This window comes from Rhodobacter capsulatus SB 1003 (assembly GCF_000021865.1).
Taxonomy (GTDB): Bacteria; Pseudomonadota; Alphaproteobacteria; order Rhodobacterales; family Rhodobacteraceae; genus Rhodobacter; species Rhodobacter capsulatus_B.
Map to the genome: position 1 here is coordinate 1,797,738 of NC_014034.1, position 54,091 is coordinate 1,851,828.

59 protein-coding genes and 1 tRNA gene (2 of these 60 only partly in view) are annotated in these 54,091 nt (G+C 66.8%); 41 read left to right on the forward strand and 19 right to left on the reverse strand.

Translation table 11 applies throughout. The features are described 5' to 3' along the window. A protein-coding gene (locus tag RCAP_RS08230) for a hybrid sensor histidine kinase/response regulator (protein WP_013067384.1) crosses the window boundary here: on the forward strand, positions 1–1,477 show its 3' portion. Its footprint begins 761 nt before the window's first position; only the last 1,477 of its 2,238 coding nucleotides appear in the window; its start codon lies off the left edge, out of view; it ends in the stop codon at positions 1,475–1,477. Here RCAP_RS08230 and mnmA read toward each other — a convergent pair. Then, complete coding sequence (gene mnmA / locus RCAP_RS08235; protein WP_044033654.1) at positions 1,467–2,603, reverse strand: tRNA 2-thiouridine(34) synthase MnmA; 1,137 nt, start codon at positions 2,601–2,603, stop codon at positions 1,467–1,469. The two genes, RCAP_RS08230 and mnmA, sit on opposite strands and share 11 nt — an antisense overlap. 126 nt (positions 2,604–2,729) lie before the next feature. Here mnmA and sciP point away from each other — a divergent pair, with 126 nt between their 5' ends. The 5 genes from sciP (at position 2,730) to RCAP_RS20045 (ending at position 8,288) form a co-directional block, all read left to right on the forward strand. Continuing rightward, entirely contained in the window at positions 2,730–3,008 is a 279-nt protein-coding gene (sciP, locus tag RCAP_RS08240) for a CtrA inhibitor SciP (protein ID WP_013067386.1), read from the forward strand. 95 nt (positions 3,009–3,103) lie between these two features. Beyond that, positions 3,104–3,817 carry a response regulator transcription factor CtrA gene (gene ctrA, locus RCAP_RS08245; protein ID WP_013067387.1) on the forward strand — a complete coding sequence of 238 codons (714 nt, stop codon included), beginning with the start codon at positions 3,104–3,106 and terminating at the stop codon, positions 3,815–3,817. Between the two features lie 63 nt (positions 3,818–3,880). Further along, positions 3,881–6,004 (forward strand): NAD-dependent DNA ligase LigA, encoded by a 2,124-nt coding sequence (gene ligA, locus RCAP_RS08250; protein ID WP_013067388.1) that lies wholly within the window; start codon positions 3,881–3,883, stop codon positions 6,002–6,004. After that, positions 6,001–8,094 (forward strand): ATP-dependent DNA helicase RecG, encoded by a 2,094-nt coding sequence (recG, locus tag RCAP_RS08255; protein WP_013067389.1) that lies wholly within the window; start codon positions 6,001–6,003, stop codon positions 8,092–8,094. The genes ligA and recG overlap by 4 nt, the downstream gene beginning before the upstream one ends. A gap of 71 nt (positions 8,095–8,165) precedes the next feature. Beyond that, entirely contained in the window at positions 8,166–8,288 is a 123-nt protein-coding gene (locus RCAP_RS20045) for a hypothetical protein (protein ID WP_013067390.1), read from the forward strand. 112 nt (positions 8,289–8,400) lie between these two features. On the opposite strand, the gene RCAP_RS08260 is transcribed toward RCAP_RS20045, so the two are convergent. Continuing rightward, entirely contained in the window at positions 8,401–9,813 is a 1,413-nt protein-coding gene (locus RCAP_RS08260; RefSeq protein ID WP_013067391.1) for a methyl-accepting chemotaxis protein, read from the reverse strand. A 62-nt stretch (positions 9,814–9,875) separates the two neighbouring features. After that, a complete protein-coding gene (locus RCAP_RS08265; RefSeq protein WP_013067392.1) occupies positions 9,876–10,304 on the reverse strand; it encodes an iron-sulfur cluster assembly scaffold protein in 429 nt (142 codons plus the stop codon). 57 nt (positions 10,305–10,361) lie between these two features. On the opposite strand from RCAP_RS08265, the gene hisI reads away from it, so the two are divergent. Next, positions 10,362–10,724 carry a phosphoribosyl-AMP cyclohydrolase gene (gene hisI / locus RCAP_RS08270; RefSeq protein ID WP_013067393.1) on the forward strand — a complete coding sequence of 121 codons (363 nt, stop codon included), beginning with the start codon at positions 10,362–10,364 and terminating at the stop codon, positions 10,722–10,724. Positions 10,725–10,773: 49 nt separating this feature from the next. On the opposite strand, the gene RCAP_RS08275 is transcribed toward hisI, so the two are convergent. After that, positions 10,774–10,856 (reverse strand) — tRNA-Leu (locus tag RCAP_RS08275). 183 nt (positions 10,857–11,039) lie between these two features. On the opposite strand from RCAP_RS08275, the gene RCAP_RS08280 reads away from it, so the two are divergent. Continuing rightward, entirely contained in the window at positions 11,040–11,570 is a 531-nt protein-coding gene (locus RCAP_RS08280; protein ID WP_080514601.1) for a Hint domain-containing protein, read from the forward strand. A gap of 88 nt (positions 11,571–11,658) precedes the next feature. Here RCAP_RS08280 and RCAP_RS20175 read toward each other — a convergent pair whose 3' ends face one another. Both RCAP_RS20175 and RCAP_RS20180 read right to left on the reverse strand, forming a co-directional pair. Next, positions 11,659–12,513 carry an NAD(P)H-hydrate dehydratase gene (locus tag RCAP_RS20175; RefSeq protein ID WP_013067395.1) on the reverse strand — a complete coding sequence of 285 codons (855 nt, stop codon included), beginning with the start codon at positions 12,511–12,513 and terminating at the stop codon, positions 11,659–11,661. A gap of 68 nt (positions 12,514–12,581) precedes the next feature. Beyond that, positions 12,582–13,220 carry an NAD(P)H-hydrate epimerase gene (locus tag RCAP_RS20180; RefSeq protein WP_013067396.1) on the reverse strand — a complete coding sequence of 213 codons (639 nt, stop codon included), beginning with the start codon at positions 13,218–13,220 and terminating at the stop codon, positions 12,582–12,584. 169 nt (positions 13,221–13,389) lie between these two features. On the opposite strand from RCAP_RS20180, the gene RCAP_RS08295 reads away from it, so the two are divergent. The 29 genes from RCAP_RS08295 (at position 13,390) to RCAP_RS08435 (ending at position 37,821) form a co-directional block, all read left to right on the forward strand. Continuing rightward, the gene (locus RCAP_RS08295) at positions 13,390–13,728 is read left to right on the forward strand and encodes a P-II family nitrogen regulator (RefSeq protein ID WP_013067397.1); all 339 of its coding nucleotides are present in this window, start codon (positions 13,390–13,392) and stop codon (positions 13,726–13,728) included. Positions 13,729–13,809: 81 nt separating this feature from the next. Beyond that, the gene (glnA, locus tag RCAP_RS08300; RefSeq protein WP_013067398.1) at positions 13,810–15,219 is read left to right on the forward strand and encodes a type I glutamate--ammonia ligase; all 1,410 of its coding nucleotides are present in this window, start codon (positions 13,810–13,812) and stop codon (positions 15,217–15,219) included. A gap of 217 nt (positions 15,220–15,436) precedes the next feature. Continuing rightward, complete coding sequence (gene fabD, locus RCAP_RS08305) at positions 15,437–16,366, forward strand: ACP S-malonyltransferase (RefSeq protein WP_013067399.1); 930 nt, start codon at positions 15,437–15,439, stop codon at positions 16,364–16,366. 80 nt (positions 16,367–16,446) lie between these two features. Further along, complete coding sequence (fabG, locus tag RCAP_RS08310; protein ID WP_013067400.1) at positions 16,447–17,184, forward strand: 3-oxoacyl-ACP reductase FabG; 738 nt, start codon at positions 16,447–16,449, stop codon at positions 17,182–17,184. Positions 17,185–17,387: 203 nt separating this feature from the next. Continuing rightward, on the forward strand, positions 17,388–17,621 hold the full coding sequence (locus tag RCAP_RS08315) for an acyl carrier protein (protein ID WP_013067402.1): 234 nt from the start codon (positions 17,388–17,390) through the stop codon (positions 17,619–17,621). 66 nt (positions 17,622–17,687) lie between these two features. Next, positions 17,688–18,236: an RNA 2',3'-cyclic phosphodiesterase gene (gene thpR, locus RCAP_RS08320; protein WP_013067403.1), complete on the forward strand. Its 549-nt coding sequence runs from the start codon at positions 17,688–17,690 to the stop codon at positions 18,234–18,236. Positions 18,237–18,327: 91 nt separating this feature from the next. Next, positions 18,328–19,590, forward strand: coding sequence for a beta-ketoacyl-ACP synthase II (gene fabF, locus RCAP_RS08325; RefSeq protein WP_013067404.1), 1,263 nt, complete (start codon positions 18,328–18,330; stop codon positions 19,588–19,590). Then, positions 19,590–20,759 (forward strand): endolytic transglycosylase MltG, encoded by a 1,170-nt coding sequence (mltG, locus tag RCAP_RS08330; protein ID WP_037091459.1) that lies wholly within the window; start codon positions 19,590–19,592, stop codon positions 20,757–20,759. Before fabF ends, mltG begins: the two co-directional genes overlap by 1 nt. Positions 20,760–20,951: 192 nt before the next feature. Continuing rightward, a complete protein-coding gene (locus tag RCAP_RS08335) occupies positions 20,952–21,275 on the forward strand; it encodes a hypothetical protein (protein ID WP_013067406.1) in 324 nt (107 codons plus the stop codon). Next, the gene (locus RCAP_RS08340; protein ID WP_031321187.1) at positions 21,226–22,572 is read left to right on the forward strand and encodes a DNA-packaging protein; all 1,347 of its coding nucleotides are present in this window, start codon (positions 21,226–21,228) and stop codon (positions 22,570–22,572) included. Before RCAP_RS08335 ends, RCAP_RS08340 begins: the two co-directional genes overlap by 50 nt. Before the next feature lie 185 nt (positions 22,573–22,757). Beyond that, positions 22,758–23,948: a phage portal protein gene (locus RCAP_RS08345; protein WP_013067408.1), complete on the forward strand. Its 1,191-nt coding sequence runs from the start codon at positions 22,758–22,760 to the stop codon at positions 23,946–23,948. A gap of 3 nt (positions 23,949–23,951) precedes the next feature. Beyond that, complete coding sequence (locus RCAP_RS08350; RefSeq protein ID WP_013067409.1) at positions 23,952–24,185, forward strand: GTA head formation protein, RCAP_rcc01685 family; 234 nt, start codon at positions 23,952–23,954, stop codon at positions 24,183–24,185. 10 nt (positions 24,186–24,195) lie between these two features. Then, positions 24,196–24,750, forward strand: coding sequence for an HK97 family phage prohead protease (locus RCAP_RS08355; protein ID WP_013067410.1), 555 nt, complete (start codon positions 24,196–24,198; stop codon positions 24,748–24,750). A gap of 31 nt (positions 24,751–24,781) precedes the next feature. Next, positions 24,782–25,978 (forward strand): phage major capsid protein, encoded by a 1,197-nt coding sequence (locus RCAP_RS08360; protein WP_013067411.1) that lies wholly within the window; start codon positions 24,782–24,784, stop codon positions 25,976–25,978. Positions 25,979–26,150: 172 nt separating this feature from the next. Next, positions 26,151–26,744, forward strand: a complete 594-nt coding sequence (locus RCAP_RS08365) for a head-tail connector protein (RefSeq protein WP_013067412.1) — start codon at positions 26,151–26,153, stop codon at positions 26,742–26,744. Next, positions 26,741–27,079 (forward strand): head-tail adaptor protein, encoded by a 339-nt coding sequence (locus RCAP_RS08370; protein WP_013067413.1) that lies wholly within the window; start codon positions 26,741–26,743, stop codon positions 27,077–27,079. The genes RCAP_RS08365 and RCAP_RS08370 overlap by 4 nt, the downstream gene beginning before the upstream one ends. Next, positions 27,076–27,483: a DUF3168 domain-containing protein gene (locus RCAP_RS08375; RefSeq protein ID WP_013067414.1), complete on the forward strand. Its 408-nt coding sequence runs from the start codon at positions 27,076–27,078 to the stop codon at positions 27,481–27,483. The genes RCAP_RS08370 and RCAP_RS08375 overlap by 4 nt, the downstream gene beginning before the upstream one ends. Before the next feature lie 40 nt (positions 27,484–27,523). Beyond that, the gene (locus tag RCAP_RS08380) at positions 27,524–27,937 is read left to right on the forward strand and encodes a phage major tail protein, TP901-1 family (protein ID WP_013067415.1); all 414 of its coding nucleotides are present in this window, start codon (positions 27,524–27,526) and stop codon (positions 27,935–27,937) included. 7 nt (positions 27,938–27,944) lie between these two features. After that, positions 27,945–28,271: a gene transfer agent family protein gene (locus RCAP_RS08385; protein ID WP_013067416.1), complete on the forward strand. Its 327-nt coding sequence runs from the start codon at positions 27,945–27,947 to the stop codon at positions 28,269–28,271. Next, positions 28,268–28,495, forward strand: coding sequence for a rcc01693 family protein (locus RCAP_RS08390; RefSeq protein ID WP_013067417.1), 228 nt, complete (start codon positions 28,268–28,270; stop codon positions 28,493–28,495). The genes RCAP_RS08385 and RCAP_RS08390 overlap by 4 nt, the downstream gene beginning before the upstream one ends. Continuing rightward, entirely contained in the window at positions 28,482–29,141 is a 660-nt protein-coding gene (locus RCAP_RS08395; protein WP_013067418.1) for a phage tail tape measure protein, read from the forward strand. The genes RCAP_RS08390 and RCAP_RS08395 overlap by 14 nt, the downstream gene beginning before the upstream one ends. A 10-nt stretch (positions 29,142–29,151) precedes the next feature. Then, the gene (locus RCAP_RS08400) at positions 29,152–29,784 is read left to right on the forward strand and encodes a DUF2460 domain-containing protein (RefSeq protein WP_013067419.1); all 633 of its coding nucleotides are present in this window, start codon (positions 29,152–29,154) and stop codon (positions 29,782–29,784) included. Then, positions 29,784–30,674: a DUF2163 domain-containing protein gene (locus tag RCAP_RS08405; RefSeq protein WP_013067420.1), complete on the forward strand. Its 891-nt coding sequence runs from the start codon at positions 29,784–29,786 to the stop codon at positions 30,672–30,674. Before RCAP_RS08400 ends, RCAP_RS08405 begins: the two co-directional genes overlap by 1 nt. Further along, on the forward strand, positions 30,671–31,123 hold the full coding sequence (locus tag RCAP_RS08410) for a C40 family peptidase (RefSeq protein WP_013067421.1): 453 nt from the start codon (positions 30,671–30,673) through the stop codon (positions 31,121–31,123). The genes RCAP_RS08405 and RCAP_RS08410 overlap by 4 nt, the downstream gene beginning before the upstream one ends. After that, a complete protein-coding gene (locus RCAP_RS08415) occupies positions 31,124–35,038 on the forward strand; it encodes a baseplate multidomain protein megatron (protein ID WP_013067422.1) in 3,915 nt (1,304 codons plus the stop codon). Positions 35,039–35,041: 3 nt separating this feature from the next. Then, positions 35,042–35,458, forward strand: a complete 417-nt coding sequence (locus RCAP_RS18460) for a DUF7742 family protein (RefSeq protein WP_013067423.1) — start codon at positions 35,042–35,044, stop codon at positions 35,456–35,458. Next, positions 35,400–36,218 carry a serine O-acetyltransferase gene (cysE, locus tag RCAP_RS08425; protein WP_013067424.1) on the forward strand — a complete coding sequence of 273 codons (819 nt, stop codon included), beginning with the start codon at positions 35,400–35,402 and terminating at the stop codon, positions 36,216–36,218. Before RCAP_RS18460 ends, cysE begins: the two co-directional genes overlap by 59 nt. Positions 36,219–36,226: 8 nt before the next feature. Next, on the forward strand, positions 36,227–36,886 hold the full coding sequence (locus RCAP_RS08430) for a lysophospholipid acyltransferase family protein (protein WP_013067425.1): 660 nt from the start codon (positions 36,227–36,229) through the stop codon (positions 36,884–36,886). Next, on the forward strand, positions 36,883–37,821 hold the full coding sequence (locus tag RCAP_RS08435; RefSeq protein ID WP_013067426.1) for a phosphatidate cytidylyltransferase: 939 nt from the start codon (positions 36,883–36,885) through the stop codon (positions 37,819–37,821). The genes RCAP_RS08430 and RCAP_RS08435 overlap by 4 nt, the downstream gene beginning before the upstream one ends. A 53-nt stretch (positions 37,822–37,874) precedes the next feature. On the opposite strand, the gene RCAP_RS08440 is transcribed toward RCAP_RS08435, so the two are convergent. The 6 genes from RCAP_RS08440 to RCAP_RS08465 form a co-directional block, all read right to left on the reverse strand. Next, positions 37,875–39,131 (reverse strand): 2-oxo acid dehydrogenase subunit E2, encoded by a 1,257-nt coding sequence (locus RCAP_RS08440; RefSeq protein ID WP_013067427.1) that lies wholly within the window; start codon positions 39,129–39,131, stop codon positions 37,875–37,877. 7 nt (positions 39,132–39,138) lie between these two features. Then, positions 39,139–40,488: a pyruvate dehydrogenase complex E1 component subunit beta gene (locus tag RCAP_RS08445; RefSeq protein ID WP_013067428.1), complete on the reverse strand. Its 1,350-nt coding sequence runs from the start codon at positions 40,486–40,488 to the stop codon at positions 39,139–39,141. Between the two features lie 12 nt (positions 40,489–40,500). Beyond that, positions 40,501–41,505, reverse strand: a complete 1,005-nt coding sequence (gene pdhA / locus RCAP_RS08450; RefSeq protein WP_013067429.1) for a pyruvate dehydrogenase (acetyl-transferring) E1 component subunit alpha — start codon at positions 41,503–41,505, stop codon at positions 40,501–40,503. 132 nt (positions 41,506–41,637) lie between these two features. Then, on the reverse strand, positions 41,638–41,937 hold the full coding sequence (locus tag RCAP_RS08455; protein ID WP_013067430.1) for an FtsB family cell division protein: 300 nt from the start codon (positions 41,935–41,937) through the stop codon (positions 41,638–41,640). 124 nt (positions 41,938–42,061) lie between these two features. Next, positions 42,062–42,946: a fructose bisphosphate aldolase gene (locus RCAP_RS08460; RefSeq protein ID WP_013067431.1), complete on the reverse strand. Its 885-nt coding sequence runs from the start codon at positions 42,944–42,946 to the stop codon at positions 42,062–42,064. Positions 42,947–43,120: 174 nt separating this feature from the next. Next, positions 43,121–44,311 (reverse strand): phosphoglycerate kinase, encoded by a 1,191-nt coding sequence (locus tag RCAP_RS08465; protein WP_013067432.1) that lies wholly within the window; start codon positions 44,309–44,311, stop codon positions 43,121–43,123. Positions 44,312–44,520: 209 nt separating this feature from the next. On the opposite strand from RCAP_RS08465, the gene RCAP_RS08470 reads away from it, so the two are divergent. Both RCAP_RS08470 and RCAP_RS08475 read left to right on the forward strand, forming a co-directional pair. Continuing rightward, positions 44,521–45,027 carry a peptidylprolyl isomerase gene (locus RCAP_RS08470; protein ID WP_013067433.1) on the forward strand — a complete coding sequence of 169 codons (507 nt, stop codon included), beginning with the start codon at positions 44,521–44,523 and terminating at the stop codon, positions 45,025–45,027. Next, complete coding sequence (locus RCAP_RS08475; RefSeq protein WP_013067434.1) at positions 45,020–45,601, forward strand: peptidylprolyl isomerase; 582 nt, start codon at positions 45,020–45,022, stop codon at positions 45,599–45,601. Before RCAP_RS08470 ends, RCAP_RS08475 begins: the two co-directional genes overlap by 8 nt. Before the next feature lie 147 nt (positions 45,602–45,748). Here the strand turns inward: RCAP_RS08475 and tyrS are convergent, their stop codons facing one another. Further along, positions 45,749–46,999 carry a tyrosine--tRNA ligase gene (gene tyrS / locus RCAP_RS08480; protein WP_013067435.1) on the reverse strand — a complete coding sequence of 417 codons (1,251 nt, stop codon included), beginning with the start codon at positions 46,997–46,999 and terminating at the stop codon, positions 45,749–45,751. Between the two features lie 59 nt (positions 47,000–47,058). Here tyrS and RCAP_RS08485 point away from each other — a divergent pair, with 59 nt between their 5' ends. Continuing rightward, the gene (locus RCAP_RS08485) at positions 47,059–48,201 is read left to right on the forward strand and encodes an anhydro-N-acetylmuramic acid kinase (protein WP_013067436.1); all 1,143 of its coding nucleotides are present in this window, start codon (positions 47,059–47,061) and stop codon (positions 48,199–48,201) included. A 154-nt stretch (positions 48,202–48,355) separates the two neighbouring features. Beyond that, the gene (locus RCAP_RS08490; protein WP_013067437.1) at positions 48,356–48,610 is read left to right on the forward strand and encodes a DUF2798 domain-containing protein; all 255 of its coding nucleotides are present in this window, start codon (positions 48,356–48,358) and stop codon (positions 48,608–48,610) included. On the opposite strand, the gene RCAP_RS08495 is transcribed toward RCAP_RS08490, so the two are convergent. From RCAP_RS08495 to RCAP_RS08520, 6 genes are all read right to left on the reverse strand, one after another. Next, the gene (locus tag RCAP_RS08495; protein ID WP_013067438.1) at positions 48,611–49,039 is read right to left on the reverse strand and encodes a cupin domain-containing protein; all 429 of its coding nucleotides are present in this window, start codon (positions 49,037–49,039) and stop codon (positions 48,611–48,613) included. A gap of 124 nt (positions 49,040–49,163) precedes the next feature. Beyond that, the gene (gene eno, locus RCAP_RS08500) at positions 49,164–50,438 is read right to left on the reverse strand and encodes a phosphopyruvate hydratase (RefSeq protein WP_013067439.1); all 1,275 of its coding nucleotides are present in this window, start codon (positions 50,436–50,438) and stop codon (positions 49,164–49,166) included. A gap of 115 nt (positions 50,439–50,553) precedes the next feature. Continuing rightward, positions 50,554–51,444 (reverse strand): DMT family transporter, encoded by an 891-nt coding sequence (locus RCAP_RS08505; protein ID WP_013067440.1) that lies wholly within the window; start codon positions 51,442–51,444, stop codon positions 50,554–50,556. A gap of 59 nt (positions 51,445–51,503) precedes the next feature. Continuing rightward, entirely contained in the window at positions 51,504–52,925 is a 1,422-nt protein-coding gene (locus tag RCAP_RS08510; protein WP_013067441.1) for a protein adenylyltransferase SelO, read from the reverse strand. A 99-nt stretch (positions 52,926–53,024) separates the two neighbouring features. Then, positions 53,025–53,960: a nucleoside hydrolase gene (locus RCAP_RS08515; RefSeq protein WP_013067442.1), complete on the reverse strand. Its 936-nt coding sequence runs from the start codon at positions 53,958–53,960 to the stop codon at positions 53,025–53,027. Between the two features lie 28 nt (positions 53,961–53,988). Next, on the reverse strand, positions 53,989–54,091 hold the 3' portion of the coding sequence (locus tag RCAP_RS08520; protein WP_013067443.1) for an ABC-F family ATP-binding cassette domain-containing protein. The gene runs 1,754 nt beyond the window's last position; only the last 103 of its 1,857 coding nucleotides appear in the window; its start codon lies off the right edge, out of view; it ends in the stop codon at positions 53,989–53,991.

The following is a 54,091-nucleotide window of genomic DNA, read 5'->3' on the forward strand; positions in this document are numbered from 1 at the left end:
GGCGGAATTCCTGACCCTGCCGCGCAACCGGCTGTGGCGGGGGATGCATTTCGACGCGCTTTTGGAACAGGTGCGGGGCCAGTTCATCTTTCCGGGTGGCCATTCGGCGCGGCAATTGTCCGACTGGGTGCGGCGCGCGCGCAGGCTCGAGACCTTTCAGATCGAGGTCACCCGCGACGGCGGTCAGGTCTACGAGATCTTCGCGCAGGAATTGCCCGATGGCGGTTTCGTGGTGTCGCTGGAAGACATCACCGAGGTCCGCTCGACGCTGGCGGAGCTGAGCCGGGCGAACGAGACGCTGGAGGCGCGGGTGACCGAGCGCACCTGCGAGTTGGAGGATGCGCTGGCCAGTGCGGAACGGGCGAATGCCTCGCGGGCGCGATTCGTGGCGGCGGCCAGCCATGACCTGTTGCAGCCGCTCTCGGCGGCGAAGCTTTATCTGGCCTCGCTCGGCGATGACGCGCTGACCGCCTCGGCGCGGCGCACGCTCGACAAGGCGCAGAACGCGCTTTTGTCGGTCGAGGGGATTCTGGGGGCGCTGCTGGATATTTCCCGGCTCGAATCGGGGCGGGCGGCGATCGACCCTGCGGCGGTGCCGCTTGGCCCGGTGTTCCGGCAGCTGGCCGATGAATTCGCCCCGGCGGCGGCGCTCAAGGGGTTGCGGCTGCGGGTGCGCCCGACCGAGGCGGTGGTGTTTTCCGACCGCGCCTATCTGCGCCGGATCCTGCAGAACCTGATCTCGAATGCGATCCGCTACACCGCCCGGGGCTCGGTGCTGGTGGCGGCGCGCAGGCGCGGCGGGCTCTGGCGGGTCGAGGTGCGCGATTCGGGGCAGGGCATCGCCGAGGAGCATCAGGAGCTGATCTTTCGCGAATTCCAGCGCATCGACGCCCATGCCTCGGCCTCCGAGGGGATGGGGCTGGGGCTGGCCATTGTCGAACGGGCGGCGGCGCTTTTGGGCCATCCGCTCTCGCTGCGCTCGGCCTCCGGCTGCGGCGCGACCTTTTCGCTCGATCTGGCGCAGGCGGCGCGGCCGGTCACGCGCGTCGAACCGGGGCGGGCGGTGCCGCTGGCCCGCGATGCCGAAGCTTCGGAGCTGGTCGTGCTGCTGGTCGAGAACGACCCGGAGCTGTCGCGGGCGATGGTGCAGCTGCTGGAGACATGGGGGGTGAGCGTGTTCGACGTCCCCTCGGGCGAGGAGGCGCTGGCGCTGGTCGCGGCGACCGGGCTGGTGCCCGACCGCTGTCTGATCGACTATCAGCTGGGCGCGGGGATGAGCGGGCTGGACTGTCTGGCGGCCCTGCGGGCGCGGCTGGGGCCGGTTTCGGCGCTGATCGTCACCGCCGACCGCAGCGAGGCGCTGGGCGCCGAGGCCCGGGCGCTGGGGGGGGCCGTGCTGCAAAAACCGATCCCGACCGAGGCGCTTTCAGAGTTCCTTTTCGGCGCCGGATCGGGCGGCGCGGCCGCTACGCCGTGACGATCCAGCCGCCGCCGAAGATCCGGCTGCCTTCGGTTTCGTAAAAGACGCAGGCCTGACCCGGGCTGACGCCTTCTTCGGGCTCGATCAGCTCGACCTCGGCCGTGGTGGCCGAGAGCGGCCGCAAGATCGCCGGACGCGGCGCCCGGGTGGAGCGGATCCGCACCGAGACCTCCCGTTCCGGGTGGCTTTCGAACGGCTCGTCGCCCAGCCAGTTGATTTCGGCCACCCGCAAAAGCCGCGTGGCAAGCGCCTCTTTCGGGCCGACGATCACCCGGCGCGTGTCGGGATCAAGCTTCACCACGTAAAGCGGATGATCGCCGAGGCCCCCGATGCCCAGGCCGCGGCGCTGCCCGATCGTGTAGTGGATCACGCCCTTGTGATGGCCCAGCACTTTGCCCGCAAGATCGACGATCTCGCCCGGATCGGCGGCGCCGGGGCGCAGCTTTCGATGACGCTCGCATAATTCCGTCGGCACGAAGCAGATATCCTGGCTGTCGGGCTTGTCGGCGACGATCAGACCGAATCTGGCGGCCAGTTTGCGGGTCTCCGCCTTCGAGGGCAGGTGGCCCAGCGGGAATCGCAGGAAGGCAAGCTGCTCGGGCGTGGTCGAGAACAGGAAATAGCTCTGGTCGCGCATCGGATCGGCGGCCGAATGCAGCTCGGGCCCGTGGGCGCCCAGCTTGCGCTGGATGTAGTGGCCGGTCGCCATGCAATCGGCGTCGAGATCGCGGGCGGTTTCCAGCAGATCCTTGAACTTCACCCGTTCATTGCAGCGGATGCAGGGTACGGGCGTCGCCCCGGCGAGATAGGCATCGGCGAATTCCTCGATCACGGCTTCGCGGAAAGTGTTTTCGTAATCAAGGACATAGTGGGGGAAATTCATCGCTTCCGCGACGCGGCGGGCATCGTGGATGTCCTGGCCCGCGCAGCAGGCGCCCTTTTTCGCCAGGGCCGCGCCATGGTCATAAAGCTGCAAGGTCACGCCGATGACATCGTAACCTTCCTCCTTCAGCATGGCGGCCACCACCGAGCTGTCGACGCCGCCCGACATGGCGACGACCACGCGGGTGTCGGCGGGCGCTTTCGGCAGGCCCAGCGAATTCAGGGGGAGATCTTTCGGCATCGCAACAGTCCTTTAACCAGACCCGCAGGAATATAGGAAAATGCGAACTACTCTCAACCCTTGGCTAAACCCAGCGTTAAGGCCCTCGGCGCATTCTGCCCCCATGAAGACGAGGGGGGTGAGCCCATGTATCTGAAAAAAGTGGATGGTCCGCGCGCAGTTACGCTGCCCGACGGGACGATTCTGACCCGGGCCGATCTGCCGCCGAAAGAAACGCGTCGTTGGGTGGCGTCGCGCAAGGCGATCATCGTGCATGCGGTGACGCATGGTCTGATCGGACGCTCGGAAGTACTTGAACGTTACGGCTTATCGGAGGAAGAATTCGATATCTGGGCGGAAGCGGTCAAGAAACACGGCATCGCAGGGCTGAAAGTGACGGCGATCCAGAAATATCGACAACTTTAAGTTGCAAATGAACGGAATCCTGCGACAGTAACTACGTGTTAACCATTTGGTGACAAGGTCGAACGTGATCGAGGGATTAATGCGGAGAACCCAGGATGCGGATTTTGTTGGTGGAGGACGACCCGACGACCTCTCGCAGCATCGAGCTGATGCTGACCCATGCCAACCTCAACGTCTACTGCACCGACCTCGGTGAAGAAGGCATCGACCTTGCCAAGCTTTACGATTACGACCTGATCCTTCTCGATCTGAACCTTCCCGACATGAACGGGCTCGAGGTGCTGCGTCAGTTGCGTCTGGCTCGTGTCGACACGCCGATTCTGATCCTGACCGGTGCCGATGACACCGAGAACAAGATCAAGGGCTTCGGCTTTGGCGCCGATGATTACATGACGAAGCCCTTCCATCGCGAAGAGCTGGTGGCCCGGATCCATGCGATCATCCGCCGCTCGAAGGGGCATTCGCAGTCGATCATCCGCACCGGCAAGATCTCGGTCAACCTCGACGCCAAGACGGTGGAAGTGGGCGGCAAGCCGGTGCATCTGACCGGCAAGGAATACCAGATGCTGGAGCTGCTCAGCCTGCGCAAGGGCACGACGCTGACCAAGGAGATGTTCCTCAACCATCTTTACGGCGGCATGGACGAGCCCGAGCTGAAGATCATCGACGTCTTCATCTGCAAGCTGCGCAAGAAGCTGGCCGAAGTCACCGGCGGAGAGAATTACATCGAGACCGTCTGGGGCCGGGGCTATGTGCTGCGGGACCCTGATCAGGGCGACCTTGACCGCCGCATGGTCGTGGGCGCCTGAGTCTCCGCTTCTCTCTGGACGCTCCTTGCGGCTGCCCCTAAATGGGACAGCCGGAGGAAAGACATGATGAGCGCAGCACCGTTTTCCGACCTGGACAGCCTGACCCGCGCCGAGGCAGAGGCCGAGGTGCCGGAGCTTGTCGCCCGGATCGAGGCGGCGAATCATGCCTATCACACCCTTGATGCGCCCAAGATTTCCGATGCTGACTATGATGCGCTGAAACGGCGTCTGGCGGCGATCGAGGCGCGGTTTCCCGATCTGGCGCGGGCGGACAGCCCGACGATGCGGGTTGGCGCTGCCGTGGCCGAAGGATTCGGCAAGGTCGCGCATGAGATTCGCATGCTCAGTCTGGAAAACGCCTTTCTGGATGCGGATGTGGCGGATTTCGACGGGCGGATGCGCAGCTATCTGGGGCTTGGCCCCGAGAGTGCCTTGCCCTGCACCGCGGAACCGAAGATCGACGGGCTCTCGCTGTCCTTGCGCTACGAAGACGGGCTGCTGGTGCAGGCCGCGACGCGGGGCGATGGCGAAGTGGGCGAGAATGTCACCGAAAACGCCCGCACCATTGCCGACATTCCGCAGCGCCTGACCGGGGCGCCTGCCGTGCTGGAAGTCCGCGGCGAGGTCTACATGAGCCATGCCGATTTTGCGGCGCTGAATGCGCGGCAGGCGGAGCGGGGCGACAAGACGTTCGCCAATCCGCGCAATGCCGCCGCGGGCTCCGTGCGCCAGCTCGACGCCCGGATCACCGCCTCCAGACCCTTGAAATTCTTTGCCTATTCCTGGGGCGTTCTGTCCGAACCGCTCTCGGACACGCAATTGGGCGCGATCGAGCGGCTCAAGGCGCTCGGCTTTCAGACCAATCCGCTGACCCGGCTTTGCGCCGATACGGCCGAAATGCTTGCCCATTACCGCGCGATCGAAGCGCAGCGGGCCACGCTTGGCTATGACATCGATGGCGTCGTCTACAAGGTCAACGATCTTGCCCTGCAGGCGCGGCTCGGCTTTCGGTCGACCACGCCCCGCTGGGCGATCGCGCATAAGTTTCCGGCCGAACTGGCCTGGACGCGGCTGGAAAAGATCGAGATTCAGGTCGGCCGCACCGGGGCGCTCTCGCCCGTGGCGCGGCTGGCCCCGGTCACCGTCGGCGGTGTCGTCGTCTCGAATGCGACGCTGCACAACGAGGATTACATCGCCGGGCTCTCCTCGAAGGGCGAGGTGATCCGCGACGGCAAGGACATCCGCGAGGGCGACTGGGTGCAGGTCTATCGCGCCGGTGACGTGATCCCCAAGGTCGCCGATGTCGATCTGTCGCGCCGCGATCCCGCAGCGCAACCCTTTGTTTTTCCGCATCTTTGCCCGGAATGCGGCTCCGAGGCGCTGCGCGAGGAAGGCGATGCCGTGCGCCGTTGCACCGGCGGCCTGATCTGCCCGGCGCAGGCGGTGGAGAAGCTGAAACACTTCGTCTCCCGCGCCGCTTTCGACATCGAGGGGCTGGGGGCAAAACAGGTCGAGGCCTTTTACAAGGATGGCTGGATCCGCGAACCGGCCGAGATCTTCACCCTTCAGGCGCGCTTCGGCGCCGGGCTGCAACAGCTGAAGAACCGCGAGGGCTGGGGCGAGAAATCCGCGCAAAACCTGTTTCAGGCGATTGAAGAGAAACGCAAAATCCCGCTTGCCCGGCTGATCTTCGCGCTTGGCATCCGCCATGTCGGCGAAAGCTCGGCCGCCCTTTTCGCCACGCATTACCTGACCTGGGAGCGGTTCGAAGCCGCGATGCGCGCCGCCGTTCCCGGCTCGGCCGAATGGCAGGAGCTGCTCAGCATCGATGGCGTCGGCGAGACTTTGGCCGCCTCGGTGACCGCGGCCTTTCATCCCGGCGCCGAACGCGACGCGATCGACCGGCTGGTGACGCATCTGACCGTCGAGCCCGCCGTGCCGCGCGCAAGTGACAGCCCGGTGGCCGGTCTGACCGTCGTCTTCACCGGCACGCTCGAACGGATGACCCGGGCCGAGGCGAAGGCGCGCGCCGAGGCGCTGGGCGCCAAGGTCGCGGGCTCTGTTTCGGCCAAGACCGACATTCTGGTGGCCGGTCCGGGCGCCGGATCGAAGGCGAAGAAGGCCGCGGATCTGGGCGTCAGGGTGATCGACGAGGAGGCCTGGATCCGCCTCATCGGGGCGACATGAGCGGCCGGCCGGCCGCGCTTTTCCCGCTTTTCGCCGCGATCGAGACCTTGCCGGGGATCGGGGCGAAGACGGCCAAGGCCATGGAAAACCTTGGTATTACCCGCCCGCGTGATGTGTTGTTCACGCTGCCGCAGGCGGTGATCGACCGCCGTCCGGTCAGCTCGATCCGCGAGGTGACGCCGCCGCTGACGGTGACGGTCGAGGTCGAGGTGCTGACCCATATGGCGGCGCGCAACCGCGCGGGCCCCTCGCGGGTGCTGGTGCGCGACGGCGCGGGGGCGGAATTCGCCCTCGTCTTCTTTCACGCGCGCGGCGATTATCTGGAGAAATTGCTGCCCAAGGCCGGGCGGCGGCTGGTCTCGGGGCGGCTCGAACTGTTCGACGGCTTTGCGCAGATGGTGCATCCCGACCATGTCCTGCCGCTGGACGAGGTCGAGAAACTGCCGCGATTCGAGCCGGTCTATCCGCTGACGGCCGGGGTGACGCAGCGGGTCATGGCGAAGGCGGCCGAGGGGGCGCTGACCCGTTTGCCCGAGCTGCCGGAATGGATCGATGCCGCGCTGAAGGCCCGCGAGGGCTGGCCCGACTGGGCCGCGGCGCTGCGCGCGGCGCATGCGCCGCAAACCCAGGCCGAGACCGCGGTCACCGCCCCCGCGCGGCAGCGTCTCGCCTATGACGAGCTGTTCGCGCATCAGATGACCCTGGCTTTGGCCCGTCGTCAGGCCCGCCATCCGAAGGGACGGATCACCGAGGGCACCGGGGCCTTGACGGCCAAGGTTCTGAAATCGCTTCCGTTTCAGCCCACCGGCGCGCAGCTGCGCGCCAGTCGCGAGATCGCCGCCGACATGGCGACGCCCAGCCGGATGAACCGTTTGCTGCAGGGCGATGTCGGCGCGGGCAAGACGCTCGTGGCTTTTCTGGCGCTTTTGACTGCGGTTGAAGCGGGCGGGCAGGGCGTCCTGATGGCGCCGACGGAAATTCTGGCGCGGCAGCATTTCGAGGGGCTGGGGACATTGGCCGCGGCGGCAGGCGTCCGGATGGAGGTTCTGACCGGCCGTGACAAGGGGGCGGAGCGGGCGCGCAAGCTGACGGATCTGCTCGAGGGGCGGATCCAGATTTTGCTGGGCACCCATGCGGTCTTTCAGAAAGACGTTGTTTTTCAAGATCTTCGTCTGGTCATCATCGACGAGCAGCACCGCTTTGGCGTGGCGCAAAGGATGGAGCTGGGCGCCAAGGGCGAGATGGCCGATGTGCTGGTGATGACGGCGACGCCGATCCCGCGCTCGCTGGCGCTGGCGCAATATGGCGACATGGATGTGAGCCTTCTGGATGAAAAACCGCCCGGACGGCAGCCGGTGACGACGGCGCTGATTTCGACCGCGCGGATCGGCGAGGTGGTGGCGCATCTGGCGCGTGCCGTGGCCGAGGGGCGGCAGGCCTATTGGGTTTGCCCGCTGGTCGAGGAAAGCGAACGGGTCGATCTGGCCTCGGCCGAGGAGCGCTTCGCGCATCTGCGCATGGTGCTGGGCGAGGGCACCGTGGGCCTGGTGCATGGGCAGCTGCCGCCCGCCGAAAAGGACGCCGCGATGGCGGATTTTGTGGCGGGAAAGACCCGGGTTCTGGTGGCGACGACGGTGATCGAAGTGGGGGTGAACGTGCCCAATGCCTCGATCATGGTGATCGAGCGGGCCGAGACCTTCGGTCTGGCGCAGCTGCATCAGCTGCGTGGCCGGGTCGGGCGGGGCGCGGCGAAATCGACCTGTCTGATGCTCTATCAGGCGCCGCTGAGCGAGGGGGGGGAGCGGCGGCTGTCGATCCTGCGCGACAGCGAGGACGGATTTCGCATTGCGGAAGAAGACCTTGCGATGCGCGGCGCGGGCGATGTGATCGGCACGGCGCAATCGGGCCTGCCGCGGTTCCGCATCGCCGATCTGGAGCGGCAGGCCGGGCTGATGGCGCTGGCGCAAAGCGATGCGCGGGTGCTTCTGGCGATGGACCCGGCGCTGGAGAGCCCGCGCGGGCAGGCGGCGCGGATGCTGATGTGGCTGACCGAGCAGGACCGGGCGATCCGGCTGATTGAGGTCGGTTAAGAGTTCTTAAAATGTTCTTGACGCATCGCGCGGAACATGAGAACAAAATGGCAACAGGAAGGAGACCTGAGATGCAGAACCGTCCGACCCCGTTCGTTGCCCGTGAAACCGCCGAGATGGCGCAAGACATGATCGGGGCGCTCTCGCTTTGCGCCACTTTCCTTGCCGTGCTTTACCTGCCCGGCCTTTTCTGACCGTCACTGCCACGCGCTTTCGCGACCCTGACGTCACATCACGGCCGCCTGTCCCCAAGGGCTTTGCCCGGAAAGCGCTTCCTGCGCCGCCATCTTCGGATGGCGGCGTTTTTTACATCCGATAGGCCAGACGCAGCCCGCCCCAATGCCGCCCCGAAACGAAGATCGGCGCCGAGAGATCCTTCATCAGCACGAAATTGCCGCCGCCCATGTCGCGCCGGTAGATCTGCAGCAGGAAGGGCGCGGTCGATTGCCCGGCCCGCAGCCCGACGCGGTCGTTGAAGATGCGCCGGTTGCGGCAGTTCGCGGCGTTCCAGACCGGATCCGGCCCCTGCGGCTGCGAGAATTTCCGGTTGTGCGTCGGCAGATAGCCGTTGCGGTCGACGGCGGCGCAAAACACGATCTCGGGCGAGAGGCTCAGCACCCGTTCCTGCACCGCGGGCAGGACGGCGTCGGTAAAGCCGGTGAAGGGCGCCATCACCTGCGCCGGATTGCTGCCCGCGATCGGGCTGTAGCGCGTCTCGAAAAGCGTGCCGGCACTGATCCGGCCCGCGGAAATGCCCGCCTCGAACAGCTGGCCCACCTCTTCGGCGGCGGATTTCACCGCCTCGATGAAGGCGGTGTCGGCCAGCGCCCCGCCCAGTTCGACCGCCTCCTGCACGATGGTCTCGCCCGCGATGATCAGGGTCCGGGTCTTTTGGGTCGCTTCATGCACCTCGGTCGAGGTTTGCTGCATGCCCTCGGCCATGCGGCGGAAGGCCGGGCCGAAGGAGGCGTTGGCGCTGTTCACCTCGGCGGCGCGGGTGGCGATTTCGGTCACCGCCGCGCGGGTCTGCGTCAGCCCGCCCAGCATCCGGCCAAGCGCCGCATCGGTGCCCGTCGCACCGGTCAGCACCGCATCGGCATCGGTCGAAATCGCGCCCGCCTCGTCATGCAGGGCGCGGATCGAGCCGGTCAGCCCGCCCACGGCATTGCCGATCCCCTCGGAAGCGGCGGCCGTCCGGCGCGAGAGTTCGTTGATCGCCTCGGCCACGACGGCAAAGCCGCGGCCCGCGTCGCCCGCCCGGGCCGCTTCGATTTTCGCGTTGATCGCCAGGATGTTGACCTGCATCGCCACGGATTTGATCCCGGCATTTTCCGCCTGCACCCGGGTCAGTGTCTCGTTCAGCTCCTCCATCCGCGCGATCGCCGAGCGCACCCAGCTGGCGATCGTCTGCGCATGGGCCGAGGTTTCGCGCAGCTGCGCCGCCGTCTCCTCGACCATGCCCAGCGTCGCATCGGCGCTTTGGCCGACACGCTGCGCACCGTCCAGCACCCGGGCATTCGCGTCCTGCACCGTCTCGGCCGCCGTCTGCGCGCTGCGCAACAGCGAGATCTGCGAATCCGCGAGCTTTTCCAGCGCCTCGAGCGCACTGGCCACCTCGGCGACATCCCGGCCCAGATCGAGCGCGTCGGTCGCGATGCGGGTGATGCGCCTTCGGAACTGGTTGCAAGCGACGGGGAGGAGGCGGGATGGGTCATGCAAGGTCCGGATGAGTTACAGCCCACCATCGCATGCGCCCCTTGCACAAGAGTTAAGGGGCGTTCTCAAACCGCCGTGAGAGCCGACAAAGTCGCCTCCGGCGCAAGCAGAATCGAGGCGTGACGGTTCGGATAGTCGCGCGCGGCGGTCAGGACCTCGTATTGCGCGAAGGGCGCGGCGGGGACCGGGCCACCGCGCAGCATGGCGGCCAGGCTTTCGCACAGCGCCTGCACCTCGGACCGCGAACGCCCGATCACTTCGGCACCGAAAATCGCGGCCGAGGCCTGGCCCAAGGCGCAGGCATGCACGGTCTGGGAAAAGGCGGTGATGCGCCCGCCCTCCAGCCGCAGCGCCACCGAGACGGTCGAGCCGCAAAGCGGCGCCCGTTTCGTGGCGCGCAGCGCCGGATCGGGCAGCGGCTCGGTGTGCGGGATCGCGGCGGCCAGCGCCAGCACGCGATCGGCATAGAGTTTGAAAAGATCGGCATCGCTCATGGCTTTTCCCCGCAGTCTGTGCGGGTTAGATAGACCGGGACACGCAGGGAGGAAAGCATGGGTTTCGATCCGCAGAGCCTGAAATATGATGCCAACGGTCTGATCCCGGCGATTGCGCAGGAGGCGGGCACGGGCGAGGTGCTGATGATGGCCTGGATGAACGCCGAAAGCCTGGCGCGGACTTTGGCGACGGGGCAGGTGACCTATTGGAGCCGCTCGCGGCAGGCGTTCTGGGCCAAGGGCGAAAACTCGGGTCATGTGCAAAAGCTGGTCGAGCTGCGGATCGATTGCGACCGGGATTGTCTTTTGCTGCTGGTGACGCAGGCGGGTCCGGCCTGTCACACCAACCGCCGGTCGTGTTTCTACACGGCGCTGCGCGGCGGCGAAGAGGTCGAGATCCTGACCCCGATGGCGGACTGAGCGCGACGCCCGCACGGCCTGCGGGCGCAAAAGCGTCCTGACGTCAGGATGGTGCGGGTGAAGGGACTCGAACCCCCACGCCAAGGCGCCAGAACCTAAATCTGGTGCGTCTACCAGTTTCGCCACACCCGCACTGCCCTCGCTTTTAGCAACTCGCGCGGCCCTGTGTAGGGGGGCAACAGGTCTGCGGGCAAAATAGGGTTTGTTAACCTTTCCCCTCGCCAGAGCGCGGGGCCTGTCCTAGGCTTCCGATCAGAGCCGCAAAGGCCAGATGATCAAAAAAGCCGGAAACCGGCACGAGAGCAGGAAGACCCGATGGACAGGCAGGCCACGGGGCGCGGGGAGGGCGGGGCCAGGGCGCCCGCATCTTCGGCGTCCGCCTTCACATTCGATTCCCGTCTGGGCGCCGAGGGCGCGCATGGGGTGGCGGGCTTCGCCATGGGCTCGCGCGTGGCGACGATGGACGGGCTCTTGCCGGTCGAATTCCTGAACCTGGGCGACCGGATCGTCACCCGCTCGGGGATGCGCGTGCTGCGCGGCCTGTCCAGCCTGCCGCTGGTGTCGCGGCTGGTCGGCATCGCGCCCGGGGCGCTGGGGCATGACCGGCCGGGGCAGGCGATGGTGCTGGGATCGGGCACGCAGGTGCTTTTGCGCGACTGGCGGGCCGAGGTGATGTTCGGCACCGCCCAGGCGCTGGTCGCGGTCGAGCGGCTGATCGACGGGCAGTTCATCACCCGCATCACCGGCCGCAAGATCCGCATCTTCGCGCTGCATTTCGAGGCGCCCGAGGTGATCTATGCCGATGGCGTCGAGATCGGCTGCAAGCCCCTGGCCTTGCGTAGCTGACAGGGGGCGAAGCGCGTATTTGCCCCAAGAAAAAACGCATCGGCTTTTCTTGGTGAAAATACGCCCTGTCGCGCTGACGGGCGGCGGCTCAGAGGTTCAGCGCGCGGAAGACCTTTGGCAATTCCTCGGGCAGATCCTCGGCGATCAGGCCGGGGCCGAAGCTCAGCGCGGCTTCGACATGCAGCCAGGTGCCGGTGCAGGCGGCCTCGAACGGTGTCAGCCCGCGCGCCATCAGCCCGGTGATGATCCCCGCCAGAACGTCGCCCGATCCGGCCGTGGCCAGCCAGGGCGCGGCGCGGGGGCCGGTGGCGCTGTGCACGGCGGCCGCGCCCGACGGATGGGCGATGGCGGTTTCGGGGCCCTTGAGCAGCACGGTGCAGTTGATCCGCGCGGCGGCCTGGCGGGCGGCGGCGACGCGGGGCAGGCTGCCGTCTTCGAGCCCCTGCGCAAGGTCGGGGAACAGGCGGCGGAATTCGCCCTGATGCGGGGTGATCACCGTCTGATCATGCATCGCGTTGAACAGCGGGCCGGGATCGGCGGTGAAGGCGGTCAGCGCATCGGCATCCAGCACGGTGGGACGGCGCAGCCAGAGCGCGGCGGGCACCATTTCCAGCGCCCGCGGCAGGCCCAGCCCCGGGCCGAGGCAAAGCGCGTTCAGCCGCGGGTCCTGAAAATGGCCGCGCAGGGAATAGGCATCGGGCAGGGCGGTCAGCATGATCGCGGTCAGCTGCGCCGCATTCTCGGCCAGGCTGATCTGCGGACAGGCGAGCGTCACCAGACCCGCCCCCACTCGCAGCGCGGCCCGCGCGGCCAGACGGGCGGCGCCGCCCTTGCCGGGACTGCCCGCCAGAATCAGCGCATGGCCGTGGTCGTATTTATGCGCCTCGGGCGATTTGGCGAGGCGGGAACGCATCTCCTCGGTCAAGGTGATCTGGCGGAACATGGCCCCTCCGGCGCGGTCGTTTTTTCCAACCCTAGCGCGGGGTGGTGAGAAAAGCGTGAAGATCCGCCCTAAAGGCCGATCGGTTTGACGATGACGCCGATGCCCTCGGCGCGCAGCTGCGCATGTGCGGGTTTTTCGCGGTGGAAGGTGACCGCCAGCGAACAGGGCGCCGAGGGCCAGCCCGCGGCATCGGCCCGCGCATCGGCATCGCGCCCCGAAGGCAGGTCGATCGCCAGCACCGGCCGCCCCGCGCTGGCCAGCGCCGCGAAGATCGGGCCGAAGCCGGTCAGGGGCCGCGTCAGCCCAAGCCCGAAAAGCGCATCGACGACCAGATCGGCGCTGCTGAAATCGGGCGCGGCGGGCAGGGGCGCGATCGTGCCGATGCGCCGCCAGCGGTCGTGATTGGCGCGGGCGTCGGGCGGCAGCCGGTCCGCCTCGCCGTAAAGATAAAGTGTCACCTTCCAGCCGCGGCGGCGCAGGAGCCGGGCGACCACGAAGCCGTCGCCGCCGTTGTTGCCCGGCCCGCAAAGGATCATCGCATGGCGCAGCGCCACCGCGGGCGGGCGGATGTCGGGCCAGGCCTCGGCGATCGCCTCGACCACCGCCGCGCCCGCGCGTTCCATCAGCTCGAGCCCGCTGGCGCGGCCGGAGGCGATGGCCGCCCTCTCGAGGCTGCGCATGTCATCACTCGTCAGGATTTCCGTCATATGCCGCCCAAACAGTTTACACTTCGCACAATAAATATGCTAACCGCCTAAATCATCATCGCTGTTCGGGGAATCCCCGGGCGCGACGCACCCGCCAAAAGCTAGCCGATTGCGGGGCGGCGTGGAAAGTGGTGAGACGAGGGCGCAAGATCGAAAGGGGGGAGTCGGCATGAAGAAGGTCGAGGCGATCATCAAGCCGTTCAAGCTCGATGAAGTGAAGGAAGCGCTTCAGGAAGCGGGGATTCAAGGGCTGAGCGTGATCGAGGTGAAAGGCTTCGGGCGGCAAAAGGGCCATACCGAGCTGTATCGCGGGGCCGAATATGTCGTCGACTTCCTGCCCAAGGTGAAGATCGAGATGGTTCTGCCCGACGAGATGGTCGATATCGCCATCGAGGCCATCGTCGGCGCCGCCCGCACCGAAAAGATCGGCGACGGGAAGATCTTCGTCTCCTCCATCGAACAGGCGATCCGCATCCGCACCGGCGAGACCGGCGAGGACGCGGTCTGAGACTTCCGAATTTCGGGCGATGGCCCGGCACCGCAACGGGCCCAGCCCGCACCCCATGCTCAACGAAAGGGTAATTTGCAAATGAGCGCAGTCAAAAAGGCTCTCGATCTGATGAAGGCGGAGGAGGTCGAATATGTCGACATCCGTTTCTGCGACCCGCGTGGCAAGCTGCAGCACGTGACGCTGATCGCCGATCTCGTGGACGAGGACTTCTTCGAGGAAGGCTTCATGTTCGATGGCTCGTCGATCGCGGGCTGGAAGTCGATCGACCAGTCGGACATGAAACTGATCCCGGACGCGTCCTCGGTCTACATCGACCCCTTCTATGCCGAAAAGACCATGTGCGTGCATTGCAACGTGGTCGAGCCGGACACCGGCGAAGCCTATTCGCGCGACCCGCGCGGCATCGCGCTGAAAGCCGAAGCCTATCTGAAGGCCTCGGGCATCGGTGACGTCGCCTATTTCGGGCCGGAAGCCGAATTCTTCATCTTCGACGACGTGCGCTACTCGGTCACCCCGGCCAAGGTCGCCTATCAGATCGACGCGGAAGCGGCGGCCTGGAACACCGATGCCGAAGTCGAGATGGGCAACCTCGCCCACCGCGCCGGCCACAAGGGCGGCTACTTCCCGGTGAACCCGGTCGATGAAGCCCAGGACCTGCGCGGCGAGATGCTCTCGACGATGAAGCGCATGGGCATGAAGGTCGACAAGCACCACCACGAAGTGGCGACCTGCCAGCACGAACTCGGGCTGATCTTCGGCGGTCTGACCGAACAGGCTGACAACATCCTGAAATACAAATACGTCATCCACAATGTCGCGCATGCCTATGGCAAGACCGTGACCTTCATGCCGAAACCCATGAAGGGCGACAACGGCTCGGGGATGCACGTGAACATGTCGATCTGGAAAGACGGGAAACCGCTCTTTGCCGGGGACAAATATGCGGATCTGTCGCAGGAAGCGCTGTATTTCATCGGCGGTATCCTGAAACACGCGAAAGCGCTGAACGCGCTGACGAACCCGGGCACCAACAGCTACAAGCGTCTGATCCCGGGCTTCGAGGCCCCGGTTCTGCGCGCCTATTCGGCCCGCAACCGCTCGGGCTGCGTCCGTATTCCGTGGACCGAGTCGCCGAAAGCCAAACGCGTCGAAGCCCGCTTCCCCGATCCGTCGGCGAACCCCTATCTGGCCTTTGCCGCGCTGCTGATGGCCGGTCTCGACGGCATCAAGAACAAGATCGACCCGGGTCCGGCCTCGGACAAGGACCTCTACGATCTGCCGCCGGAAGAACTGGCCGCGATCCCGACCGTCTGCGGCTCGCTGCGCGAGGCGCTGACCGAGCTCGAGAAGGATCACGACTTCCTGCTGGCCGGTGACGTCTTCACCAAGGACCAGCTGGAAGGCTATATCGCGCTGAAGTGGGAAGAAGTGTATGCCTATGAGCACACCCCCCACCCGGTCGAATATCAGATGTACTATTCCTGCTGATCGGCGGGATGGTTCGGGAAAGGGCGCCTTTGGGCGCCCTTTTCTTTTGCCGGGGTGCGACTGCGACTCTTTGCGTATTTGAGCCAAGAAAAAACCCGGCGCTTTTTCTTGGTTCAAATACGCCTCGGGGGTCCGGCGGCGCGAACGCCCGGCGGCTTCCGGTTGCTCCGGACGCTGCGTCAAGTTAGAGAAGGCCAGATTTGTCAAGGAGGCGGGCATGAGCGTGGCATGGGTGTTCCCCGGTCAGGGGGCGCAGACTATCGGGATGGGCAAGGCGCTGGCCGAGGCCTATCCGGCGGCGAAGGCGGTCTTTGACGAGGTCGACGCGGCTTTGGGCGAAAAGCTGAGCGCGCTGATCTGGGAGGGCGAGATCGAGCGGCTGACCCTGACGGCCAATGCGCAGCCGGCGCTGATGGCGACCTCGCTCGCCGCCGTTGCGGCGCTGAAAGCGGAAGGCATCGAGGTGGGGCAGGCGGCCTTTGTGGCCGGGCACAGCCTTGGGGAATATTCGGCGCTGTGTGCGGCGGGGGCCTTGAGCCTGGCCGATACGGCGCGGCTTTTGCGCATCCGCGGCGAGGCGATGCAATCGGCGGTGCCGGTGGGCGTGGGCGCGATGGCGGCTTTGCTGGGGCTCGATTTCGCCACCGCGGCCGAGGTTGCGGCCGAGGCGGCGCAGGGCGAGGTCTGTCAGGCCGCGAATGACAACGACCCGGCGCAGGTGGTGGTGTCGGGCCACAAGGCGGCGGTCGAGCGCGCGGTCGAGATCGCCAAGGGCAAGGGCGCGAAGCGGGCGGTGATGCTGCCGGTCTCGGCGCCCTTCCACTGCGCGCTGATGCAGCCCGCCGCCGACCGGATGGCCGAGGCTTTGGCGGCGGTGACGGTGTCGGCGCCGGTCGTGCCGGTGGTGGCGAATGTGCGCGCCGAGGCCGTGTGCGACCCCGCGACCATTCGTCAGCTGCTGGTGGAACAGGTCACCGGATCGGTGCGCTGGCGCGAGTCGGTGCTGTGGATGGTGGGCCAGGGCGTGACCGACTTCTGCGAAGTGGGCGCGGGCAAGGCGCTGTCGGGGATGATCAAGCGCATCGCCAAGGACACCACGCAAAAGGCTGTCGGCACGCCCGAGGATGTGGCGGCGCTGAAGGGCTGAAGAGGCTACGGGCTTTGCGCCCCCAGACCCCCGCAGGATATTTGTGGCAAGATGAATGCCACGTCAGGAAGGGCTTGCAGATGTTTGATCTGACTGGGAAATCGGCGCTGGTGACGGGCGCTTCGGGCGGCATTGGCGGCGAGGTGGCGAAGGCGCTGCATGCCGCCGGGGCCAAGGTGGCGCTGTCGGGCACGCGGGTCGAGCCGCTGGAGAAGCTGGCGGCGGAGCTGGGCGAGCGGGCCTTTGTCTGCCCCGCGAACCTCTCGGACCCGGCCTCGGTCGAGGCGCTGCCGAAGGCGGCCCTCGAGGCGATGGGGTCTGTGGATATCCTTGTGAACAACGCCGGGATCACCCGGGATAACCTGTTCATGCGGATGTCGGACGAGGAATGGGCAAGCGTGATCGACGTCAACCTGACGGCCTCGTTCCGGCTGATGCGCGGCGTGCTGCGCCCCATGATGAAGGCGCGCTGGGGGCGGATCGTCAATATCACCTCGGTCGTGGGGCAGACCGGCAACCCGGGGCAGGGCAATTATGCCGCCGCCAAGGCGGGGCTGACCGGCATGTCGAAATCGCTGGCCTATGAAGTCGCAAGCCGCGGCATCACGGTGAACTGCGTCGCGCCGGGCTTCATCGCCACGGCGATGACCGACAAGCTGAACGACGAGCAGAAGGCGAAGATCCTGACGCAGATCCCGGCCGGGCGGATGGGCGCGGCCGAGGAGATCGCGGCGGCGGTGCTTTATCTGGCCTCGCCCGAGGCGGGTTATGTCACCGGCACGACGCTGAGCGTCAACGGCGGCATGGCGATGATCTGAGGCCCGCCGGTGTGACGAGTTGCCCCTGCCGCAAGGGCAGGGGCGAAAGCAAAACGGCTTGCCTTGTGGTTTTACTGTGATATGAGCGGCGGGGACGAGCGGGGGCTAGCCTCGGCTCGCGGCAGCCCGGGCAAAACCGGTGTTGAAGCCGCTCGAACGAGCACTGACAGGATGGGTTTCGGCCCCCTAAACGAGGAAGAAACATGAGCGACATCGCGGATCGTGTGAAGAAGATCGTCGTGGAGCATCTGGGCGTGGAAGAGGACAAGGTCACCGAGACCGCCTCGTTCATCGACGATCTCGGCGCCGACAGCCTTGACACCGTGGAACTGGTGATGGCTTTCGAAGAAGAATTCGGCATCGAGATCCCGGATGACGCCGCCGAAACCATCCAGACCTTTGGCGATGCGGTGAAATTCATCACCGAAGCCGCCTGAGGCTTGCAAGCTTTCCGGCTTGACGAACGGCGCCCTTTGGGCGTCGTTTGCATTTGGAGGGGCGCGATGCGGGTGTTTTTGGGGATCATGCTGCCCGAGGCGCTTTGGGGCGCGGTGGCGGCGCTGCAGGCGGAGCTGGGCTGCGGGCGTCCGGTGGCCGGGGAGGCGCTGCATCTGACGCTTTTGTTTCTGGGCGATCTGGAGCTGCCGGAGCTGGAGCGGCTGCACGAGGACATCTCGGCGCTGCCGGTTGCGCCTTTCGAGGTGGTGCTGGCGGGGCTTGACGTGATCGAGAGCGGCGATCGCGGGCGGGTGCTGGCGCTGAAGCTGCGGCCAAGCCCGGCGCTGGAGGCGTTGCAGGCGAAGCTGGCGCAGGCGGCGCGGCGGGCGGGGCTGGCGCTGGAGCGGCGGCGGTTTCGGCCGCATGTGACGATTGCGCGGTTCAATGCGGGGCTGACCGAGACGCAGGCGGCGCGGCTGGGGCATCTGCTGGAAAGCCGGGGCGATGTGGTGCTGCCCGCGTGGCGGGTCGGCGGGTTTTCGATGCTGCGCTCGCATCTGACGCGGGCGGGGGCGGAGTATGAGGTGCTGGCCGACTATCCCGAGGCGCCCTGACCGGCGAAGTGACGCCTGCGGCGGCGCTGGACGTTGCACGGCTTTTGCGGCCCGTGTAGAAGCACTTAACGAAACGCGAAAGGGGTTTGCGATGCGTCGGGTTGTCGTCACGGGTCTGGGTCTGGTCACGCCGCTGGCTTGCGGGGTCGAGGAAACCTGGTCGCGGCTTCTGGCTGGTCAGTCGGGAGCGGGGCCGATCACGCGCTTTGACGCCGCCAATGTCGTGACGAAATACGCCTGCGAAGTGCCGCGCGGCGATGGCTCGGATGGCACCTTCAATCCCGACCACTGGATGGAACCGAAAGAGCAACGCAAGGTGGACGAGTTCATCCTTTACGGCGTGGCTGCGGCGGTGCAGGCGGTGAAGGATTCCGGCTGGGAGCCCGAGGACGAGGAAGCCCGGTGCCGGACCGGCGTGATGATCGGCTCGGGCATCGGCGGGTTGCAGACGATTGCCGAAACCGCGGTGCTGATCAAGGAGAAGGGGCCCAAACGCGTCAGCCCGTTCTTCATCCCGGCGGCGCTGATCAACCTGGTCTCGGGGCAGGTTTCGATCCGCTTCGGCTTCAAGGGGCCGAACCATGCGGTGGTGACGGCCTGCGCGACCGGCGCCCATGCGATCGGCGATGCGGCGCGGCTGATTGCGCTTGGCGATGCCGATGTGATGGTGGCGGGCGGCGCCGAGAACCCGATTTCGGAAATCGGCATTGCCGGGTTCAACGCCTGCAAGGCGCTCTCGACGAAGCGGGCGGACGACCCCAAGGCGGCAAGCCGCCCCTGGGATGCGGACCGCGACGGTTTCGTGATGGGCGAGGGCGCGGGCTGTGTCGTGCTGGAAGAATATGAACACGCGAAAGCGCGCGGCGCGAAGATCTATGCCGAGGTGCTGGGCTATGGGCTCTCGGGCGATGCCTATCACATCACCGCGCCGTCCGAGGATGGCGACGGCGGCTTCCGCGCGATGACGGCGGCGGTGAAGCGCGCGGGGATTGATCCGGGCGAGATTGATTACGTCAATGCGCATGGCACCTCGACCATGGCCGACACGATCGAGCTGGGCGCGGTCGAGCGGCTTTTGGGCGATGCGGCCTCGAAGGCGACGATGTCGTCCACGAAATCGGCGATCGGGCATTTGCTGGGGGCTGCGGGCGCGGTCGAGGCGATCTTCTGCATTCTGGCGATCCGCGATCAGGTGGCGCCGCCGACGCTGAACCTCGACACTCCGGCGGTGGCGGCGAAGATCGATCTGGCGCCGAAAGTGGCGGTGAAGCGCAAGATCGACGTGGCGATGTCGAACAGCTTCGGCTTTGGCGGTACCAATGCGGCCTTGATCCTGGGCAAGGTGCGCGGATGATGTGGCGCAACATCGTCTCCAACTTCCTCACCTTGTTGATTGTTCTGATGGTTGTGTTGGGGGGGGTGGTGACCTGGGCGAAGCGTCAGTATGACGGGCCCGGTCCGCTCATGGCGGGGATGTGTCTGCGCGTCGAGCCCGGTGCGAAGTTTCGCGACATCTCGGAAACGCTGAAGGAAAAGGGCGCGATTTCATCGGCTTATATCTTTCGTGCCGGGGCCGATTACGACAAGAAGGCGGGCAAGCTGAAGGTGGGGTCCTATCTGATCGCACCGGGGGCCTCGATGGCGGGGATTGTCGATCAGATCACCGCGGGCGGCCCCTCGAGCTGCGGCACCGAGCTGAATTACCGCATCGGGGTGAATGGCCAGCAGATGATCCTGCGCGCGCTGGACCCGGCGGTGGGGGACTATGTCGAGACGGCGAAATTCGATCCGAAGCTGGAGCCGGCGCCTGCGGGCTTTGCCGAGCAGGTGGCGCAATCGGATGTGCGGCTGCGGGTGACCTTGGCCGAGGGCGTGACCAGCTGGCAGGTGGTCGAGGCGCTGAAATCGGCGGATTTCCTGACAGGCGAGGTGGCGAAGCTGCCGCCCGAGGGGAGCCTTTCGCCCGACAGCTACGAGATGAAGCGGGGCGCGAAGCGGGCCGATCTGATCGCCGAGATGACCGAGCGACAAAAGGCGGTTCTGGCCGAGTCCTGGGCGGCGCGCGCGCCGGGGCTGCCCTACAAGACGCCCGAGGAGGCGCTGGTGATGGCCTCGCTCGTGGAAAAGGAAACCGGCGTCGCCGCGGAGCGCGCCCGGGTGGCGAGCGTCTTTGTCAACCGGCTGGCGCAGGGGATGCGGCTGCAGACCGATCCGGCGGTGATTTACGGCGTGACCAAGGGGCAGGGCGTGCTGGGGCGCGGTTTGCGGCAATCGGAGCTGCGGCGCGAGACGCCCTATAACACCTATGTCATCGACGGGCTGCCGCCGGGGCCGATCTGCAACCCCGGGACGCAGGCGATCCGCGCGGCGCTGAACCCTGATTCGACGAAGTTCCTGTATTTCGTGGCGGACGGCACCGGCGGGCATGCTTTTGCCGAGACGATCACCGAGCATAACCGGAACGTCGCGCGCTGGCGGGAGATCGAGAAGACCCAAAAGCAGGGCGCAAGCGACGGAAACTGAAGGAAAACCCCGGCTTCGTCCGGGGTTTTTTCTTTTCAGCGGGTGCAACCCTGAATATAGCACTTGACTTTGCGAACGCTTCAAGGTAGAGATAAGGCATGCTAGGAGAGGTGGGCAAGCGCCGCGGGTGACCGTGTGCGCTTTTTTCATTTCGCTCGTGCGGACAGGCATGAGAGGCGGGTCACGCAAGACATGGACATGGGGTTCAAGGGTGGGGACGCTCCTCCGGTGGATTTGCTGGAGGAGACGGAGGAGCTTTATCGGGAAATTGCCGGGGAACTGGCCCTGGCGATGAAAGGGGTTCGCCAGGGCGAGGCGAAGGAGGCCAAGGCCGCCGCGCAGGCGGTCAAGGACCTTCGCGCGGCGTTCCAGATGGTGATGGAAGAAAGGGTGCGTGTTGAAAAACTTCGCAGACAAGTTGCCGGTGTCGGAGCCGGAAGCGAGCTTGACCTGGACGCCGCCCGGGCTGAGATCGGGCGCCGCCTGGCTTGCCTGCGCGACGCCGCAGGAGGTTGACGCCTTTCTGGGGGGGCTTGGGAACAATGCGCTTTTGGCGCTGCCCTGGATTTTCGAATTCTGGGCGCTGCCGCATCAGCTGCCCCCGGTGGGGGCGTGGAAAAGCTGGGTGATCATGGGCGGGCGCGGCGCGGGCAAGACCCGGGCCGGGGCGGAATGGGTGCGGATGCAGGTCGAGGGGGCGGGTCCGGCCGATGCCGGGCCCGCGCATCGGGTGGCGCTGGTGGGCGAGACCTTTGATCAGGTGCGCGACGTGATGATTTTCGGCGAGAGCGGGATTTTGGCCTGTTCTCCGCCGGACCGGCGCCCGGAGTGGGAGGCGACGAAGCGGCGGCTGGTCTGGGCGAATGGCGCGACGGCGCAGGCCTATTCGGCGCAGGAGCCCGAGGCGCTGCGCGGGCCGCAATTCGACGCCGCCTGGGTCGACGAGCTGGCGAAATGGAGACGGGCCGAGGAGACCTGGGACATGCTGCAATTCGCGCTGCGGCTGGGCAAGCATCCGCAGCAGGTGATCACCACGACGCCGCGCAATGTGGGGGTGCTGAAGGCGATCCTCAACAACCCCTCGACGGTGGTGACGCATGCGCCGACCGAGGCGAACCGGGCCTATCTGGCGGAAAGCTTCCTGGCCGAGGTGCAGGCGCGCTATGCGGGCACGCGGCTGGGGCGGCAGGAGCTGGAGGGGGTTCTGCTGGAGGATGTCGAGGGGGCGCTTTGGACGACGGCGCAGCTGGAGGGGCTGCGGCTGGCGTCGCCGCCTGCGATGGACCGGGTGGTGGTAGCGCTCGATCCGGCGGTGACGGGCGGCGCGGGGTCGGATGAATGCGGGATCGTCGTGGCGGGGGCTGTGACGCGCGGGCCGGTGCAGGACTGGCGGGCCTTTGTGCTCGAAGATGCCTCGGTCCGGGGGCGGCCGACCGACTGGGCGCGGGCGGCGATTGCGGCGATGGAGCGCTGGGGCGCCGAGAAGCTGGTGGCCGAGGTCAATCAGGGCGGCGAGATGGTCGAAAGCGTGCTGCGCCAGATCGATCCGCTGGTGCCGTTCAAGGCGCTGCGGGCGTCGCGGGGGAAATCGGCGCGGGCCGAGCCGGTCGCCGCTTTGTATGAGCAGGGCCGGGTGAAGCATTGCCGCGACGGGCGGCTGGGCGCCCTGGAGGATCAGATGTGCCGCATGACGGTGCGAGGCTATGCGGGCAAGGGCTCGCCCGACCGGGTCGATGCGCTGGTCTGGGCGATGACGGAATTGATGATCGAGCCCGCGGCGCATTGGCGGAGGCCGCAGGTGCGCGGGCTTTGAGCGCGCAAGGGCGTATTTGGACCAGGAAAAAGCTGCGTGTTTTTTCTTGGTGAAAATACGCCACGGGGGTGCGGGGGTGTGAAACCCCCGCTTCTGCCGCGGAAATCTGGTCGAAAGGGTCGGGGTTTTCCCGGCCCTTTTTCTTTGGCCGGGGCCTTGGGCCGGGCCGCGACGAGGAGAACGGGATGGGACTGAATTTCTTTCGCAAGGCGGCCCCGGAGGTGCGGACGGAACCGGTGGCCGAGCGCAAGGCCTCGGTGACGGGGCGGATCGTGGCGATGGCCTCGGGGGCGGGGCGGCCGGTCTGGGGGCCGCGCGACACGGTCAGTCTGATGCGCACGGGGTTTGCGGGCAATCCGGTCGGGTTTCGCTCGGTCAAGCTGATCGCGGAGGCGACGGCGGCGGTGCCCTTGATCTGTCAGGATGCCGAGCGGCGCTATGAGATCCATCCGGTTCTGGATCTGCTTCGCCGTCCGAATGCCGGGCAGGGCCGGGCGGAGCTGTTCGAGGCGCTGATCGGGCAGATCCTGCTGTCGGGGAATGGCTATCTGGAGGCGGTCTGTCCCGAGCCCGGCGTGCCGAGAGAGCTGCATGTGCTGCGATCGGACCGGATGGCGGTGGTGCCCGGGGCGGATGGCTGGCCGGTGGGCTATGATTACACCGTGGGCGGGCGCAAGCATCGCTTCGACATGACCGGCCATCCCGATCCGATCTGTCATATCAAGAGCTTCCATCCGACCGATGACCATTACGGGCTGAGCCCGATGCAGGCGGCGGCGGTGGCTTTGGACGTGCATAACGCGGCAAGCGCCTGGTCGAAGGCGCTTTTGGACAATGCCGCGCGGCCCAGTGGCGCGATCATTTACAAGGGCGCCGACGGGCAGGGGGTGCTGGCGCCCGAGCAATATGAGCGGCTCATTTTCGAGATGGAGACGCATCATCAGGGCGCGCGGAATGCCGGGCGGCCGATGCTTTTGGAAGGCGGGCTCGACTGGAAGCCGATGGGGTTTTCCCCCTCCGACATGGAGTTTCACGAGACGAAGGCGGCGGCGGCGCGGGAGATCGCGCTCGCCTTCGGGGTGCCGCCGATGCTGATCGGCATTCCGGGCGATGCGACCTATGCCAATTACGCCGAGGCGAACCGGGCGTTTTACCGCCTGACGGTGCTGCCGCTTCTGACCCGGGTTTCGGCGGCGCTGGCCTGGTGGCTTTCGGGGTATCTGGGCGCGCAGATCGAGCTGAAGCCCGATCTGGATCAGGTGCCGGCGCTGGCGGTGGAGCGGGACCAGCTTTGGGCGCGGATCGGCGCGGCGGGGTTTCTTTCGAACAGCGAAAAACGGGTGCTGCTGGGGCTGCCTCCGACGGCTGAGGGCTGAGGCATGGTGGTGGGGGGGTCGCGGTTTCTCAAGGAGCCCTTCGAGGTGCATGAGCAGCGCTTCGAGGCGACCGAGCGGATCATGGAGTTGCAGTTCACCCAGGTGGAGCGGCGGCTTGAGCGCATCGAGGTGATGATCGAGCGGCTGGAAAAGCGTTTGTTCATGACGGTTTACGGCGTGATCGCCGTGATCCTGACGCAGGCGGTGCAGGGCATTCTGGACTATGCCCCGAAGTGAGGAGCGAGGAATGAAGAGAGGCGAGAGCGGGCTGGAGCGGAAGTTCTGCGGCGCGCAGCCGGTGCAGCTGCAGGACGGCGCGCGGATCGAGGGCTATGCGAGCCTTTTCGGTCTGCCCGATCAGGGCGGCGATGTGGTGGCGAAGGGGGCTTACGCGAAAAGCCTGGCGGCGATTGCGGCGCGGGGGGGCAGCGTGAAGATGCTGTGGCAGCATGACCCGGCGCAGCCGATCGGCGTTTGGGACGAGATCCGGGAGGATGCGCGCGGGCTTTGGGTCAAGGGGCGGCTGTTGCCCGAGGTGGCGCGGGCGCGCGAGGCCTTGGCGCTGATCGCGGCGGGGGCGATCGACGGGCTGTCGATCGGATATCGCACCATCGCCGCCGAGAAGGACGCAAAGGGCCAGCGGCTGCTTGCGGAACTGGAGCTTTGGGAAGTGTCGCTGGTGACATTCCCGATGCTTCGCGAGGCGCGGGTGGCGGCGAAGGGGGAAGCCCCCGAGGCCGCGATCTGGCGTGATCTGGCCCGGGCGCTGAGCGCTGCCACGGCCGAACTGGCGGCGCGCTGAGCCCCGCCGCTGCTGCAGGAGTGTGGAAAGGATGAAGACCGAGACCAAGGCTCGGGCCGGAACGGGCATGCCTGAGGGCGCCGATCCGGTTGCCGAGGTGAAAACCGCGCTGGCCGGTTTCCTGAAGGAAGTCAAAGGCTTTCAGGATGATGTGAAGACGAGATTGCAACAACAGGAAGAGCGTGTGACCATGCTGCAAACGAAGACCTATGCCGGGCGTCATGCCCTTGCCGCCGCCGCGACCGAGGAGGCGCCGCATCAGAAGGCCTTTGCCGCCTATCTGCGCACCGGCGATGATGACGGGCTGCGCGGGCTGAGCCTTGAGGGCAAGGCGCTGAATTCGGCGGTGGCGGCCGAGGGCGGTTATCTGGTCGATCCGCAGACCTCGGAGACGATCCGGGGGGTTTTGCGCTCGACCGCCTCGCTGCGCCAGATCGCCAGTGTCGTCAATGTCGAGGCGACCTCGTTCGATGTGCTGGTGGACAAGACCGACATGGGCTCGGGCTGGGCGAGCGAGACGGCGGCGCTGAGCGAGACCGCGACGCCGCAGATCGACCGCATCACCATTCCGCTGCATGAGCTGGCGGCGATGCCGAAGGCATCGCAACGGCTGCTCGATGACAGCGCCTTTGACATCGAGACCTGGCTGGCGAACCGGATTGCCGACAAGTTCGCCCGGGCGGAGGCGGCGGCCTTCATCTCGGGTGACGGGGTGGACAAGCCGACCGGGTTCCTGACCAAGACCAAGGTGGCGAATGGCGCCTGGGCCTGGGGCAGCCTTGGCTATGTGGCGACCGGCGCGGCGGGGGATTTCGCGGCGGTGAATGCCTCCGATGCGGTCGTGGATCTGGTCTATGCGCTCGGCGCCGAATACCGGGCGAATGCGAGCTTCGTGATGAATTCGAAGACCGCGGGGGCGGTGCGCAAGATGAAGGATGCCGACGGCCGGTTCCTGTGGGCCGACAGTCTGGCGGCGGGGGAACCGGCGCGGCTGATGGGCTATCCGGTGCTGATCGCCGAGGACATGCCCGATATCGCGGCCAATGCCTATGCGATTGCCTTTGGCGATTTCGGCAATGGCTACACGATTGCGGAACGCCCGGATCTGCGGGTGCTGCGTGACCCGTTCTCGGCCAAGCCGCATGTGCTCTTCTATGCGAGCAAGCGGGTGGGCGGCGATGTCAGCGATTTCGCCGCGATCAAGCTGTTGAAGTTTGCCGCCTCGTAACGGGCGGTGAAGGGGCCGGGGGCAACCCGGCTGCCGCCGGTTCGCCGGTCGGGCGGGCGCGGGCTTCCGGCCGCTGCCTAGCTGCTCCCTCCGTCCGAGTGGCGGTGCGGGGTCTGCGCCCGAACGCCCAAGTGCAGGACCGCGGGGGCGGTCGGCTTTTCGGAGAGTTTCCATGATGCTGAACGAAGTGACGGCGGTGCCCGGGACGGCGCTGCCGGTGGCCGAATTCCGCGACCATCTGCGGTTGGGCACCGGCTTTGCCGATCTGGGGGCCGAGGATGCGGCGCTGCTGTCCTATCTGCGGGCGGCCATTGCGGCGATCGAAGGGCGCACGGCCAAGGCGCTGATTTCCCGGGGCTTTCGGCTGGCTCTGACGGCCTGGCGCTGGGGTGACATGCAGACCTTGCCGATTGCGCCCGTGGCGACGGTGACGGCCTTGCGGCTGGTCGATGCGGCGGGGGTCGAGACGCCGGTGGCGGCGGGCTGGCGGCTGGTGCCCGACATGGCGCGGCCGCGGATCGAGGCTTTGGGGGCGATGCTGCCGATGATCCCTACGGGCGGGCGGGTCGAGATCGACTTCACCGCCGGGTTCGGGGCCAGTTGGAGCGCGCTGCCGGTTGATCTGGCGCAGGCGGTGTTCCTGCTGGCGGCGCAATATTACGAGCTGCGCCATGACGGGGCGGCCGAGGGCGGCGCGATGCCCTTTGGGGTGATGGCGCTGATCGAGCGCTGGCGCACGGTGCGGGTGCTGGGGGGACGGCCATGAGCAGGCCGCGGCTGAACCGCCTGCTGGTGCTGGAAGAGGCCGTGCGCGTGGCCGATGGCGCGGGCGGGCACCGGCTGGACTGGCAGGCGAAGGGCGAGGTCTGGGCCGAGGTCACGGCGGGCAGCGGCAGCGAGCGGGCGGGGGAATTCGTCACGCTGGCCTCGGTGCCGTTCACCATCGTCGTGCGGGCGGCGCCGGTGGGCGCGGCGCGCAGGCCCAGGCCCGAGCAGCGCTTTCGCGAGGGGGCGCGGATCTTTCGCATCCTTGCCGTCGCCGAGCGCGACCGCGAGGGGCATTACCTGAGCTGCTTTGCCCGCGAGGAGGTGGTGGCATGAGCTATGCGGTGGCGGGCGCGCTGCAGGCGGCGGTCTATCAGCAGCTGCGGGCGGATGCGGTGCTGGCGGCGCTGGTGGGAACGGCGGTTTACGATGCTGTGCCGCCGGGGCCCTTGGCGGGCACCTATGTCAGCCTTGGGCCCGAGGATGTCGCCGATGCCTCGGACAAGACCGGCGCGGGGGCGGTGCATGATTTCGTCATCTCGGTGATCACCGACGCGGCGGGATTTGCCACGGCGAAGGCGGCGGCGGCGGCTGTATCCGATGCGCTGGTGGGGGCCGATCTGGTGCTGAGCCGCGGGCGGCTGGTGGGGCTGTGGTTCCTGCGCGCCAAGGCGCGGCGGGTGGAAAAGGCCGACATGCGGCGGATTGACCTTGTGTTTCGCGCGCGGGTCGAGGGCTGAGGCCTTTGGGCGGTGAAATTTCAACATCTGGAGTGACGACATGGCGGCGCAGAACGGCAAGGACCTTCTGATCAAGCTCGACCTGACCGGGTCGGGGCAATTCGAGACCATCGCGGGGCTGCGTGCGACGCGGATCAGCTTCAATGCGGAGACGGTCGATGTGACCTCGCTGGAAAGTCAGGGCGGCTGGCGGGAATTGCTGGGCGGCGCTGGGGTGCGCTCGGCCAGCATTTCGGGCGCGGGGGTGTTCAAGGACGCCGATACCGACGAGCGGGCGCGGCAGATCTTTTTCGACGGCGAGGTGCCCGAGTTTCAGGTCATCATCCCCGATTTCGGCATCGTGCAGGGGCCGTTCATGATCACCTCGATCGACTATGCGGGCAGTCACAATGGCGAGGCGAGTTACGAACTGGCGATGGCCTCGGCGGGCGCGCTGAGCTTCACGGCGATCTGAGGCGGGCATGGCAAACCCTTGGGCGGGCGAGGTCGAGATCTGGCTGGGCGCCGAGCGGCGGGTGGCGAAGCTGACGCTGGGGGCGCTCGCGGAGCTGGAGGTGGGGCTGGGCGAGGCCTCGCTTCTGGATCTGGTGCGGCGGTTCGAGACGGGCGCGTTTTCCAGCCGCGACGTGCTGGCGCTGATCGTGGCGGGGCTGCGTGGCGGCGGTTGGGAGGGGCGGACGGAGGATCTGCGCACGGTCGAGATCGGCGGCGGGCCGGTCGGTGCGGCGCGGATCGCGGCGGAATTGCTGGCGCGCGCCTTCACCGTGCCGGGGCAGGGCGGATCGTGAGCGGCGGTCTGGACTGGCCGGGGCTGTTGCGGGTCGGGCTGCGGGGGCTGGGGCTGCGGCCCGGGGAGTTCTGGCGGCTGACGCCCGCGGAGCTGGCGGTGATGCTGGGCGAGGCGGCGGGGGCGCCGCCGCTGACGCGCGACCGGCTTTCGGAGCTGGCGGCGCGGTTTCCCGATACGCCCCGCGGGGGCGATCTGAAAGGAGGAGGCGATGGTCGAGGTTGACGGGCTGGACGGGCTGGGCCGACAGGCGGCGGAACTGGAGCGGGCGCTGGGGGGCGCCGAGGGGGTGGCGGCCAGTTTCAGCGACGAGCTGGGGCGGATGCGCGAAAGCCTGACCTATACCGGCCGCGAGGTGGGGACGCTGTCGTCCAGTTTCGGGCGGTCGCTGCGGCGGGCTTTTGATGGCGTCGTCTTTGACGGGATGAAGCTGTCGGACGCGCTGAAGACGCTCGCCGAGGGGATGTCGCAGGCGGCCTATTCGGTGGCGATGAAGCCGGTGCAGGAGGCGGTGGGCGGGGCGCTGGCCAGCACGGTGAACGGGCTTTTGGGAAGCGTTTTCGGTTTTGCGCAGGGCGGGGCGTTTTCGCAAGGCCGGGTGATGCCCTTTGCCAAGGGGGGGGTGGTGTCCTCGCCCACGAGCTTTCCGATGCGGGGGGCGACGGGGCTGATGGGCGAGGCCGGGCCCGAGGCGATCTTGCCGCTTGCGCGGGCTGCGGACGGGCGGCTGGGCGTGCAGGCGGGCGGCGGGCGGGTCGTCAATGTGGTGATGAACGTGACGACGCCCGATGCCGCCGGGTTTGCGCGCTCTCAGGGCCAGATCGCGGCACAGGTGAACCGGCGGCTGGCGCGCGGATCGCGCAACGCCTGAGGAGAAAAGCATGGCATTTCATGAAGTTCGGTTTCCCGCCAATCTGAGTTTCGGCTCGGTCGGCGGGCCGGAGCGGCGCACCGAGATCGTCACGCTGTCGAGCGGGCATGAGGAGCGCAACAGCCCCTGGGCGCATTCGCGGCGGCATTATGATGCCGGGGTGGGGCTGCGATCCTTGGATGATGTCGAGCGGCTGATCGCGTTTTTCGAGGCGCGGGGCGGGCAGTTGCACGGCTTTCGCTGGAAGGACTGGGCGGATTTCAAGAGCTGTCCGGCCTCGCGCGCCGTCGCGCATGAGGATCAGCTGATCGGGATGGGCGATGGTGTCACGACGGCGTTTCAGCTGGTGAAGACCTATGTCTCGGGCGGGCAGAGCTATCTGCGCCCGATCGTGAAGCCGGTCGAGGGCACGGTGAAGCTGGGCATTGCGGGCGATCATCAGGCCGAGGCGGTGAATTTTGCCGTCGATCATGCCACCGGGATCGTCAGTTTCAACGAACCGCCGCCGCAGGGGGCGCGGGTGACGGCGGGGTTCGAATTCGACGTGCCGGTGCGGTTTGATACCGACCGGATCGCGGTTTCGGTGCAGTCGTTTCAGGCGGGGGATCTGCCGCAGGTGCCGGTGGTGGAGGTGCGGATCTGATGGCCTATCCGGAGAGTTTGAAGGCGCATCTGCAGGGCGGTGTGACGACGCTGGCGCGGGCCTGGGCCCTGGCGCGGGCGGATGGGCGGGTGCTGGGCTTCACCGATCATGATGTGGTGCTGCGCTTCGACGGGATCTCCTTCGAGCCGGGCAGCGGCATGACGGCCAAGGCGGTGCTGCAGGGCACCGGGCTTTCGGTCGACAATACCGAGAGCTATGGCGCGTTGAGCTCCGAGGCGATCACCGAGGCGGATCTTCTGGCCGGGCGCTATGATGGCGCGGCGGTCACGGTCTGGCTGGTGAACTGGGCCGATCCGGCGATGCGGGCGGTGATCTTTCGCGGCCATCTGGGGGAGGTGTCGCGCGGCGCGGGGGCGTTCACGGCCGAGCTGCGCGGGCTGACCGCGGCTTTGGGGCAGGAGCAGGGGCGGATCTATCATCCGCGCTGCGCCGCAGTGCTGGGCGATGGCAGGTGCCGGTTCGATCTGACGAAGGACGGTTATGCGCTGGAGGCGGCGCTGGGCGGCGTTGACGAGGCGGTGGTGTTGCGCCTGGCCGAGGGCGCCGGGTTCGAGGATCGCTGGTTCGAGAAGGGGCGGCTGGTGGTGCTGGATGGCGCTGCGGCGGGTCTGATCGGCGTGGTGAAGAACGACCGGTTGCAGGCGGATGGATCACGGCTGATCGAGCTTTGGCAGCGGCTGGGGGCCAATCCGGTGGCAGGGGATCGGGTGCGGATCGAGCCGGGTTGCGACAAGCGCGCCGGGACCTGTCGGCTCAAATTCGACAATTTCCTCAATTTTCGGGGATTTCCGCATATTCCGGGGGAAGACTGGATGGTGTCCTATCCGGTGCAGAGCGGCACCAATGACGGCGGGAGCCTGTTTCGATGAGCGCGGTCGGGCTGCGGGCGGTGGCGATCGCGCGGGACTGGATCGGCACGCCTTACCGGCATCAGGTCTCGGTGCGGGGCGCGGGGACGGATTGTCTTGGGCTTTTGCGCGGGGTCTGGCGCGCGCTTTATGGCGCCGAGCCGGAGCTGGTGCCGCCCTATACGGCCGATTGGTCCGAGCCTGCGCGCGAGGAAGTGCTGTGGCGGGCGGCGGCGCGGCATCTGGTGGCGCTGCCCGTCGGGGCGGGGCCCGAGCGTCCGGGCGAGGTGCTGCTGTTTCGGATGCGCCATGGCGCGGTGGCCAAGCATCTGGGCATCGCGGCCGAGATCGGCGCCGGGGCGAGTTTCGTGCATGCCTATACGGGGCATGGCGTGGTCGAAAGCCCGCTGTCCGAGCCCTGGGCGCGGCGGATCGTGGCGCGGTTTCAATTTCCTGAGGGGGGCCGGTGAATGGCGACGATACTGCTTTCGGCGGCGGGGGCCGCGATTGGCGGTGGCTTTGGCGGCACGGTTCTGGGCCTTTCGGGGGCGGTGATCGGGCGGGCCGTGGGCGCCACCTTGGGGCGGGTGATCGATCAGCGCTTGCTGGGATCGGGGTCGCAAAGTGTCGAGACCGGGCGGGTCGACCGGCTGCGGCTGTCGAGCGCCTCGGAGGGGGAGGCGGTCGGGCGGCTTTGGGGGCGGATGCGGGTCGCGGGGCAGGTGATCTGGGCGACGCGGTTCTTTGAGAGTGCCTCGGTTGAAAAGAGCGGCAAGGGTGTGCCGCGGGCGACGGTCACGAGCTACAGCTATTCGCTGAGCCTGGCGCTGGCGCTGTGCGAGGGGGAAATCCTGCGCGTCGGTCGGGTCTGGGCGGATGGCAGCGAGATCGAGGTCTCGGGGCTGAACATGCGGGTTTACCGGGGCGGCGAGGATCAGCTGCCCGACCCGAAGATTGCGGCGGTGGAGGGGGCGGAGGCGGCGCCCGCCTATCGCGGCATCGCCTATGTGGTGCTGGAGGATCTGCAGCTGGCCCCCTTTGGCAACCGGGTGCCGCAGTTCACCTTTGAGGTGGTGCGGGCGGCGCAAGGCGCGCTGGCGGAGGCCGAGCCCGATCTGACGCGGGGGCTGCGGGCGGTGGCGCTGATCCCGGGGACGGGGGAATATGCGCTGGCGACGACGCCGGTCTATCTTGCGACGGGCAGCGGGGTGACCGCGACGCAGGGGGTGGCGAACCAGAATGCGCCCGGGGGGCAGACCGATCTGGTCGCGGCGCTGGAGCGGCTGGACGAGGAGCTGCCGAATTGCGGGGCGGTGTCGCTGGTGGTGAGCTGGTTCGGGGACGATCTGCGCTGCGGGGCCTGCGATGTGAAGCCCAAGGTCGCCTCGGTCGCGGAGGAGGGGGCGAACATGCCCTGGCGGGTGGCGGGGCTGGAGCGGGCGGGCGCCGAGGAGGTGCCGCGGCTTTCGGGCCAGTCGGTCTATGGCGGCACGCCCGCGGATGCGGCGGTGATCGAGGCGATCGCGGCCTTGCGGGCGGCGGGCAAGGCGGTGACGTTCTATCCTTTCATCCTGATGGCGCAGCTGGCGGGGAATGGCCTGCCCGATCCCTGGAACCCGGGGAGCGCGCAACCGGCCTTGCCCTGGCGGGGGCGGATCACGCTTTCGGTCGCGCCGGGGCGGGCGGGCAGCCCCGATGGCACGGCGGCGGCCGAGGCGCAGGTGGCGGGGTTCTTCGGCGCTGCAAGCCCGGGGGATTCCGCGATTGCGGGGGGCGAGGTGGTCTATTCCGGCCCCGAGGAATGGTCGATGCGCCGGTTCATCCTGCATTATGCGCATCTGTGCCAGCTGGCGGGGGGCGTTGACGCCTTTTGCATCGGCACCGAGATGGTGGCGCTGACGCAGATCCGCGGCCCGAGCAACAGCTTTCCCGCGGTGGCGGCGTTCCGGCAGCTGGCGGGTGAGGTCAAGGCGATCCTGGGGCCCGGCTGCAAGATCGGCTATGCCGCCGACTGGTCGGAATACTGGGGCTATGCGCCCGGCAATGGCGAGCGGTTCTTTCATCTGGACCCGCTTTGGGCGGATGAAAACATCGACTTCATCGGCATCGACAATTACCTGCCGCTGTCGGATTGGCGCGATGGCGCGGATCACGCCGATGCGGGTTGGGGCTCGATCCATGCGCTGGATTACCTGCGCAGCAATATCGAGGGCGGGGAGTATTATGACTGGTTTTATGCCGCGCCCGAACATCGCGCGGCGCAGATTCGCACGCCGATCACCGATGGCGATCACGACGAGCCCTGGATCTGGCGGGCGAAGGACCTGCGCAACTGGTGGCTGAACGACCATCACGAGCGGGTGGGGGGCCTGCGCTCGGAGGTGGCGACGGCCTGGGTGCCGCAGTCGAAGCCGATCTGGTTCACCGAGATGGGCTGCGCGGCGATCGACAAGGGCACGAACCAGCCCAACAAGTTCCTCGATCCGAAAAGCTCGGAATCGGGCCTGCCGCATCATTCCGACGGGCGGCGCGACGAGCTGATCCAGATGCAATATCTGCGCGCGATGACGGGCTACTGGGGGGAGGCGGCGAGGAACCCGGTCTCGGCGGTCTATGGCGGGCCGATGCTGGACATGAGCCGGGCGCATGTCTGGGCCTGGGATGCCCGGCCCTGGCCGCAATTTCCGCTCAACACCGCCTTGTGGTCGGATGGCGAGAATTACGCGCGCGGGCACTGGATTTCGGGGCGCGCGGTGGCACAGCCGCTGGCGAGCGTGGTGGCCGAGATCTGCGGTGCGGCCGGGATCACGGAGATCGACGTGAGCGGGCTTTACGGGCTGGTGCGCGGCTACACGATGACGGGCGATCAGACCGGGCGCGCGGGGCTGCAGGCGCTGATGCTGGCCTATGGCTTCGAGGCGCTGGAACGCGACGGTCAGCTGGTGTTCCGGATGCGCGACGGGCGGGTGGCGGCCGATCTGGCCGCGGCGGATCTGGCGCTGGGCGAGGGCGAGGCGGTCGTCGAGACGGTGCGGGCGGCCGAGGCCGAGATCGCCGGGCGGGTGCGGCTGGCCTATGTCGAGGCGGAAGGCGATTTCGAGGTGAAGGCGGTCGAGGCGGTCTTTCCCGATGCGGCGGCGGGGGCGGCGGCGGGATCGGAGCTGTCGCTGGCGCTGACGCGGGCGCAGGCGCAGGGGATCGTCGGGCGGTGGCTGGCCGAGGCACGGGTGGCGCGGGACACGGCGCGGTTTGCGCTGCCGCCCTCGCGGGGGCATCTGGGCACGGGCGATGTGGTGCGGCTGGATCTGCCCGAGGGCAAGCGGCGCTACCGGATCGACCGGGTTGAGCAGGCGGGGCTGATCCAGGTCGAGGCGGTGCGGGTCGAGCCCGGGATCTATGCGCCCGCCGACGAGGTCGAGGATCCGGCGAGCCTGCGCCCCTTTGCGGCGCCGGTGCCGGTGACGGCGGTGTTCCTGGATCTGCCGCTGATGAAAGGGGACGAGGACCCGGTTGCGCCGCATCTGGCGGTGACGGCGACGCCTTGGCCGGGGACGGTGGCGGTCTGGTCCTCGGACGAGGATGCGGGCTATGCGCTGAATGCGAGCTTGGGCACGCGGGCGGTGATCGGGCAGACGCTGACGCCGCTGTTTCGGGCGCGGCCCGGGGTCTGGGACCGGGGGGCGGCCTTGCGGGTGCGGCTGGCGAGCGGGGCGCTGGACTCGGCGACGGCGGCCAAGGTGCTGAACGGCGCGAATGCGATGGCGATCGGCGATGGCAGTTCGGAAAATTGGGAGGTGTTTCAATTCGCCGAGGCGGCGCTGGTGGAGGGCAAGATCTGGGACATCTCGCTGCGGCTGCGCGGGCAGCTGGGCACCGATGCGCTGATGCCCGAGGTCTGGCCCGAGGGCAGCGTGGTGGTGGCTTTGAATGGCGCGCCCGAGCAGATCCTGCTGCCGAGCGCCGCGCGCGGGCTGGCGCGACATTACCGGATCGGCGCGGCGGTGCGGTCTTATGACGATCCGTCCTTCGTGCATCGGATCGAGGCCTTTGCGGGGGCGGGGTTGCGGCCCTTTAGCCCGTGCCATCTGCGCGCCGAACCGGGGGCGAGCGGTTGGGCCTTTCGCTGGGTGCGCCGGACACGGATCGACGGCGACAGCTGGCAGGGCTATGAGGTGCCGCTGGGCGAGACGGCGGAACTTTATCTGGTCCGGGTGCTGGAGGGGACGGCGGTGAAGCGCGAGGTGACGGTGGGGGAGGCCAGCTGGAGCTATCCCGCGGCGCTGCAGGCGGCCGATGGCATTGCGGGCGCCTTCACGCTGGAGGTGGCGCAGGTGTCGGATGTGTATGGCCCGGGGCTGGCGGCGCGGATCACCGTGGGGGCCTGAGGTGTGCGGCCGATCCTGATCGACGATCTGCTGATCGCGGCGCGGGCGGTGGCGGCGCTCTCTGCCCCCGAGCGTCCGGCGCGGCTGGCACAATGGTTGCGCGAGGCGCATTGGGCCGATCTTTACCGCAAGCGGCTGGCGCGGGCGCATCCGCTTTGGGGCAACGGCTCGCTGATGGGACGGGCCTTGCGCGAAGCGGGAGGGCGGGGGGTGCGCCCGGACCGCGCCGAGATCGACGATCTTGCAGAGGTGATCGCGGCGGTGCGGATCTGGCGCGCGCGGGGGCTTTGCAGTGCCGGTGAACGGCTCTATCTGAGGGGGCAGGCCTGTGTTAGGCTGACCCAAAGTCAAGGAGAGTCCCATGTCCAAAACCCGTGCGAAGGTCGCTGCCATCGATCCGGTGTGGATGCGGATCTGTGAGGAGGCGCATGATGCCGTGGGGCAGGAACCGCTTCTGGGCGCCTTGATCCATGCCGGGCTTTTGCATCATGCGACGATGGAAAAGGCGCTGGCCTATCGGTTTTCGCTCAAACTCGCCTCGGGCGAGATGAGCGAGCAGTTGCTGCGCGAGATTGCGGATGACGCTTATGGGTCGGACCCCGATCTGGGGCAGGCGGCGCGGGCGGATCTGGTGGCGGTTTTCGATCGTGACCCGGCCTGCCACCGGTTCTTGCAGCCGATCCTGTTCTTCAAGGGCTATCAGGCGCTGCAAAGCTATCGCGTCGCGCATTGGCTGTGGCGGCAGGGGCGCAAGGACATGGCCTATTTCGTGCAGATGCGCACCTCGGAGGCGTTCGGGGTCGACATTCACCCGGCGGCGCGGATCGGGCGCGGGGTGATGATCGACCACGCCCATTCGATCGTGATCGGGGAAACGGCGGTGGTGGGCGACAATGTCTCGATGCTGCATTCGGTGACACTGGGCGGCACCGGCAAGGAAGAACAGGACCGCCATCCGAAGATCGGCAATGGCGTCTTGATCGGGGCCGGGGCGAAGGTGCTGGGCAATATTCACGTCGGCGACAATTCGCGGATCGCGGCGGGGTCCGTGGTGCTGGCCGATGTGCCGCGCTGCAAGACCGTGGCCGGGGTGCCCGCGAAGATCGTGGGCGAGGCGGGCTGTGCGCAGCCCTCGGTCAACATGGATCAGCAGTTGCGCGGCTGCGACTGCGAGGGCTGACCGGCGTCATGGCGGGGCTGACGCGGATCAAGGCGCTGCCCTACCGGATCGTCACCAAGCTGGCGGGCGACGCGATTTCGCTGTTCGCCCGCATCCTGACCGCGCCGCGCGCGATCTGGTCGGGATCGGAGCCGCGGCCCGGCCCGCGGGTCTATTATTCCAACCACACGTCGAATGCGGATTTCGTGCTGATCTGGACGGTGCTGCCGCCGGTCTTGCGCAGCCGCACCCGGCCGGTGGCGGCGCTGGATTACTGGCTGGCCTCGCCGCTGCGGGCCTTTGCGGGCCGTGACGTGTTTCGTGCCGTGCTGATCGACCGTCGCCCCGAGGCGCGGACCGAGGATCCGGTGACGCAGATGGTCACGGCGCTGGATGCGGGCTCGGCCTTGATCCTGTTTCCCGAGGGGCGGCGGAACACCTCGGAGGCGCCGCTTTTGCCGTTCAAGTCGGGGCTTTTTCATCTGGCGCGGCAGCGCCCCGGGGTGGATCTGATCCCGGTCTGGATCTCGAACCTGAACCATGTGATGCCGCGGGGGCAGGTGATCCCGGTGCCGCTGATCTGTACCGTCACCTTTGGCGCGCCGATCCGGATTGCGCCCGATGAGGCGAAGGAGCGTTTCCTGACCCGCGCGGCGGCGGCGCTGGCGGAGCTGGGGGCGGCGCGATGACCGGCCTTGCCCCCGCGCTGGTCGGCCTTGGCGGGATTCTGCTTCTGGCGGCGATCTTGGGTCAACTGCTGCGCGAGGCGATCGCGCCCGACGGGTTGCACCCGCTGATCGAGACGATGAATGCCCGGATTGCGGCCTGGTGGGCCTTTGCCGTGCTGATGGCCCTTGCGCTGCTGGCGGGAAAAGCGGGGGTGATCGGGCTGTTTTTGCTGGTGTCATTTTCCGCGCTTCGGGAATTTCTGACATTGACGAAAAAGAGCGTCGCCGATCACTGGACGCTGGCGGCGAGTTTCTTCCTTGTCCTGCCGGCGCAGTATCTCTTCGTCGCCACGGGCTGGCAAAGCCTGGCCGCGCTGTTCGTGCCGGTACATGTCTTCCTGATCCTGCCGGTGATTTCCGCGCTGCAGGGACGGCCGGAGCAGTTCCTCGCCCGTGTGGCCGAGACGCAATGGGCGGTGATGATCTGCATCTATTGCATCAGCGCCATTCCGGCGCTGCTCTGGCTGCCGATCCCGGGTTTCGAGGGGCGCAATCCGTTGTTGATCGCCTTCCTGATCCTTGTCGTGCAAACCTCTGATATTGCGCAATTTGCCATCAGCCGTGGGGTCGGGCGGCGGCGCATTGCCCCGGCACTCTCGGCCTCGAAAACCTGGGAGGGGACGGCGGGCGGCATGGCCGTTGCGGTCTTGGTCGGGGGGGCGCTGTCCTGGCTGACGCCCTTCACCCCGGTGCAGGCGATGGGCGTCGGCCTTGTCCTTGCGCTGATGGGGGGCGTCGGTGATCTGGTGATGACGGCGATCAAGCGCGACAAGGGCACGCGCGACTGGGGCCATCTGATCGCGCCGCATGGCGGCTTCCTTGACCGGCTCGACAGCGTGATCTTTGCCGCGCCGATCTTTTATCAGCTGGTCCGGGTCTTCTGGGCAAGTCCCTGAAACGCAAAAGCGGCAGGGTTGCCCCCGCCGCCATGGTGCCGATTTCGGAAATTTCAGGCCAGCATCGCCATCGGGTTTTCCAGATTGGACACGATCGCGGCCAGAAGCTCGGCCCCCAGCGCGCCGTCGATCACCCGGTGATCGACCGAGAGCGTCAGCGCCATCATCGTGGCCACCTCGATCGTGCCCGAAGCGCTCACCACGGGTTTCTTCACCCCCGCGCCCACGGCCAGAATCGCGCCATGCGGCGGGTTGATCACCGCGTCGAAGCTTTCGATCCCCATCATCCCCAGGTTCGAGATCGCAAACGACCCGCCCTGATATTCGTGCGGGGCGAGTTTCCGGTCCCGCGCGCGCTTGGCCAGATCCTTCATCTGCGCCGACAGCTGGCTCAGCGATTTCGTATCGGCATCCTGCAGCACGGGGGTGAAAAGCCCGCCCTCGATCGCCACGGCCACGGCCACGTCCGAGGCCTGCATCTGCAGCACCCGATCCCCCGCCCAGACTGCATTCGCCGCCGGAATCGCCTGCAGCGCCAGGGCACTGGCCTTGATGATGAAATCATTCACCGAAAGCTTGACGCCGCGCGCCGAAAGCTGCCGGTTCAGCTCCTCGCGGAAGGACAAAAGCGCATCCAGACGCACCTCGCGGCGCAGGTAGAAATGCGGGATCGTCTGCTTCGCCTCGGTCAGCCGCGCCGCAATCACCCGACGCATGCCATCGAGCGGGATCTCGGTATAGGCCCGGCCCTCATAAAGCTTCGCGACCGTCGCAGCCGAGACGGGTGCCGGAGCAGGGGCCGCCACAAGGACCGGAGCCGCCGCAGGCGCGGGTTTCGCCACCGCGCCTTCGACATCGGCCTTGACGATCCGCCCATGCGGGCCGGACCCCGAAATCGCCGCCAGATCCAGCCCCTTGTCGGCCGCAATCCGCCGCGCCAAGGGCGAGGCGAAGATCCGCGCGCCCGCCGCTTTCGGCACGACCGGCGCCGCGGGCGTCGCCACCGCAGGCGCTGCGACCGGGGCAGGGGCCGCGGCCTTCGCCACCGGCGCAACCTCGGCGCTGCCGCCCTCTTCGATCAGCACGGCGATGGCGGCATTCACCTTCACCCCCGAAGTGCCCTCGGCCACCAGAAGCTTGCCGATCACGCCTTCATCGACCGCCTCGAATTCCATCGTCGCCTTGTCGGTCTCGATCTCGGCGATGATCTGGCCCGATTTGACCGCATCGCCTTCCTTGACCAGCCATTTTGCCAGCGTGCCCTCCTCCATCGTGGGGGACAAAGCGGGCATCAGGATTTCCACAGCCATCTTTCCCTCACCGATAGCAGACGCGTTTGACCGCCGCGACGACCTCGTCCGAGGTCACCAGCGCCAGTTTCTCAAGGTTCGCCGCATAGGGCATCGGCACGTCTTTCCCCGTGCAGTTGATCACCGGTGCATCGAGATAATCGAACGCGCGTTCCATGATCGTTGCGGACAGATGGTTGCCGATCGAACCCACCGGCCAGCCTTCCTCCACCGTGACACAGCGGTTCGTCTTCATCACCGAGGCCAGAACCGTATCATAGTCAATCGGCCGCAGGGTGCGCAGGTCGATCACCTCGGCCGAGATCCCCTCGGCCGCCAGCTTGTCGGCGGCCTCCAGCGCATGCGCCATCCCGATTCCGAAACTGACGAGCGTGACATCGGTGCCCTCGCGCCAGATCCGCGCCTTGCCGAAGGGCACGGTGAAATCGTCAAGCACCGGCACCTCGAAGGACCGCCCGTACAGGATCTCGTTTTCGAGGAAAATCACCGGGTTCGGGTCGCGGATCGCGGATTTCAGCAAGCCCTTCGCATCGGCCGCCGAATAGGGCATCACCACTTTCAGACCGGGGATCTGCGCATACCAGGCGGCATAATCCTGACTGTGCTGCGCCGCAACGCGCGCCGCCGCCCCGTTCGCGCCGCGGAAGACGATCGGACAGCCGAGCTGACCGCCCGACATGTAAAGCGTCTTCGCCGCCGAGTTGATGATCTGGTCGATCGCCTGCATGGCGAAGTTGAAGGTCATGAATTCGACGATCGGCTTCAGCCCGCCAAAGGCGGCGCCGACCGCGATGCCGGTGAAGCCATGCTCCGTAATCGGCGTGTCGATCACCCGTTGCGCGCCGAATTCATCAAGCAGCCCTTGGGACACCTTGTAGGCGCCCTGATAATTCGCCGACTTCTCGCCCATCAGGAACACCGTCTGATCGGCCCGCATCTCCTCAGCCATCGCCTCGCGCAAAGCTTCGCGCACCGACATCGTCTTCATCGCCGTGCCTTCCGGCCAATCGGCCGAGGCTTTCGACACGACCGGCGCCGCCGCGACCGGGGCCGCCACAACCGGGGCAGGGGCCTTCGCCACCGGCGCCGCCTTCGGCACGGGCGCCGCTTCGACACCCTCGCCCGAAAGCCGCAGGATCGGCGCATTCACCTTCACCCCCGAAGTGCCCTCGGCCACCAGCAGTTCCACCACCGTGCCCTCGTCCACCGCCTCGAATTCCATCGTCGCCTTGTCGGTCTCGATCTCGGCGAGGATCTGGCCCGATTTGACCACATCCCCCGCCTTCACCAGCCATTTCGCCAGCGTGCCCTCTTCCATCGTCGGAGACAGCGCGGGCATCAACACGTCAATTGCCATCGTTCTCTCTCCTCAGGCGTAAATGTCGGTCCAAAGCTCGGTCAACGCGGGCTCGGGGCTTTCCTTCGAAAACTCCGCCGCCTCGTTCACGATCGCCTTGATCTCGCGGTCGATGGCCTTGAGGTCCTCATCCGTCGCCTGACCCGAGGAAATCAGCAACTCCCGCACGTTTTCAATCGCATCGCGTTCGTCGCGCATCTTCTGCACTTCCTCGCGGGTGCGGTATTTCGCCGGGTCCGACATCGAATGGCCGCGGTAGCGATAGGTTTTCACTTCCAGAATGTACGGCCCCGCGCCCGAGCGGCAATGCGCAACCGCCTTTTCCGAGGCTGCCTTCACCGCCAGCACATCCATGCCATCGACGATCTCGCCCGGAATGCCGAAAGCCTCGCCGCGCATGTAGATGTCGGGCGTCGAGGTCGAGCGTTTCTGCGCCGTCCCCATCGCATATTGGTTGTTTTCGATCACGAAAATCACCGGCAGCTTCCAAAGCGCCGCCATGTTGAAGGTCTCGTAGACCTGGCCCTGGTTCGCCGCGCCGTCACCGAAATAGGCAAACGTCACATTGTCATTGCCCAGATATTTGTCGGCGAAGGCCAGCCCCGCGCCCAGCGGCACCTGCGCGCCGACGATGCCGTGCCCGCCGTAGAAATGCTTTTCTTTCGAGAACATGTGCATCGAGCCGCCCTTGCCCTTGGACAAGCCCCCCTCGCGCCCGGTCAGTTCCGCCATCACGCCCTTGGGGTCCATGCCGCAGGCCAGCATGTGGCCGTGATCGCGATACGAGGTGATGCGCTTGTCGCCCGGCTTCGTCGCGGCTTCCAGCCCCACGACCACCGCTTCCTGCCCGATATACAGATGGCAGAAACCGCCGATCAGGCCCATGCCATAAAGCTGACCGGCCTTTTCCTCGAACCGGCGGATCATCAGCATGTCACGGTAATATGTGAGCAATTCTTCCTTCGAGACATTGGGGCGCGCTTGCGCCGCGGTCTCGGGGGTCTTGCGTGTCGCCATCGGACAGCCTCCCAGGTCGTGATAGTTCAACGTTAAACCATTCTCTACAGCATGCGACGAAAAGATGCAATCGCGCGAACGCAAAACGCCCGCACGAAGCCGTGCGGGCGCGAAAACAGGCTTTGCGAAAGCTTAACGGATCACGATTTCATCGCCGCGCAGCGTGCCCAGCACTTCGCGCGCGCGTTCATCCAGCAGATCCAGGTCCAGATAATCATCCGACAGCCGCCGCGTCAGATTCGCCATCCGCGCCTTCTCGGCCTCCAGCTTGTCACGCTCGACCGTCAGCTTCTCGATCTCGGCATCGACCTGGACGCGGTGAAAGATGCCGTTCGGCCCCTGCATCGCGGCAAAGGCGAAGTTCAGCCCCAGCACGGTGGCTGCGGAATAGAAGACGAAGGGAACGACCCGCGGGCCTTTCGGGAAATTCATGCTCTGCCTTTCCTGCCGCCTCTCCGGGCGCTTTCGCAACCATGCCACAAAGGCCGCGGCGTGAAAAGGGGCGCAAACAAACGGGCCCCCGATCGGGGGCCCGCGGGATTACCTTATACGCCGATCAACCGGCGATCGAGGCGCGGTAGATGCTGTCGATCGCTTCGCCCAGCGCCGCATCGAATTCGGCGTCGGTCATCTGCGCGGTCAGACCCTCGGTCAGCGCGCGGCTGAAGGAGGCGATCATGCCCTTGTTGCGGGCCAGGATCGCATTCGCGTCATTGCGCGCATAGCCGCCCGAAAGCGCCACGACCTTGATCACATTCGGATGTTCGACCAGCGGCAGGTAGAAATTGTCCACCGTCGGCAGGCTCAGCTTCAGCATGACCGGCGAGGAGACGGTTTCCAGCCCGGCCAAAAGCGCATCGCGCAGCATCGCCTCGGCCTCGATCTTGTCGGCGATCGAGATCGTCACCTCGGGCTCCAGGATCGGCACCATGCCCGCGCCCAGAACCTGCTCGCCCACTTCGAACTGCTGCGCGACGACCGCGGCAATCCCCATCGGATCGGCGGCCGAAATCACCGAACGTTCCTTGGTGCCGAAGATCCCGGCCTCGGCGGCGCGCTCCAGCAGCGCATCCAGCGTCGGCATGGCTTTCAGCATCTGGCAGCCGTTCTTTTCCTCTTCCAGACCCTTGTCGATCTTCAGGAAGGGCACGACACCGCGTTTTTCCCACAGATAGGTGGCGGTCGGAATGCCGTCGATATCGCGGTCCATCGTCTGTTCGAACAGGATCGCGCCCACGACCTTGTCACCGGTAAACGCGCTCGACTTGATGATCCGCGCCCGCATCGCATGGATCAGGTCGTACATCTCGGTTTCGTTCGAATAGGCGTCTTCGGTGATGCCATAGAGCCGCAGCGCCTTCGGCGTCGAGCCGCCCGACTGGTCAAGCGCGGCAATGAAGCCCTCGCCCTTGCGCATGTGTTCCATCATCGTCTTCGCCATCTTCGACCCCCGATCCTGGGCCCGGACCATCCCGGGCAGCGACTTTTGCAATTGCAGCCCCCGGTTAAACCCTTGTGACAGTCGATGCAATTCCGGTTTCGCTAACAGCCGTGGCAGACATGAAAAAACGGGGCGCTTCGCAGCGCCCCGCCGATTTCGTCCCGAAGCCCGGGCTTATTTCATCAGCGCCGCGACGCCGGGCAGTTCCTTGCCTTCCATCCATTCCAGGAAGGCCCCGCCCGCGGTCGAGATATAGCTGAAATCCTCGGCCGCGCCCGCCTTGTTCAGCGCCGCCACGGTGTCGCCCCCGCCCGCGACGGACACGAGCTTGCCCGCCTTGGTCAGATCGGCCGCCTTTTGCGCCGCCGCATTCGTCGCCGCGTCAAAGGGCGCGATCTCGAAGGCGCCCAGCGGCCCGTTCCAGATCAGCGTCTTCGACGCCTCGAAGACCTTGGCGATTTCCTCGACCGATTTCGGCCCGGCATCCAGGATCATCGCATCGGCCGGGCAATCGGCATTGCCGACAACCTCGTTCTCGGCGCCCGCCTTGAACTCGCGCGCCACCACCACATCGGCGGGCAGGTGAATCGCACAGCCCGCCGCGGCGGCCTTTTCCAGGATCTCGCGCGCGGTTTCCGCCATCTCGCGTTCCGCCAGCGACTTGCCGACATCGATGCCCTGCGCCACAAGGAAGGTGTTCGCCATGCCGCCGCCGATCACCAGATGATCGACCTTGGTCACCAGATTGCCCAAAAGATCAAGCTTGGTCGAGACCTTGGCCCCGCCCACCACGGCGCAGACCGGACGCACCGGATTGCCCAAAGCCGCTTCCAGCGCCTTCAGCTCGGCCGCCATCAGCCGCCCCGCCACCGCCGGAAGGATATGCGCCACGCCTTCGGTGGAGCTATGCGCCCGGTGCGCCGCCGAGAAGGCGTCGTTCACATAGACCTCGCCCAGCGCGGCCATCGCGGCGCTCAGCTCGGGATCGTTCTTTTCCTCACCGGCATGGAAGCGGGTGTTTTCCAACAGCAGCACCTCGCCCGCGGCCAGCGCCGCAACGGCGGTCTTCGCCGGGGCACCGATGCAGTCTTCGGCGAATTTCACCGGCACGCCCAGCGCCTTGGCCAGTTCCGGCACCAGCGGACGCAGGCTCATTTCCGGCACCGGCTTGCCTTTCGGGCGGCCGAAATGCGCCAGCAGCACCGGCTTGCCCCCCTTGGCAAGGATGTCCTTGACCGTGGGCGCGATCTTTTCGATCCGCGTCGCGTCGGTCACCACCCCGTTTTCCACCGGCACGTTGATATCGACGCGCACGAGCACCACCTTGCCCGCAAGATCCATCTCGTCGAGCGTTTTCCAAGCCATATCCGTTCTCCAGTTGTGGGTCGCAAGGCGGGGGCCGTCCACCTGCGGCTCGCGCAAAATTGCCCGGATGTGACGGGGTCGTCAACGCCTTGCGGCCGCGCGGGCGGCGAAAACCCGCCCGGCTGCGACGAAATTCCCGCGTCGCTTTGCCCTTTTCACCGCCGCCCGCAGCCCCTAAGTTGCCCCCAGACCAAATTCAGGAGAGCCCCATGGCCGAGATCAAGGATCCCGAAAACACCATCATCATCACCCTCAAGGACGGGCCGGTGGTGATCGAGCTTCTGACCGATGTGGCGCCGCTGCACTGCGAGCGGATGAAGCAGCTTGCCCGCGACGGCGCCTATGACAACGTGGCCTTCCACCGCGTGATCGAGGGCTTCATGGCGCAGACGGGCGATGTCGAACACGCCAATATGGAAAAGGATTACAACCCCCGCCGCGCCGGCACGGGCGGGTCGCAATATCCTGATCTGAAAGCGGAATTTTCCAAGGTGCCGCATGCGCGCGGCAGCCTCGGCGCGGCGCGGTCGATGAACCCGAACTCGGCCAACAGCCAGTTCTTCATCAACTTCACCGACAACAGCTTCCTCAACGGCCAATACACCGTCTATGGCCAGGTGATCTCGGGGATGGAATTCGTCGACAAGATCGCCCGCGGCGAGCCCCCGGCGAACCCTGACCGGATGATCACCGTGCGGGTGGCGGCCGATGCGTAAGCTCCTGCTCGCCACGGCACTGGCCTTTGCGGCGACGGGGGCGCTGGCGCAGGATGGCACCACCGCGCCCGACGGCCCGGGCCCGAACCTCGTGCTCGAGATCGGCGGCTCGGTTTCGGGCAAGGTGGTGATCGACCTTTTGCCCGATGTCGCCCCCGGCCATGTCGAGCGCATCACCCAGCTGGCCAATGAACATGCCTATGACGACGTGGTCTTCCACCGCGTGATCGAGGGCTTCATGGCGCAGACGGGCGACGTGCAATTCGGCAAGCGCGGCGGCGATCTGTCGATGGCGGGGATGGGCGGGTCGAAATACGGCGACCTTCCGGCGGAATTCTCGAACCGCTCCTTCGCGCGCGGCATGGTCGGCATGGCGCGTTCGGCCAGCCCCGACTCGGCCAACAGCCAGTTCTTCATCATGTTCGAACCCGCCCCGCATCTGGACGGCCAATACACGATCGTCGGCCATGTGGTCGAAGGCATGGATCTGGTCGACAAGCTGAAAAAGGGCGCGCCCGAGCTGAACGGCCTTGTCGAAGACCCCGATTACATCGTCAAGGCCACGATCGAGTGACACGGGCGCAGGGGGCTCTGCCCCCCCTCTGTGCGCATTCACCCCCCGGGATATTTTCGCCAAGGTGAAATGGAAAAGGGCGTCCGCTGGGGCGCCCTTTCATCTTGCCACAAATATCCCGGGGTCCGGGCAGAGCCCCGGCCTTGCTCAGCCCAGAGACACCAGCGCATGGCGCTTCTTGCCTGCGCTCAGCTTCACCGGCTGGGCCAGATCGGCGGCCGAGAACATCCGCCCCGCGTCAAGGCAGATCTCGTCATCGACCTTCAGGCCGCCCTCGGAAATCAGCCGCTTGCCGTCCTTGCCGGTCTTCGCCAGCCCCGAACGCACCACCAGCTGCGCGAGGCTGATCCCCTCGGCCAGTTCCTCGGCCCCCAGCGTGAGCCGCGGCAGGTCTTCGCCGACGCCGCCCTTCTCGAAGACTTCGCGCGCGGTGGCCTCGGCCGCCGCCGCCGCTTCGGCGCCATGCAGCAGCGTCGTCACTTCATTGGCCAGAATGATCTTGGCGCCGTTGATCTCGGACCCTTCCAGCTTGCCGAGCCGGTCGCATTCTTCCACCGGCAGATCGGTGTAAAGCTTCAGGAACCGGCCCACATCGGCATCGGTCGTATTGCGCCAGAACTGCCAGAATTCATACGGGCTCAGCATTTCGCCATTCAGCCAGACCGCGCCGCCCTGGCTCTTGCCCATCTTGCGCCCGTCCGAGGTGGTCAGAAGCGGCGTCGTCAGCCCGAAGATCTCGCGATCGAGCACCCGGCGCGTCAGGTCGATGCCGTTGACGATATTGCCCCATTGATCCGAGCCGCCCATCTGCAGCAGACAACCATAGCGGCGGTTCAGCTCCAGGAAATCATAAGCCTGCAGGATCATGTAGTTGAATTCAAGGAAGCTCAGCGACTGCTCGCGGTCGAGCCGCGATTTCACCGATTCGAAGCTCAGCATCCGGTTGACCGAGAAATGCCGCCCGATGTCGCGCAGGAACTCAAGGTAGTTCAGATCGTCAAGCCATTCGGCATTGTTGCGCATCAGCGCGCCATTGCCGTCGTCCTTGTAATCGAGATAGCGCGCAAAGACGCGCTGCATCCCCGCGATATTCTCGTCGATCCTCTCGGGCGTCAGCAGCGGCCGTTCCTCCGACCGGAAGCTGGGGTCCCCCACCTTCGTCGTGCCCCCGCCCATCAGCGTGATCGGCTTGTGCCCGGTCTTCTGGAACCAGCGCAGCAGCATGATGTTCAGCAGATGCCCGACATGCAGCGAGGCCGCCGTGGCATCATAGCCGATATAGCAGGTCACCATTCCCCCCGCCAAAGCGGTGTCAAGTTCCTGAAGATCGGTGCAATCGGCCAGAAAACCGCGCTCGATAATGACGCGCAGGAATTCCGATTTCGGATGATAAGTCATCGTGCTTGTCCCTTGGCTGGCCCCATGCGTATATCGGCGCAGGCGCAAAAGGGGAAGAGATGTTGAAAACGGGCGCAAAAACGGGGCCGGTCTGGGCCGTCGGCACGATGTCGGGAACCTCGCTCGATGGCGTCGACGCGGCGGCGCTGCTGACGGACGGCCATGCGATCCTCGATTTCGGCCCCACGGCCTACCGCCCCTACACCCCCGCCGAACGCGGCGCGATCCATCGCGCGCTTGGCCGCTGGCCGGGCCAGGACGGCGTGGCCGAGGCCGCCGAGGTGGTCGAGACCGCCCATGCCGAACTGCTCTCGGCGCTGCTGGCCGATCTGCCCGAAGAGGCGGGCGAGGTGCTGATCGGCTTTCACGGCCAGACGCTGGCGCATGATCCGAACGGGCTGCACGGGGCGCGGCGCACGCATCAGGCGGGCGACGGCGCGGTGCTGGCCGAGGTGCTGGGCCGTCCGGTGGTCTGGGATTTCCGCTCCATGGATGTGGAAATGGGCGGGCAGGGGGCGCCTCTGGTGCCGTTCTTCCACTTCGCCTGCGCGAAATGGGCGGGGCTTTCGGCGCCTTGCGCCTTTCTCAATCTGGGCGGGGTGGGCAATGTCACCTGGCTTGACCCGCGCCTGCCTGCCCCGGAAGCCGAGGGCGCCGTGCTGGCCTTCGACACCGGCCCGGCCAATGCGCCGATCGACGATCTGATGCGCCGCCGTCTGGGGGCCACGGCCGATATCGGCGGCGCGCTTGCGCTTTCGGGTCGGGTGGAGGAAGCCGCGGTGACCGCGTTCCTCGGGCATCGGCATTTCTTCCGCATGCCGCCGAAATCGCTCGACCGCAACGAATTCGCCGCGGCCCTGTCCTTCGTGGACCGGCTTGACGATGCCGATGCGGTGGCGACGCTGACCGCCTGCGCCGCCGCCGCCGTCGCCCGCGGCTTCGAGCATTTCCCCAGCCCGCCCGAGCTGATCCTGGTTTCGGGCGGTGGTCGGCTCAATGCCGCGTTGATGGCGGAACTCGCCGCGCGGCTGCCCTGTGCGGTGGCGCCGATCGAAAAGATCGGCCTTGATGGCGACATGCTCGAGGCGCAGGCCTTCGCCTATCTGGCGGTCCGGGTCGCGCGCGGCCTGCCGACCTCGGGGCCCTCGACGACCGGCGTTGCCGCGCTCGTCGGCGGCGGCAAGGTCAGCCGGCCGCGGTAACCGCATTTCCGTCAGTCCCCTTGACCCAAAGCGGCTTTGCCCCTATCTCGGGCTCAGCCGAAAAACGTAAGACCGGTCAGGTTATCCCGGTCACCGCCCTTCGGGGCGGGAGCTAGTCGATCTCGAACCCGCGGCGCCCCAATCGAGAGAGACCATGCAAAACCCTGATCCCAAACGCGAAAAGCTGACCATCATCCTCGCACAAGTGTTCATCTCCTGCCTGATGGCGCTGATGATGACCTTTCTGTTTTCCATCCTGCTGCAGGGCTTCCCCGAGGGCTGGGCGCTGATCTGGCTGCGCAACTGGCTGACCGCCTGGCCGGTGGCCTTCCTGCTGTCGCTCGGCGTCGGCCCGCTGTCGTTCAAGCTTGCCTTCCGCGTGATGCACCGCCCCGTGCGCGAGGGCTGATCAGCCGGGGATGTCAAACCCCGGCGCGGCCATCTCGAACCCCTCGAAGCGGAACCCCGGGCTGACGGTGCAGCCGACCAGCGTCCAGTCGCCCAAGGTCCGCGCCGCCTGCCAATGGCCCGCGGGCACGATGCCCTGCACCACCTCGGCGCCCAGCACATCGGGGCCGAGCCGCAGCCGCGTCACCGGCCCGGCGTCGCTGGCGGCCATCCGCAGCTCCAGCGGGCTTCCGGCGTGAAAATGCCAGATCTCGGCGGCATCCACCCGGTGCCAGTGGCTCGCCTCGCCCGCTTTCAGCAGAAACAGGATCGCCGTTCCCACTGGGCGCGCGCCCGGGTCCGCCTCGGCCACCCAGGTCTGGCGATACCAGCCGCCCTCGGGATGCGGTTCCAGCCCCAGCTGTGCAATGATCCGATCTGCCTCGCCCATGATCCCCTCCGGGTTTTTCTTGGCGCAAAGTCGCCCGCCGGAGGCTTCAAAGTCAAAGAAAAACCGCCGGGGGCAGGGGGCCTCCGGCGGAATTTGCGTATTTGGACCAAGAAAAAGCCGAGGCTTACTTCAGAATGGCGCGGCCCATGTATTCGGCGGTCTCGCCCAGCATTTCCTCGATGCGGATCAGCTGGTTGTATTTCGCCAGCCGGTCCGACCGGGCGAGCGAGCCGGTCTTGATCTGGCCGCAGTTCGTGGCGACGGCGAGATCGGCGATCGTCGCATCCTCGGTTTCGCCCGAACGGTGCGACATCACGTTGGTGTAGCGCGCGCGATGCGCCATCTCGACCGCCTTCAGCGTTTCGGAAAGCGAGCCGATCTGGTTCACCTTCACCAGCATCGCATTGGCGACGCCTTTCTTGATGCCCTCGGCCAGACGCGCCGGGTTGGTGACGAACAGATCGTCGCCGACCAGCTGCACCTTGTCGCCCAGCGCATCGGTCAGCAGCTTCCAGCCTTCCCAGTCATCCTCGGCGCAGCCGTCCTCGATCGAGATGATCGGATATTCGGTGCAAAGCTTGGCCAGGTAATCGACATTCTCGGCCGAGGTCAGCGACAGGCCCTCGCCCTTCATCTCGTATTTGCCGCCCTTGAAATATTCGGTCGAGGCGCAGTCAAGCGCCAGATAGATATCCTCGCCCGGTTTGTAGCCCGCCTTTTCGATCGCCTTCAGGATGAAGTCGAGCGCGTCGCGGGTCGAGGCGAGCATCGGCGCAAAGCCGCCCTCGTCGCCAAGGCCAGTCGAGAGGCCCTTGGCCGACAACTCTTTCTTCAGCGTGTGGAAGACTTCGGACCCCATGCGCACGGCGTCGCGGATATTGCCCGCGCTGACCGGCATGATCATGAATTCCTGAATGTCGATCGGGTTGTCGGCATGTTCGCCGCCGTTGATGATGTTCATCATCGGCACCGGCAGGACGCGGGCCGAGGTGCCGCCGACATAGCGGTAAAGCGGCTGCGCGGTGAAATCGGCCGCGGCCTTGGCGCAGGCGAGCGAGACGCCAAGGATCGCATTCGCGCCCAGACGGCCCTTGTTGTGGGTGCCATCAAGCTCGATCATCAGCTTGTCGATGCCTTCCTGATCGGTGACGTCCTCGCCCACCAGGTTCTCGGCAATCTCGCCATTGACCGCCATCACGGCTTCCAGCACGCCCTTGCCCATGTAGCGCGACTTGTCGCCGTCGCGGCGTTCCACCGCCTCATGCGCGCCGGTCGAGGCGCCCGAGGGCACGGCGGCCCGGCCCATCGTGCCGTCTTCGAGGGTGACGTCCACCTCGACGGTCGGATTGCCGCGGCTGTCGAGAATTTCGCGCGCGTGGATGTCGATGATCGTGCTCATGAGAGTGCTCCGATTGGTAAATCGCCCTCTGCATAGCCCAAGGCAGCCGCAGCGAAAAGGCCCTTGATAGCGGTAACGGCGCTGTTAGCGTCCGACTTTTCGTGAATTTTTCGCGTCAGGCGGCGGGGGCTTCGGTCTTGGCCAGACGGCGTTGCCGGGCCAGCGTGTAAAGCCCCGAGGCGACGATGATGGCACCACCGATCAGCGTCCAGCGGTCCGGGGTTTCGGCAAAGACCGCCCAGCCGATGATCAGCGCAAAGATCAGCCGCGTGTAGCGGAAGGGGGTGATCACCGAGACCTCACCGAGCCGCATCGCCGCGATCAGCGCATAATAGCCCGCGGTGCCAAAGACCAGCGCCGCGGCAATGCCCGCCAGATCGAAGGCGGTGGGCAGGATCATCGGGCCCTGAAACGGGACAAGCAGCGCGCCTGCGGGAATCACCGAAGCAAATCCGTAGGTTGCAAGCTGCATCGAGGTGATGGATTTCGGCACCCGACGCGTCACCACATCGCGCGCGGCCAGGCCCAGCACGCCGACGACGGCGAAAAGCGAGAGCACCGAAAACCCCTCGGTGCCGGGGCGGATCACGATCAAGACGCCCAGAAAACCGACGCCGATCGCCGACCAGCGCCGCCAGCCGACCTGCTCGCCAAGGAAAAGCGCGGCGCCAAGGGTCACCGCCAGGGGCGTCGCCTGCAAGATCGCCGAGGCCTCGGCCAAGGGCGTGAAGGCCACGGCGCAGACGAAGGCCAGCGTGCCGATCAGCTCGCCGAAATTGCGCCCGATCACCGCGGGGGCGAGCAGATCGCGCGAAAACAGCCGGTCGCCCTTGCGCAGCGCCAGCGTCGCAAAGATCGCCGTGCCGCCGATGCCCAGCAGCATCAGGATCTCGCCCACCGGCAGATGCCCGGCCAGGAATTTGACGCACATGTCCTCGATGGCGAAGCCCGCCATCGCGAGCACCATCAGCAGACTTCCGCGGAGATTTTCAACACCATGTCCCATGGCGGTCCCCTGCCAGCGCGCCGCCAAAAGGTCCAGAGCGCGATTGTATCCGCCACAAGTCAGGTGCCGCAGAAGGTCCGGGTGACGCGTTCCTCTGCCGTGGGGGCGGCCTCATAGGCGGCAAATTCGGGCGCGGGATCAAAGGGATGGGCGAGCGCCGCCTGCAGCTGCCGGAACGGGGCGAAATCGCCCGTGACGGCGGCGGCGATCACCTCTTCCAGGCGGTGGTTGCGCGGGATCCGCACCGGATTGGCCGCCGAGAGCACGGCCTGCGGCACCACCTCGCGGCGCAGCCGCGCCTGCCAGCCGGGCGCCCATGTGTCGAAGGCGGCGGGATCGGCGAATTCCTCGCGCGCCCGCCCGGTGGCCAGACCGCGGAAGGTGCGGGTGAAATCGGCGCCCTCGCTGGCCATGCGCGCAAGCAGGCTTTCGATCAGCGGCCGGTCCTCGGGGGTGGCCCGGGCCAGGCCGATCTTGCGCCCCATCCGATAAAGCCATTCCGCCTGATACGCGGGGGCAAAACCGTCGAGCACCGCCTGGGCCTGTTCCACCGCCGCCGCCTCGGGGCCGATCAGCGGCAAGAGACACGAGGCCAGCTGCGCCAGATTCCACAGCGCGATCTGCGGCTGGTTCGCATAGGCGTAACGCCCCTGACGGTCGATCGAGGAAAACACCTTTTGCGGGTGATAGGCGTCCAGAAAGGCGCAGGGGCCATAGTCGATCGTCTCGCCCGAGAGGGCGCAATTGTCGGTGTTCATCACGCCATGGATGAAGCCGAAAGACAGCCATTGCGCCACCAGGCGCGCCTGGGCGGCCACCGCGGCGGCCAGCAGGCCAAGCGGGCCTTCCGCCTCCGGGTAATGGCGCGAAAGCGTGTAATCGCAAAGCGTTGCCAGCGCCTCCAGATCGCCGCGCGCGGCGAAATACTCAAAGGTGCCCACGCGGATATGGCTGGCGGCGATGCGCGCGATCACCGCGCCCGGCCGGGAAAACCCGTCACGATAGACGCCTTGCCCGGTCAGCACCGCGCCAAGCGCCCGCGTCGTCGGCACGCCAAAGGCCGCCATCGTCTCCGACACCAGATATTCGCGCAGAACCGGCCCGATCCAGGCCCGCCCGTCACCGCCGCGCGACCAGGGCGTGCGGCCTGCGCCTTTCAGCACCCAGTCGAACCGCATCCCGTCCGGCGCCACCAGCTCACCCAGCAGGATCGCCCGCCCGTCGCCCAGCTGCGGCACGAAGCCGCCGAACTGATGCCCCGCATAGGCCTGCGCGATCGGCTCGGCGCCTGCGGGCACCAGATTTCCGGCCAGAACCGCCGTGCCCTCGGCGCTTTCCAGCCAGCCCGCATCGATCCCCAACCGCGCCGCCAGCGCCCGGTTCACCACAACCGGAGCGGGTGCTGCCCCCGGTGTCGGATCCTGCCGGGCAAAGAACCGCTCGGGCAGGCGGGCATAGGACGGGTCAAAGGCGAGGTGCATGGATTAACATTTGGTCCCCATGCACATTTGGTCAAGGGAAACTGCGCCCCTGCACCGGGAAAAGCCGATCCTTTTCCTTGGTTCCAGGTCGCTTCTGTCTCAAAGCCGAGACAGGCGCTCGGTCAGCAGGCTGTAAAAGCCCTCCGCGTCGATGTCGCGCAGGAACAGCGCATTCGGCTCGCGCGGGGTCACCCGCCACCAATCGGCGACGGTCATGCCCATGGTCAGTTCCGACTGGGTCTCGATCTCGACATTGATGAAGCGGCCCTCGAAAAGATCGGGGCGCAACAGCCAGGCGATGACGCAGGGGTCATGCAGCGGCGCCCCTTCCGAACCATATTTCGCCCTGTCGAAGCGTTCGAAGAAATCGGTCCAGCTGGCCACGGCGGCGCCGACGGGGGTGTTCAGCGCCCGGAACGCCGCGATCCGCGGCCTTGTGGTCAGCGCCTTGTGCGTGGCATCCAGCGGCACGACCACCAGCGGCACCCCGGATTTGAACACGATTTCCGCGGCTTGCGGGTCGACGTAAATGTTGAACTCGGCCGCCGGGGTGGTGTTGCCGACCTCGAAATAGGCGCCGCCCATCAAGACGATCCGTTCGACCTTCGAGACGATCTCGGGGGCGCGGCGAAAGGCCGTGGCGATATTCGTCAAGGGCCCAAGCGGGCAGAGCGTCACCGTCCCCGGGGCCTCGGCGCGCAGCGTCTCGATGAGGAAATCGACCGCATGCCGGTCTTGCAGGGCCATCGTGGGCTCGGGCAGGGCGATCCCGTCCAACCCGGTCTTGCCATGCACATATTCCGCCGTCACCAGCGGGCGCAAAAGCGGCCGGTCGCAGCCCGCGAAGATCTTCACATCCCGCCGCCCGGCCAGCTCGCAGACGATCCGCGCATTCTTCGTCGTCAGCGCCAAGGGCACATTGCCCGCGACACAGGTGATGCCCAGAACCTCCAGCTCCGGGCTCGCCAGCGCCAGCAGGATCGCCACGGCGTCATCCTGGCCCGGATCGGTGTCGATGATGATCTTGCGCGTCATGTTCTGCCTCTGCCTTCGGGCCGTGCCCTCAGCCCGCCATTGCGGTTTCCAGCGCTTCCAGCGCCGCCATCCAGAGCTCCTCGGCCCGCGCCATCGCTTCGCGGGCTTCGGCGTGCTTGAGCATCCATTTC

Coding starts and splice junctions, on each gene's coding strand:
- mnmA (WP_044033654.1), bottom strand. CDS start 2,603: ATGCCGAAAGATCTCCCCCTGAATTCGCTGGGCCTGCCGAAAGCGCCC.
- sciP (WP_013067386.1), top strand. CDS start 2,730: ATGTATCTGAAAAAAGTGGATGGTCCGCGCGCAGTTACGCTGCCCGAC.
- ctrA (WP_013067387.1), top strand. CDS start 3,104: ATGCGGATTTTGTTGGTGGAGGACGACCCGACGACCTCTCGCAGCATC.
- ligA (WP_013067388.1), top strand. CDS start 3,881: ATGATGAGCGCAGCACCGTTTTCCGACCTGGACAGCCTGACCCGCGCC.
- recG (WP_013067389.1), top strand. CDS start 6,001: ATGAGCGGCCGGCCGGCCGCGCTTTTCCCGCTTTTCGCCGCGATCGAG.
- RCAP_RS20045 (WP_013067390.1), top strand. CDS start 8,166: ATGCAGAACCGTCCGACCCCGTTCGTTGCCCGTGAAACCGCCGAGATG.
- RCAP_RS08265 (WP_013067392.1), bottom strand. CDS start 10,304: ATGAGCGATGCCGATCTTTTCAAACTCTATGCCGATCGCGTGCTGGCG.
- hisI (WP_013067393.1), top strand. CDS start 10,362: ATGGGTTTCGATCCGCAGAGCCTGAAATATGATGCCAACGGTCTGATC.
- RCAP_RS08280 (WP_080514601.1), top strand. CDS start 11,040: ATGGACAGGCAGGCCACGGGGCGCGGGGAGGGCGGGGCCAGGGCGCCC.
- RCAP_RS20175 (WP_013067395.1), bottom strand. CDS start 12,513: ATGTTCCGCCAGATCACCTTGACCGAGGAGATGCGTTCCCGCCTCGCC.
- RCAP_RS20180 (WP_013067396.1), bottom strand. CDS start 13,220: ATGACGGAAATCCTGACGAGTGATGACATGCGCAGCCTCGAGAGGGCG.
- RCAP_RS08295 (WP_013067397.1), top strand. CDS start 13,390: ATGAAGAAGGTCGAGGCGATCATCAAGCCGTTCAAGCTCGATGAAGTG.
- glnA (WP_013067398.1), top strand. CDS start 13,810: ATGAGCGCAGTCAAAAAGGCTCTCGATCTGATGAAGGCGGAGGAGGTC.
- fabD (WP_013067399.1), top strand. CDS start 15,437: ATGAGCGTGGCATGGGTGTTCCCCGGTCAGGGGGCGCAGACTATCGGG.
- fabG (WP_013067400.1), top strand. CDS start 16,447: ATGTTTGATCTGACTGGGAAATCGGCGCTGGTGACGGGCGCTTCGGGC.
- RCAP_RS08315 (WP_013067402.1), top strand. CDS start 17,388: ATGAGCGACATCGCGGATCGTGTGAAGAAGATCGTCGTGGAGCATCTG.
- thpR (WP_013067403.1), top strand. CDS start 17,688: ATGCGGGTGTTTTTGGGGATCATGCTGCCCGAGGCGCTTTGGGGCGCG.
- fabF (WP_013067404.1), top strand. CDS start 18,328: ATGCGTCGGGTTGTCGTCACGGGTCTGGGTCTGGTCACGCCGCTGGCT.
- mltG (WP_037091459.1), top strand. CDS start 19,590: ATGTGGCGCAACATCGTCTCCAACTTCCTCACCTTGTTGATTGTTCTG.
- RCAP_RS08335 (WP_013067406.1), top strand. CDS start 20,952: ATGGACATGGGGTTCAAGGGTGGGGACGCTCCTCCGGTGGATTTGCTG.
- RCAP_RS08345 (WP_013067408.1), top strand. CDS start 22,758: ATGGGACTGAATTTCTTTCGCAAGGCGGCCCCGGAGGTGCGGACGGAA.
- RCAP_RS08350 (WP_013067409.1), top strand. CDS start 23,952: ATGGTGGTGGGGGGGTCGCGGTTTCTCAAGGAGCCCTTCGAGGTGCAT.
- RCAP_RS08355 (WP_013067410.1), top strand. CDS start 24,196: ATGAAGAGAGGCGAGAGCGGGCTGGAGCGGAAGTTCTGCGGCGCGCAG.
- RCAP_RS08360 (WP_013067411.1), top strand. CDS start 24,782: ATGAAGACCGAGACCAAGGCTCGGGCCGGAACGGGCATGCCTGAGGGC.
- RCAP_RS08365 (WP_013067412.1), top strand. CDS start 26,151: ATGATGCTGAACGAAGTGACGGCGGTGCCCGGGACGGCGCTGCCGGTG.
- RCAP_RS08370 (WP_013067413.1), top strand. CDS start 26,741: ATGAGCAGGCCGCGGCTGAACCGCCTGCTGGTGCTGGAAGAGGCCGTG.
- RCAP_RS08375 (WP_013067414.1), top strand. CDS start 27,076: ATGAGCTATGCGGTGGCGGGCGCGCTGCAGGCGGCGGTCTATCAGCAG.
- RCAP_RS08380 (WP_013067415.1), top strand. CDS start 27,524: ATGGCGGCGCAGAACGGCAAGGACCTTCTGATCAAGCTCGACCTGACC.
- RCAP_RS08385 (WP_013067416.1), top strand. CDS start 27,945: ATGGCAAACCCTTGGGCGGGCGAGGTCGAGATCTGGCTGGGCGCCGAG.
- RCAP_RS08395 (WP_013067418.1), top strand. CDS start 28,482: ATGGTCGAGGTTGACGGGCTGGACGGGCTGGGCCGACAGGCGGCGGAA.
- RCAP_RS08400 (WP_013067419.1), top strand. CDS start 29,152: ATGGCATTTCATGAAGTTCGGTTTCCCGCCAATCTGAGTTTCGGCTCG.
- RCAP_RS08405 (WP_013067420.1), top strand. CDS start 29,784: ATGGCCTATCCGGAGAGTTTGAAGGCGCATCTGCAGGGCGGTGTGACG.
- RCAP_RS08410 (WP_013067421.1), top strand. CDS start 30,671: ATGAGCGCGGTCGGGCTGCGGGCGGTGGCGATCGCGCGGGACTGGATC.
- RCAP_RS08415 (WP_013067422.1), top strand. CDS start 31,124: ATGGCGACGATACTGCTTTCGGCGGCGGGGGCCGCGATTGGCGGTGGC.
- cysE (WP_013067424.1), top strand. CDS start 35,400: ATGTCCAAAACCCGTGCGAAGGTCGCTGCCATCGATCCGGTGTGGATG.
- RCAP_RS08430 (WP_013067425.1), top strand. CDS start 36,227: ATGGCGGGGCTGACGCGGATCAAGGCGCTGCCCTACCGGATCGTCACC.
- RCAP_RS08435 (WP_013067426.1), top strand. CDS start 36,883: ATGACCGGCCTTGCCCCCGCGCTGGTCGGCCTTGGCGGGATTCTGCTT.
- RCAP_RS08440 (WP_013067427.1), bottom strand. CDS start 39,131: ATGGCTGTGGAAATCCTGATGCCCGCTTTGTCCCCCACGATGGAGGAG.
- RCAP_RS08445 (WP_013067428.1), bottom strand. CDS start 40,488: ATGGCAATTGACGTGTTGATGCCCGCGCTGTCTCCGACGATGGAAGAG.
- pdhA (WP_013067429.1), bottom strand. CDS start 41,505: ATGGCGACACGCAAGACCCCCGAGACCGCGGCGCAAGCGCGCCCCAAT.
- RCAP_RS08455 (WP_013067430.1), bottom strand. CDS start 41,937: ATGAATTTCCCGAAAGGCCCGCGGGTCGTTCCCTTCGTCTTCTATTCC.
- RCAP_RS08460 (WP_013067431.1), bottom strand. CDS start 42,946: ATGGCGAAGACGATGATGGAACACATGCGCAAGGGCGAGGGCTTCATT.
- RCAP_RS08465 (WP_013067432.1), bottom strand. CDS start 44,311: ATGGCTTGGAAAACGCTCGACGAGATGGATCTTGCGGGCAAGGTGGTG.
- RCAP_RS08470 (WP_013067433.1), top strand. CDS start 44,521: ATGGCCGAGATCAAGGATCCCGAAAACACCATCATCATCACCCTCAAG.
- RCAP_RS08475 (WP_013067434.1), top strand. CDS start 45,020: ATGCGTAAGCTCCTGCTCGCCACGGCACTGGCCTTTGCGGCGACGGGG.
- tyrS (WP_013067435.1), bottom strand. CDS start 46,999: ATGACTTATCATCCGAAATCGGAATTCCTGCGCGTCATTATCGAGCGC.
- RCAP_RS08485 (WP_013067436.1), top strand. CDS start 47,059: ATGTTGAAAACGGGCGCAAAAACGGGGCCGGTCTGGGCCGTCGGCACG.
- RCAP_RS08490 (WP_013067437.1), top strand. CDS start 48,356: ATGCAAAACCCTGATCCCAAACGCGAAAAGCTGACCATCATCCTCGCA.
- RCAP_RS08495 (WP_013067438.1), bottom strand. CDS start 49,039: ATGGGCGAGGCAGATCGGATCATTGCACAGCTGGGGCTGGAACCGCAT.
- eno (WP_013067439.1), bottom strand. CDS start 50,438: ATGAGCACGATCATCGACATCCACGCGCGCGAAATTCTCGACAGCCGC.
- RCAP_RS08505 (WP_013067440.1), bottom strand. CDS start 51,444: ATGGGACATGGTGTTGAAAATCTCCGCGGAAGTCTGCTGATGGTGCTC.
- RCAP_RS08510 (WP_013067441.1), bottom strand. CDS start 52,925: ATGCACCTCGCCTTTGACCCGTCCTATGCCCGCCTGCCCGAGCGGTTC.
- RCAP_RS08515 (WP_013067442.1), bottom strand. CDS start 53,960: ATGACGCGCAAGATCATCATCGACACCGATCCGGGCCAGGATGACGCC.